Annotated in this window: 55 protein-coding genes (2 of these 55 cut by a window edge); 18 read left to right on the forward strand and 37 right to left on the reverse strand. The window is 68.2% G+C overall.

Translation table 11 applies throughout. The features are described 5' to 3' along the window. Positions 1–854 carry the 5' portion of an amidohydrolase family protein gene (locus EJP69_RS17850; RefSeq protein ID WP_126471839.1) on the reverse strand. 25 nt of this gene lie to the left of the window's left edge, so only the first 854 of its 879 coding nucleotides appear in the window; it begins with the start codon at positions 852–854; its stop codon lies off the left edge, out of view. Positions 855–912: 58 nt separating this feature from the next. Beyond that, complete coding sequence (locus EJP69_RS17855; protein ID WP_093197743.1) at positions 913–1,776, reverse strand: HpcH/HpaI aldolase family protein; 864 nt, start codon at positions 1,774–1,776, stop codon at positions 913–915. A 74-nt stretch (positions 1,777–1,850) separates the two neighbouring features. On the opposite strand from EJP69_RS17855, the gene EJP69_RS17860 reads away from it, so the two are divergent. Next, positions 1,851–2,774 carry a LysR substrate-binding domain-containing protein gene (locus EJP69_RS17860; protein WP_126471841.1) on the forward strand — a complete coding sequence of 308 codons (924 nt, stop codon included), beginning with the start codon at positions 1,851–1,853 and terminating at the stop codon, positions 2,772–2,774. A gap of 28 nt (positions 2,775–2,802) precedes the next feature. Here EJP69_RS17860 and EJP69_RS17865 read toward each other — a convergent pair whose 3' ends face one another. The 3 genes from EJP69_RS17865 to EJP69_RS17875 form a co-directional block, all read right to left on the reverse strand. After that, positions 2,803–3,336: a putative immunity protein gene (locus EJP69_RS17865; protein ID WP_126471843.1), complete on the reverse strand. Its 534-nt coding sequence runs from the start codon at positions 3,334–3,336 to the stop codon at positions 2,803–2,805. Positions 3,337–3,427: 91 nt separating this feature from the next. After that, positions 3,428–4,501 carry an L-idonate 5-dehydrogenase gene (locus EJP69_RS17870; protein WP_093197751.1) on the reverse strand — a complete coding sequence of 358 codons (1,074 nt, stop codon included), beginning with the start codon at positions 4,499–4,501 and terminating at the stop codon, positions 3,428–3,430. 15 nt (positions 4,502–4,516) lie between these two features. Next, a complete protein-coding gene (locus tag EJP69_RS17875; protein ID WP_126471845.1) occupies positions 4,517–5,473 on the reverse strand; it encodes a 2-hydroxyacid dehydrogenase in 957 nt (318 codons plus the stop codon). Positions 5,474–5,634: 161 nt separating this feature from the next. Between EJP69_RS17875 and EJP69_RS17880 the strand changes: the two genes are divergently transcribed. Genes EJP69_RS17880 through EJP69_RS17890 form a run of 3 tightly spaced genes read left to right on the forward strand, consistent with a single transcriptional unit; the run spans position 5,635 to position 7,344 of the window. Further along, positions 5,635–6,396, forward strand: coding sequence for a glucose 1-dehydrogenase (locus EJP69_RS17880; protein WP_093197757.1), 762 nt, complete (start codon positions 5,635–5,637; stop codon positions 6,394–6,396). A gap of 4 nt (positions 6,397–6,400) precedes the next feature. After that, a complete protein-coding gene (locus EJP69_RS17885; RefSeq protein WP_240652193.1) occupies positions 6,401–6,961 on the forward strand; it encodes a gluconokinase in 561 nt (186 codons plus the stop codon). A gap of 44 nt (positions 6,962–7,005) precedes the next feature. Then, a complete protein-coding gene (locus tag EJP69_RS17890; protein WP_126471847.1) occupies positions 7,006–7,344 on the forward strand; it encodes an antibiotic biosynthesis monooxygenase family protein in 339 nt (112 codons plus the stop codon). On the opposite strand, the gene EJP69_RS17895 is transcribed toward EJP69_RS17890, so the two are convergent. The 25 genes from EJP69_RS17895 to fliE all read right to left on the reverse strand — a co-directional run bounded on the left by EJP69_RS17895 (position 7,310) and on the right by fliE (position 33,727). Then, positions 7,310–9,253, reverse strand: coding sequence for a glycoside hydrolase family 15 protein (locus tag EJP69_RS17895; RefSeq protein WP_126471849.1), 1,944 nt, complete (start codon positions 9,251–9,253; stop codon positions 7,310–7,312). The genes EJP69_RS17890 and EJP69_RS17895 overlap by 35 nt on opposite strands. 96 nt (positions 9,254–9,349) lie before the next feature. Further along, a complete protein-coding gene (locus tag EJP69_RS17900; protein ID WP_093197798.1) occupies positions 9,350–10,084 on the reverse strand; it encodes an RNA polymerase sigma factor FliA in 735 nt (244 codons plus the stop codon). Positions 10,085–10,105: 21 nt separating this feature from the next. Further along, positions 10,106–10,906, reverse strand: coding sequence for a nucleotide-binding protein (locus EJP69_RS17905; protein WP_126471851.1), 801 nt, complete (start codon positions 10,904–10,906; stop codon positions 10,106–10,108). Positions 10,907–10,916: 10 nt separating this feature from the next. Continuing rightward, the gene (flhF, locus tag EJP69_RS17910; RefSeq protein ID WP_126471853.1) at positions 10,917–13,424 is read right to left on the reverse strand and encodes a flagellar biosynthesis GTPase FlhF; all 2,508 of its coding nucleotides are present in this window, start codon (positions 13,422–13,424) and stop codon (positions 10,917–10,919) included. Beyond that, positions 13,421–15,523, reverse strand: a complete 2,103-nt coding sequence (gene flhA, locus EJP69_RS17915) for a flagellar biosynthesis protein FlhA (RefSeq protein WP_093197806.1) — start codon at positions 15,521–15,523, stop codon at positions 13,421–13,423. The genes flhF and flhA overlap by 4 nt, the downstream gene beginning before the upstream one ends. Next, positions 15,520–16,671 carry a flagellar biosynthesis protein FlhB gene (flhB, locus tag EJP69_RS17920; protein ID WP_126471855.1) on the reverse strand — a complete coding sequence of 384 codons (1,152 nt, stop codon included), beginning with the start codon at positions 16,669–16,671 and terminating at the stop codon, positions 15,520–15,522. The genes flhA and flhB overlap by 4 nt, the downstream gene beginning before the upstream one ends. A 132-nt stretch (positions 16,672–16,803) precedes the next feature. Next, positions 16,804–17,445 carry a protein phosphatase CheZ gene (gene cheZ, locus EJP69_RS17925; protein WP_093197811.1) on the reverse strand — a complete coding sequence of 214 codons (642 nt, stop codon included), beginning with the start codon at positions 17,443–17,445 and terminating at the stop codon, positions 16,804–16,806. A gap of 1 nt (position 17,446) precedes the next feature. Beyond that, complete coding sequence (cheY, locus tag EJP69_RS17930) at positions 17,447–17,842, reverse strand: chemotaxis response regulator CheY (protein ID WP_164546721.1); 396 nt, start codon at positions 17,840–17,842, stop codon at positions 17,447–17,449. A 36-nt stretch (positions 17,843–17,878) separates the two neighbouring features. Then, on the reverse strand, positions 17,879–18,955 hold the full coding sequence (locus EJP69_RS17935) for a protein-glutamate methylesterase/protein-glutamine glutaminase (RefSeq protein ID WP_093302059.1): 1,077 nt from the start codon (positions 18,953–18,955) through the stop codon (positions 17,879–17,881). Then, positions 18,952–19,593 (reverse strand): chemoreceptor glutamine deamidase CheD, encoded by a 642-nt coding sequence (gene cheD, locus EJP69_RS17940; protein ID WP_093197819.1) that lies wholly within the window; start codon positions 19,591–19,593, stop codon positions 18,952–18,954. The genes EJP69_RS17935 and cheD overlap by 4 nt, the downstream gene beginning before the upstream one ends. Beyond that, positions 19,590–20,459, reverse strand: coding sequence for a CheR family methyltransferase (locus EJP69_RS17945; RefSeq protein ID WP_420824220.1), 870 nt, complete (start codon positions 20,457–20,459; stop codon positions 19,590–19,592). The genes cheD and EJP69_RS17945 overlap by 4 nt, the downstream gene beginning before the upstream one ends. Before the next feature lie 66 nt (positions 20,460–20,525). After that, positions 20,526–21,818, reverse strand: coding sequence for an EAL and HDOD domain-containing protein (locus EJP69_RS17950; RefSeq protein ID WP_126471859.1), 1,293 nt, complete (start codon positions 21,816–21,818; stop codon positions 20,526–20,528). Between the two features lie 20 nt (positions 21,819–21,838). Further along, positions 21,839–23,938, reverse strand: a complete 2,100-nt coding sequence (cheA, locus tag EJP69_RS17955) for a chemotaxis protein CheA (protein WP_126471861.1) — start codon at positions 23,936–23,938, stop codon at positions 21,839–21,841. A 25-nt stretch (positions 23,939–23,963) separates the two neighbouring features. Then, entirely contained in the window at positions 23,964–24,833 is an 870-nt protein-coding gene (gene motB, locus EJP69_RS17960; protein WP_126471863.1) for a flagellar motor protein MotB, read from the reverse strand. Between the two features lie 31 nt (positions 24,834–24,864). Beyond that, positions 24,865–25,725 (reverse strand): flagellar motor stator protein MotA, encoded by an 861-nt coding sequence (gene motA, locus EJP69_RS17965; RefSeq protein ID WP_093197830.1) that lies wholly within the window; start codon positions 25,723–25,725, stop codon positions 24,865–24,867. 76 nt (positions 25,726–25,801) lie between these two features. Continuing rightward, the gene (gene flhC / locus EJP69_RS17970) at positions 25,802–26,398 is read right to left on the reverse strand and encodes a flagellar transcriptional regulator FlhC (RefSeq protein ID WP_093197832.1); all 597 of its coding nucleotides are present in this window, start codon (positions 26,396–26,398) and stop codon (positions 25,802–25,804) included. Continuing rightward, positions 26,395–26,775, reverse strand: coding sequence for a flagellar transcriptional regulator FlhD (flhD, locus tag EJP69_RS17975; RefSeq protein WP_093197835.1), 381 nt, complete (start codon positions 26,773–26,775; stop codon positions 26,395–26,397). The genes flhC and flhD overlap by 4 nt, the downstream gene beginning before the upstream one ends. Positions 26,776–27,099: 324 nt before the next feature. Then, positions 27,100–27,375 (reverse strand): EscU/YscU/HrcU family type III secretion system export apparatus switch protein, encoded by a 276-nt coding sequence (locus EJP69_RS17980; protein WP_093197837.1) that lies wholly within the window; start codon positions 27,373–27,375, stop codon positions 27,100–27,102. Next, a complete protein-coding gene (gene fliK / locus EJP69_RS17985; protein ID WP_126471865.1) occupies positions 27,372–28,676 on the reverse strand; it encodes a flagellar hook-length control protein FliK in 1,305 nt (434 codons plus the stop codon). Before fliK ends, EJP69_RS17980 begins: the two co-directional genes overlap by 4 nt. 43 nt (positions 28,677–28,719) lie before the next feature. After that, positions 28,720–29,052 carry a flagellar protein FliT gene (locus EJP69_RS17990; RefSeq protein ID WP_240652194.1) on the reverse strand — a complete coding sequence of 111 codons (333 nt, stop codon included), beginning with the start codon at positions 29,050–29,052 and terminating at the stop codon, positions 28,720–28,722. A gap of 28 nt (positions 29,053–29,080) precedes the next feature. Further along, complete coding sequence (fliS, locus tag EJP69_RS17995; RefSeq protein ID WP_093197841.1) at positions 29,081–29,500, reverse strand: flagellar export chaperone FliS; 420 nt, start codon at positions 29,498–29,500, stop codon at positions 29,081–29,083. 33 nt (positions 29,501–29,533) lie between these two features. Beyond that, positions 29,534–30,976: a flagellar filament capping protein FliD gene (fliD, locus tag EJP69_RS18000; protein WP_093197844.1), complete on the reverse strand. Its 1,443-nt coding sequence runs from the start codon at positions 30,974–30,976 to the stop codon at positions 29,534–29,536. A 50-nt stretch (positions 30,977–31,026) separates the two neighbouring features. Continuing rightward, positions 31,027–31,374 carry a flagellar protein FlaG gene (locus EJP69_RS18005; RefSeq protein ID WP_170217154.1) on the reverse strand — a complete coding sequence of 116 codons (348 nt, stop codon included), beginning with the start codon at positions 31,372–31,374 and terminating at the stop codon, positions 31,027–31,029. A 185-nt stretch (positions 31,375–31,559) separates the two neighbouring features. Beyond that, positions 31,560–33,218 (reverse strand): FliC/FljB family flagellin, encoded by a 1,659-nt coding sequence (locus EJP69_RS18010; RefSeq protein ID WP_093302078.1) that lies wholly within the window; start codon positions 33,216–33,218, stop codon positions 31,560–31,562. 191 nt (positions 33,219–33,409) lie between these two features. Then, positions 33,410–33,727 (reverse strand): flagellar hook-basal body complex protein FliE, encoded by a 318-nt coding sequence (gene fliE, locus EJP69_RS18015; RefSeq protein ID WP_093302082.1) that lies wholly within the window; start codon positions 33,725–33,727, stop codon positions 33,410–33,412. Positions 33,728–34,011: 284 nt separating this feature from the next. Between fliE and fliF the strand changes: the two genes are divergently transcribed. The 13 genes from fliF to fliR all read left to right on the forward strand — a co-directional run bounded on the left by fliF (position 34,012) and on the right by fliR (position 45,452). Continuing rightward, entirely contained in the window at positions 34,012–35,751 is a 1,740-nt protein-coding gene (gene fliF, locus EJP69_RS18020; protein WP_093197854.1) for a flagellar basal-body MS-ring/collar protein FliF, read from the forward strand. Beyond that, positions 35,744–36,742 carry a flagellar motor switch protein FliG gene (gene fliG, locus EJP69_RS18025; protein ID WP_093197857.1) on the forward strand — a complete coding sequence of 333 codons (999 nt, stop codon included), beginning with the start codon at positions 35,744–35,746 and terminating at the stop codon, positions 36,740–36,742. Before fliF ends, fliG begins: the two co-directional genes overlap by 8 nt. Then, entirely contained in the window at positions 36,729–37,556 is an 828-nt protein-coding gene (gene fliH / locus EJP69_RS18030) for a flagellar assembly protein FliH (protein ID WP_126471871.1), read from the forward strand. The genes fliG and fliH overlap by 14 nt, the downstream gene beginning before the upstream one ends. Before the next feature lie 5 nt (positions 37,557–37,561). After that, positions 37,562–39,046, forward strand: a complete 1,485-nt coding sequence (gene fliI, locus EJP69_RS18035) for a flagellar protein export ATPase FliI (RefSeq protein ID WP_093197862.1) — start codon at positions 37,562–37,564, stop codon at positions 39,044–39,046. Next, a complete protein-coding gene (fliJ, locus tag EJP69_RS18040; RefSeq protein ID WP_093197864.1) occupies positions 39,043–39,498 on the forward strand; it encodes a flagellar export protein FliJ in 456 nt (151 codons plus the stop codon). The genes fliI and fliJ overlap by 4 nt, the downstream gene beginning before the upstream one ends. 34 nt (positions 39,499–39,532) lie before the next feature. After that, positions 39,533–40,960, forward strand: coding sequence for a flagellar hook-length control protein FliK (locus EJP69_RS18045; RefSeq protein WP_126471873.1), 1,428 nt, complete (start codon positions 39,533–39,535; stop codon positions 40,958–40,960). A gap of 159 nt (positions 40,961–41,119) precedes the next feature. Beyond that, positions 41,120–41,623 carry a flagellar basal body-associated protein FliL gene (fliL, locus tag EJP69_RS18050; RefSeq protein WP_093197869.1) on the forward strand — a complete coding sequence of 168 codons (504 nt, stop codon included), beginning with the start codon at positions 41,120–41,122 and terminating at the stop codon, positions 41,621–41,623. 36 nt (positions 41,624–41,659) lie between these two features. Next, positions 41,660–42,658 carry a flagellar motor switch protein FliM gene (fliM, locus tag EJP69_RS18055; RefSeq protein WP_093302089.1) on the forward strand — a complete coding sequence of 333 codons (999 nt, stop codon included), beginning with the start codon at positions 41,660–41,662 and terminating at the stop codon, positions 42,656–42,658. Beyond that, the gene (gene fliN, locus EJP69_RS18060; protein WP_093197875.1) at positions 42,651–43,103 is read left to right on the forward strand and encodes a flagellar motor switch protein FliN; all 453 of its coding nucleotides are present in this window, start codon (positions 42,651–42,653) and stop codon (positions 43,101–43,103) included. The genes fliM and fliN overlap by 8 nt, the downstream gene beginning before the upstream one ends. Before the next feature lie 55 nt (positions 43,104–43,158). Continuing rightward, positions 43,159–43,584: a flagellar biosynthetic protein FliO gene (gene fliO / locus EJP69_RS18065; protein WP_126471875.1), complete on the forward strand. Its 426-nt coding sequence runs from the start codon at positions 43,159–43,161 to the stop codon at positions 43,582–43,584. After that, entirely contained in the window at positions 43,581–44,339 is a 759-nt protein-coding gene (gene fliP / locus EJP69_RS18070; RefSeq protein ID WP_093197880.1) for a flagellar type III secretion system pore protein FliP, read from the forward strand. The genes fliO and fliP overlap by 4 nt, the downstream gene beginning before the upstream one ends. 44 nt (positions 44,340–44,383) lie before the next feature. Continuing rightward, the gene (gene fliQ / locus EJP69_RS18075) at positions 44,384–44,653 is read left to right on the forward strand and encodes a flagellar biosynthesis protein FliQ (protein WP_093197882.1); all 270 of its coding nucleotides are present in this window, start codon (positions 44,384–44,386) and stop codon (positions 44,651–44,653) included. A 13-nt stretch (positions 44,654–44,666) separates the two neighbouring features. Next, a complete protein-coding gene (gene fliR / locus EJP69_RS18080; protein ID WP_177213617.1) occupies positions 44,667–45,452 on the forward strand; it encodes a flagellar biosynthetic protein FliR in 786 nt (261 codons plus the stop codon). Between the two features lie 23 nt (positions 45,453–45,475). Here the strand turns inward: fliR and EJP69_RS18085 are convergent, their stop codons facing one another. After that, entirely contained in the window at positions 45,476–46,387 is a 912-nt protein-coding gene (locus EJP69_RS18085) for a DUF7832 domain-containing protein (protein WP_126471877.1), read from the reverse strand. 357 nt (positions 46,388–46,744) lie between these two features. Here EJP69_RS18085 and EJP69_RS18090 point away from each other — a divergent pair, with 357 nt between their 5' ends. Then, positions 46,745–47,059 (forward strand): hypothetical protein, encoded by a 315-nt coding sequence (locus EJP69_RS18090; protein ID WP_126471879.1) that lies wholly within the window; start codon positions 46,745–46,747, stop codon positions 47,057–47,059. Between the two features lie 123 nt (positions 47,060–47,182). On the opposite strand, the gene EJP69_RS18095 is transcribed toward EJP69_RS18090, so the two are convergent. The 6 genes from EJP69_RS18095 to EJP69_RS18120 form a co-directional block, all read right to left on the reverse strand. Further along, positions 47,183–48,220, reverse strand: a complete 1,038-nt coding sequence (locus EJP69_RS18095) for a GGDEF domain-containing protein (RefSeq protein ID WP_170217155.1) — start codon at positions 48,218–48,220, stop codon at positions 47,183–47,185. Between the two features lie 75 nt (positions 48,221–48,295). Then, positions 48,296–50,224, reverse strand: coding sequence for an EAL domain-containing protein (locus tag EJP69_RS18100; RefSeq protein ID WP_126471883.1), 1,929 nt, complete (start codon positions 50,222–50,224; stop codon positions 48,296–48,298). 379 nt (positions 50,225–50,603) lie between these two features. Further along, on the reverse strand, positions 50,604–51,815 hold the full coding sequence (flgL, locus tag EJP69_RS18105; RefSeq protein ID WP_126471885.1) for a flagellar hook-associated protein FlgL: 1,212 nt from the start codon (positions 51,813–51,815) through the stop codon (positions 50,604–50,606). A 43-nt stretch (positions 51,816–51,858) separates the two neighbouring features. Then, positions 51,859–53,823 carry a flagellar hook-associated protein FlgK gene (flgK, locus tag EJP69_RS18110; protein WP_093197893.1) on the reverse strand — a complete coding sequence of 655 codons (1,965 nt, stop codon included), beginning with the start codon at positions 53,821–53,823 and terminating at the stop codon, positions 51,859–51,861. Positions 53,824–53,956: 133 nt separating this feature from the next. After that, positions 53,957–55,672: a methyl-accepting chemotaxis protein gene (locus EJP69_RS18115; RefSeq protein ID WP_093197895.1), complete on the reverse strand. Its 1,716-nt coding sequence runs from the start codon at positions 55,670–55,672 to the stop codon at positions 53,957–53,959. 20 nt (positions 55,673–55,692) lie between these two features. Next, on the reverse strand, positions 55,693–56,117 hold the final stretch of the coding sequence (locus tag EJP69_RS18120) for a methyl-accepting chemotaxis protein (protein ID WP_126472055.1). The gene runs 1,294 nt beyond the window's last position; the window shows 425 of its 1,719 coding nt (coding positions 1,295–1,719); its start codon lies beyond the right edge, outside the window — the gene reads right to left on this strand; the stop codon is at positions 55,693–55,695.

The raw sequence follows: 56,117 nt of genomic DNA on the forward strand, positions 1-56,117 counted from the left end.
TTGTCGGCAAGCACCTTGCGGCGCGCGACCGGGTCCGGGATCCAGTCGCCCAGCAGGTTCAGCAGTTCGCCGGTGTCGCGCCCGCCTTCCGGGATGTGCGGCCAGTCGCTGCCCCAGATCACGCGGTCGGGCACGGTCTCGACGATCGCCTGCGCGAGCGGCTTCAGCCGCGCGTAGTTGCCGTCCTTCGCGAGGCGGTACGGCCCCGAGAGCTTGAACCAGCCGCGCCCGTCGGCAACGGCGCGCAGCAGGCAGTCGAAGTCGGCGCGCGTGAGGCCGTCGCTCTCCAGCATGTAGCCCATGTGGTCGATCACGAAGTCCGATTCGAGGTCGGGCAGCACCGGGATCAGGTCGCGCACGACCCAGCCCGGCGTATAGAACTGCACATGCCAGCCCAGCGGCCGGATGCGCCGGATGCTGCGCTCGATGTAGGCATGCAGCTGCGAAGTGGGCAGCTTCTGGCGCAGGAACAGGTCGAGCCTGAGCGCGCGCACGCGGCGTGCATGCATCTCGCGCAGGGTCTCGTCGGACACGTCGTCTTCCACCATCGCGACGCCACGCGCACGGTCTCCCGCCGCGTCGAGCGCGTCGAGCATGCAGCGGTTGTCGGTGCCGTAGAAGCTGGGCTGGACGATCGCGAAGCGTTCGACGCCGAGCACCTCGAGCGCGCTGTGCAGCTGCGCGAGGTTGCCGTCGGGCAGCGTGTAGTGCGGGTGATCGACGCGGGGATAGTGCTCGGCCGGGCCGAAGACGTGCACGTGCGCATCGCAGGCGCCGGCGGGAACCTCGAAGGCCGCGCGGGTCAGGGTCTGCGCGTCGCGCATGGGCTTGGAGGTCAGGATCTCGTGGTTCATGTTCGGAACGAAGGCGGGAGAAGGAGAAAACGAAGAAGTCGCGGAAGGAGGCGTCCGCTCAGGCAGCCTGTGGCTCGGACGTCCGCACGGCAACCGCCGCATGGCCGGCCAGCGCGCCGCGCACGCGCTCCTGCATCGAAGCAAGGAGCACGTCGGTGTCGATCCCCGTCATGAGGAAAGGCGCGGCGCCGCGCGCCAGCAGCTCGGCGTTCAGCGCGGCATCGGCGATGCCGCCGATCGACAGCGGCTTGCCGGCGCGCGTGCAGGCCGCGAGCGCATCGTTCAGCGCCTGCTGCACCAGCGGATGGCGGTAGTCACCGGGCACGCCGAGTTCCGCGCTCAGGTCGTTGGTGCCGATGCTCACCAGGTCCACGCCCGGCACCCGTGCGATGGCCTCCGCGTTGCGGATGCCGAGGGGGCTCTCGATCAGCACGTTGACGACCACCGTGTCGTTGGCGAGCCGGTAGGTCTCGGCCGCCGGAAGCCGGCGATAGCCGAACTGCGGCAGCGCCGCGATGGCTGACCGGTGGCCGTGCGGCGGAAAGCGGCAGGCGGCCGCCAGGTCGGCGGCCTGCTCCGCCGTTTCGACGCGCGGGAAGATGAGGCCGGACGCGCCCGCGTCGAGCAGCCGGCCGATGGCGCCGTACTCGCGCTCCGGCACGCGCACCAGCGCCATCAGGCCGAGGTCGTGCGCGGCGGCGCAGATAGCGCCCGCCGCGTCCAGCGAAATGGTGCTGTGCTCCAGGTCGACCCAGATCGCGTGATGCCCGCTGGCCTTGGCCAGCCGGGCGATGTCGGGCGTGCGCGAGATGCGGATGCCGAAGGCCGTCATCGGCTCTCCGCGAGCCAGCCCCATCATCAGCGGGTGCCCCTGGAAAGGCCGGGTTGCAGGGTGCTCCTGCGGCTTGTCTCTGCTTGTCATGAGGGCATCGTAGGCAAGCTGTCTTATATTTGGAAATACCGTTTGTCTTCGGTTTTCAATACTCTTTGAATATCATGGAACTGCGCCATCTCCGCTACTTCGTCGCGGTCGCCGAGGAGCTCAACTTCACGCGCGCCGCGCAGCGCCTGCACATCGCGCAGCCGCCGCTGAGCATCCAGATCCAGGCGCTGGAGGAAGAGCTCAAGGTGCGCCTGCTGGAGCGCGACAAGCGGCGCGTGTTCCTCACGCAGGCGGGCCGCCATTTCCTCGAGCGCGCGCGCGGCATCCTGCGCGACGTGGAGGCGGCCAAGGGCGAGGCGCAGAGCGCGGCCTCGGGCGAGGTCGGCAGCATCGCGCTGGGCTACACGGCGTCGTCGATGCTCTCGCCCGCGCTGCCGGCGGCCATTCTTCGCTTCCGGCGCGAGCACGCCCGGGTGATCCTGACGCTGAAGGAAATGACATCGCTCGACCAGCTCGACGCGGTGCACGGGCGCGGCCTCGACGTCGCCGTGCTGCGCCGGCCGAACGTGGAGATCCCTACCGGCATCGTGGTCGAGGAGTGGTACCAGTCGCCGCTGCTGGCCGTCGTGCCGCGCGAGCACAGGCTCGCCGGCAAGCCGCTGCGCATCGCGGACCTGCGCGACGAGCCGCTGGTGATGTATCCGCGCAATGCCGGCATCGGCCTCTACTGGAAGGTGCAGGACCTGTGCGCCAAGGCCGGCTTCAGGCCGCGCATGGTGCAGGAAGCGCGCGAGGCATCGACCATCGCCGGGCTGGTCGCGGCCGGCGTGGGCATCGCGCTGGTGTCGGGCGACACCCGCTGCATCCAGCCGGACGGGGTGGTCTACCAGACGGTGCTCGACAAGGAGGCGGTGTCGAGCCTCTATCTCGCGCATCGTCGGGACGACCCGAATCCGTACGTGGCCCTGATCCTCAAGGAGCTTCGTGCGGCGCTGAAGCGCAGGACGGCGCGAAGCGCGAAACGGCAGGTCGACTAGTTCTGCCCGCCCGGCAAAGGGCGGACCGTCAGCTGCGCAGGGCCGCGTCGATCCGGTGGAACAGCACGCTCGACGCTCCTTTACCGGGCGCCCGTGCCGGCAGGCGCCGCACCACCTCGCGGACCGCGGGCGACGCGTGATCGATCGCCCATCGAATCTCCGCTTCGCGGGTGCCGGCCTCGTCGGCGGCACCGCGCGAGATCGCCTGCACGCTGTAGGCCGCGGGGCCGACGATGTGATTCACCTGATGCGCAGTCTCAAGCGGATGGGTGTAGGCCGACCCGGCGGCCGTGGATGCCGACCGCGCGGCGGCGGCCGCGGCCTCGTCGCCCACTTCGCGCGCGGCTGCCAGGGCGGCCCAGGCGAGCTTGCGCAGGTTCGCTGTCCGCACGCCGCTGCCGGCGAAGGCGCGCGCGGCCGCGATGGCCTCGCGCGGGCGGCTGTCACCCGGCGCCCTTGCCTCGAACACCGGCAACGCCCGCTCCGCGCAATCGGCCGCCCAGAGGGCGACATGGCGCAGGTCTTCGTTGTTCAGCAGGGGGCGGGCAGGCACTTGATCCATGGCTCGGCGTATTCGCTCCCGGCCGACTGTAGCCGGACCATGAGCGCCGCCTGCCAACCCGCGCCTGCGGCTCGGGTGCTTCGTCCTGCCCTCAGGCCGCGACGCTCTCCGCCCCCGCGTCCGCGAAATCGATCAGCACCTTCATCGCCTTCTGCCGGTCGCTCGCCAGCTCGAAGGCCTGGCGCGCCTGCAGCATCGGGAAGGTGTGCGACACGACCGGGGAAAGATCGACGCGCCCTTCGTTGATGAGCTTCACCGCCAGCGCGAACTCGGCATGGAAGCGGAACGAGCCGCAGATGCTGAGCTCCTTCGCCACCACCATGTTCTGCGGAATGCTCACGTCGCCGCCCAGCCCCAGCTGCACGACCACGCCGCGCGGGCGCATCACTTCCAGGCCGTCGCGCAGAGCGCGCTCGTTGCCGGAGCATTCGAGCATCACGTCGAAGGTGCCCTTGTCGGCCGAATGACGCGACACCCAGGCCTTGTCCTTCGCGACGTTGATGACGTCGTCTGCGCCCATGGCGCGCGCGATGGCCAGAGGCTCGTCGACCACGTCGGTGGCCGTGATGCTGGCCGCGCCGTGCGCGCGCGCCGCCGCGATGGCGAGCACGCCGATGGGCCCGCAGCCCGACACCAGCACCCGCTTGCCCAGCAGCGGGCCGGCGCGCGACACGCCGTGCAGCCCCACCGAGAACGGCTCCGCCAGCGCGGCGAGGCGCAGCGGCACATGGTCGGCCACCTTCACGCACTGCGTGGCCTCGCACAGCAGCATGTTGCGGAAGGCGCCCTGCACGTGCGGCGTGCGCATCGCGCTGCCGTAGAAGCGCATGTCGAGGCACTGGTTGGGCAGGCCCTCGAGGCAGAACTTGCAGGCGCCGCAGGGGCGGCTCGGGTTGACGGCCACCTTGTCGCCGATGCGAACGTTCTCCACGCCGGGCGCCACGGCCACCACGGTGCCGGCCACCTCGTGGCCCAGCACCATCGGCTCCTTGATGCGCACGGTGCCGAAGCCGCCGTTGTGGAAGTAATGCAGGTCGGAGCCGCAGATGCCGCCCATTCCGACCTTCACCAGCACCTGGCCGGGGCCGATCTCGCCGGCATCCTGTTCGTCAAGGCGCAGGTCGTCGGGGGCGTGGATCACGAGGCACATGCAACGCAGGCGCATGGTTTTCTTCCTTTTTCAGGCAACGGGAGTGATCAGGGGCAGGCCCGCGAAATGGGCCTCCAGGTTGCGGCGCACCAGTTCGCCCATGGCGCGGCGCGTCTGCTCGGTGCCGCTGCCATGGTGCGGGGTCAGCACCACGTTGTCGAGCGCGGCGAAGCGCGGATCGATGCCCGGCTCGTTGAGGAACACGTCGAGCGCAGCGCCGGCGATCTCGCGCGCCTCCAGCGCCTGCAGCAGCGCGCCTTCGTCGACCGTGGTGCCGCGCGACACGTTCACGAGCCAGCCCTTGGGGCCCAGCGCGCGCAGCACCTCGGCGTTCACGATGCCGCGCGTGGCTTCGCCGCCGGGCAGGATGACGATGAGCACGTCGCACCAGTCGGCCATCGCGCTCAGGCTGGCGAAGTGACGGTGCGGGCTGTCGGCCTTCGGCGTGCGACTGAAGTAGCCCAGCTCCACGTCGAAGCCCGAGAGCCGCCGCGCGATGGTGCCGCCGATGCGGCCGAAGCCCGCGATGCCGACGCGCTGGCCGAAGACGCGCGTGGCCAGCGGCAAGGCCCCCTTGGCCCATGCACCGCTTCGCACGAAGGCGTCACCCGCCGGAATGCGGCGCTGCACCGCGAGCATGAGGCCCACGGCGAGGTCCGCCACGTCGCCGTTGAGCACGTCGGGCGTGTTGGTCACGCGGATGCCGCGCGCGCGGCAGGCGGCGAGGTCGATGGCGTCGGTGCCCACGCCGTAGCAGGAGACCAGCTCCAGCTTCGGCAGCGCGGCAATGAGCTCGGCGCTCGCGCCCAGCTCGCCGCGCGTGGCGATCGCACGGATCTCCTGCGCATGCGCGGCAATGAAGGCCTGCCGATCGGGCGCCTCCCACAGGCGATGCAGGGTGTAGGACTCCCGCATCGGCACCATGTCCCACTCGGGGTAGGCGCCCATCATCAGCACGTGCGGGGAAGCGGCGGCGGTAGCGGTCAAGCGGGTGTCTCCAGCGGATAGCAGCGGTTCTGGCTCAATTTGATACCGGTAACTTTAGTCGATACGTGAATGTAAAGCCAGCGAAGGTTTCACCCATTGACGAAATCAAAAGATACCGGTAACTTTCTTCGCCAGTCTCGCCCCTCATCCAGGAACTCCCCTTGAAACTGTTCGACCTCTCCGGGCGCACCGCCCTCGTCACCGGCTCCAGCAAGGGCATCGGCTTCGCGCTGGCCGGCGCGCTGGGCAATGCCGGCGCCCGCGTCGTGCTCAATGCGCGCGATGCCGCCGCGCTCACCGCGGCCCGCGACGCCCTGCGCGCCCGGGGCATCGCAGCCGAGGCCGCGGCCTTCGACGTCACCGATGCCGCCGCGGTGGAAGCCGGCGTGGCGGCCATCGAGGCCGACATCGGCCCCGTCGACATCCTCGTGAACAACGCCGGCATGCAGCACCGCGGGCCGTTCGCGGAGTTCCCGATCGACGCGTGGCACAAGATCACCACCACCAACATCGACAGCGTGTTCCTGGTCGGCCGCGCCGTCGCGCAGCGCATGATCGAGCGCAAGCGCGGCAAGATCATCAACGTGTGCTCGGTGCAGAGCGAGCTGGGTCGCCCGGGCATCGCGCCCTACGCCGCCACCAAGGGCGCCGTGAAGATGCTCACCAAGGGCATGGCGATCGACCTCGGCAAGCACGGCATCCAGGTCAACGGCCTCGGGCCGGGCTACTTCAAGACCGAGCTCACGCAGGCGCTGGTGGCCGACGAGGCCTTCACCGCGTGGCTCTCGGGCCGCACGCCCGCCGGCCGCTGGGGCGACGTGGAAGAACTGGGCGGCGCGGCCATCTTCCTGGCCTCCGACGCATCGAGCTTCGTCAACGGCCACATCCTGTACGTGGACGGCGGCATCACCGCGAGCCTCTAGCGCCGTGCCACCGCTGCAGTTGCCGTCATTCCGCCTGCCCGTGGTGGTGATGGGCGTATCGGGCACCGGCAAGAGCAGCGTGGCGGCCGGGCTCGCGCAGCTGCTGGGCATTCCGTGGATCGACGGCGACGACCTGCACGCGCCCGAGGCCGTGGCGCGCATGCGTGCCGGCCTGCCGCTGGTGGATGAAGACCGCTGGCCCTGGCTCGACCGCGTGGGCGCCAATCTTGCCGACCGCACGGCCGCGCCCCGTGGCGTGGTGGTGGCCTGCTCCGCACTGCGGCGCGCCTACCGCGACCGGCTGCGCGCCGCCTCGCCGGGCCTGCGCTTCGTGTTCCTCGACGGCCCTCCGGCGCTGGTGCGCCAGCGCATGGAACAGCGCACCGGCCACTACATGCCGGCCACCCTGCTCGACAGCCAGCTGGCGACGCTGGAACGACCGGACGCCGGCGAGCCCGACGTGCTGCACACCCCGATCGACATGCCTGTTGCGCTGATCGTCGCCGGCATCGGTGCGCAGCTTCTCAGGCAGGCGGAAGAAGCCTCCGCGAAAGTCTCCGCCTGACGGCCACGCCGCACGGGCCCGAACCGGCAAGCAAGGAGAAACCGATGTTCATCCGCTGCGCATTCTTCAGGGGCCGGGTCAAGGCCGGCATGGAAGAGGCCTTCGACCGCCACGTGCACGAAAGGCTCGTGCCGCTGTGGACTCGCTTTCCCGGCGCGCTCGAGGTGCGCGTACTGCGCCAGGTCGAAAGCGACGTGAGCGACCCCGAGCTTGCGATGGTCTTGGCCATCCGCTGGGCGAGCCGCGAGGACATCGCCCGCGCGCTCGACTCGCCCGTGCGCTGCGAAAGCCGCGAAGTCTCGAAGAAGCTGTTCGAGATGTTCGACGGCACGGTCTTCCACACGGTGTTCAGCGCCGGGGAGTTCGCGCTCTCGGCCTCTTGAGCGGAGCGCTCTTCTCGCTCTTCTCGCTCTTCTTCACCGCTTTCTTCGCCGCCTTCTTCGACGACGCCTTGCCGTCCATGTCCGCCAGCTCCCACACCCCGCCGGCCGCCGACACCAGCGCATGCGCGCTGTTGATCAGCCCGATGTGCGAGAAGGCCTGCGGAAAATTGCCGAGCTGCCTGCGCGCCACCGGGTCGTATTCCTCGGCGTAGAGCCCCAGGTCGTTGGCCAGCGCCAGCAGCCGCTTGAACAACGCCCGTGCCTTGCGCAGCCTGCCCATGGCGACATATACGTTCGCCAGCCAGAAGCTGCATGCGAGGAAGGCGCCCTCCCCGCCGCCGAGCCCGTCCACGCCCTTCTCGGTGCGGTAGCGGTACACCAGCCCGTTGAAGATCAGCTCCTTCTCGATGCGCGCGATGGTGCCCTGCACGCGCGGGTCGTTGATCGGCAGGAAGCCGATCAGCGGCATCCACAGCAGCGCGGCGTCCACCGTGTCGGCGCCGTAGTACTGCATGAAGGAATTGGACGCGGCGTCGTAGCCGCGCGCGCAGACCTCGGCGTGGATCTCGTCGCGCACTTCCCGCCAGCGATCGACCGGGCCTTCGAGCCCGAACTCGGTGGCGCTCGCGATCACCCGGTCGAAGGCCAGCCAGCACATGACCTTGGAGTGCACGAAGTGGCGCGGCTCGCCGCGCACTTCCCACAGGCCGCAGTCGGGCTCCCGCCACAGATCCATCAGCTGCTTCGCGATGGCGCGCTCCAGCGGCCACAGCTTGTCCATGTCCGCCAGCCCGGCCTTGCGCGCCGCATGGAAGGCCGCGATGACCGAGCCGTAGACGTCGAGCTGCCGCTGCCCGTGCGCGCCGTTGCCGATGCGCACCGGGCGGCTGCCTTCGTAGCCGGGCAGCCAGCCGAGCTCGAGCTCGGTCAGCGAGCGTTCGCCGTGCAGACCGTACATCACCTGCAGCTCCTCGGGCGAGCCGCCGACCGCGCGCATCAGCCACCAGCGCCAGGCGCTGGCCTCCTCCACGTAGCCCGAGCCGATCAGCGCGTAGAGCGTGAGCGCCGCGTCGCGCAGCCAGCAGAAGCGGTAGTCCCAGTTGCGCTCGCCGCCGGGCAGCTCGGGCAGCGATGCACTGGGCGCGGCGACGATGCCGCCGGTGGGCTCGTAGGTGAGCGCCTTGAGCGTGAGCAGCGAGCGCATCACCGGCTCGCGAAACTCTCCGTGGTAGCCGCAGCGCTCGGTCCACGCGCTCCATTCGGCGACGGTGCGCGCCAGCAGCGCATTGGCGTCGCGCGTCACGGGCGGCTTGAGGTGCGAGGGAAACCAGTCGAGGCTGAAGGCGATGGACTGGCCCGCCGACACGGTGAAGTCGGCGAAGCTCGCGAAGTTCTCGTTGGTCAGCGGCACGCCGGAGCTGATGCGCACGGAGTCGGGCCCGGCCGTGGCGAACACCGCGCCGTCGCGCCGGTCCATCCACGGGCACCACTCGCCGTAGTTGAAGCGGATGCGGAACTCCGTGTGCATGGCGACCGTGCCGCGCACGCCCCGCACGATGCGCACCACCTCGTGCGTGCCGTCGAGCACGGGGCGAGGCATGAAGTCGGTGACGACGGCCGTTCCGCCGGCCACGTGAATCGTCGTCTCCAGCACCACGGTGCCCGGCAGGTAGCGCCGCGCGATGCGCGCCTTGCGGTCGGTCGCGCGCATCGACCAGTGGCCGTTGCGCTCGTCGCCGAGCAGGCTGGCGAACATCGCCGCGGAATCGAAGCGCGGCAGGCACAGCCACTCGATGTCGCCGCCGCGGTGCACCAGCGCCGCGCTGTGGGTCGATCCGATGAGCGCGTAGTCGCCGATGGGGCGGTTGCCGTGCAGCTTGACGGAAGGTTGCTTGGAGGTCTTTGGCAAGAGTCCGAGCTTTGCCGCCCGTGCGGGCACGGCGCGCCAGCGCAGGGCGTGCATTGCTGACGGACAAGACCCAATCGGCGTGCCCCGGAGGGCAGCCTAGAGCAGATCTTTCAGCTTCGCCCGCAACCTGCTGATCGCCTGGCTGTGCAGCTGGCACACGCGCGACTGGCTCACCTCGAGGATGGCGCCTATCTCGCGCAGGTTCAGCTCTTCCTCGTAGTAGAGGTTCAGCAGCAGCTGGTCGCGTTCCGGCAGCGCCGAGATGGCGTCCACCAGCTGGTGGCGGAAGCCGCTTTCCAGAAGCTGCTCCAGCGGGTCGTCGCTGCTGCGGCGGTCCTTGCGTGCGTCCTGCGAATGGCTGTCGAGGAAGGCGTTGTCGGCGTCGTCTTTGGAGAAGTCTTCCACGTACAGCAGCTGGCAGCCCTGAATCTCCTGCAGCAGCGACTGGTACGCCTCGATGTCCATCTTCAGCTCCCTGGCGATCTCCCCTTCGGTGGGAGAACGTCCGAGCTTGTGGCCCAGCGCCTGGATCGCCTTCTCGATGCCGCGCGCCGACTGGCGCAGGCCGCGCGAGCCCCAGTCGGCGGCGCGCAGTTCGTCGAGCATGGCGCCGCGGATGCGCTGGCTGACGAAGGTCTCGAACTGCGCGCCCCGGTTGTCCTGGTAGCGGCTTGATGCGTCCAGCAGGCCGAGCATGCCTGCCTGGATCAGGTCGTCCAGCTCCACGCTGGCGGGCAGCTTGGCCATCATCTGCAGCGCGATGCGGCGCACCAGCGGCTGGTGCTGCGCCAGCAGGTGAGATTTCTCGATGGTTCCCTGTGCGGTGTACACGGCGTTCCGTCCTTCCTGGGCTCAGGCCACGGCCTGCTGGGGCTCGGCCGCGCGCCACGGCCAGCCGTCCATCTCGCCTGCGACGCGACGCAGGTCGATCGCCGCGTGGCTCGCGGGAAAGGCCTCGGCGATGGTCTTCTTCAGCCGCCAGGCATCGGCGACCAGCGGATCGAAGCGCACCCAGCCGGCGGGCTGCAGCGACAGCGCGAGATAGCGGCTGCCGGCATGGGCGAGGTTGTTCATGATCTGGCGCGCGGCCTGGACGTCGACCACGCCGTTGACCAGGAAGCGCATCTGGCTCATGCCATGCGCTCGCTGCAGGTGCTTGATGCCCGCATAGGCCGAGGTGACCGACGAGGGGTGCGGCTGCAGCACCAGCAGCAGGTCGTCCGCGCCCTGCGCGAGCGCCGACAGCCGGCCCTCGCGGTCGAAGGCCGCATCGACGATGACGAAGCCGTCGTACCAGAACCTGCGCGGATCGTTGCCTGCGCCATGCACCGCGCCGGGCGGCGCCGGCAGCACGCGCACGCCGCAGGCCGCGCGCACCTCGGCGCCGTCGAGCGTCAGGCGCCCGCCGGCCACGTCGGCCAGGCTGCCCAGCGGGTCGATGTCCCAGACCTCGCACGCCGAGCCTTCGGCCGGGCAGTGCTCGTCGAGCAGCAGGACGTTGCGGCCCTGCCCTGCCAGCGCCACCGCGAGGTTCATCGCGATGGTGGTACCGCCCGCGCCGCTGCCCATGCCGGCCACCGCGACCACGCGCGCCTGCGTCGGCGCGAGCAGGCGCCGGAGGCCGTCCGCCTGATCCGCAACCAGCTTGTTCATTGCGCCACCCTCAATCCTGCTTCTCCAGCTTCTGCGGCTTCGCGGGCTCGCGCGGCGCCTGCACGGGCGCGGTCGATTCGGTGCCCAGCGCGTCGAGCAGCAGGAAGAGCTTGCCCACGCCCGCATACAGCGCACTGCCGCTCATGGCGCGGCCGTTGCGCGCCGGGCGGCCCATCAGCTGGCCCAGCAGCGCGCGCGCGCGGTCGGCCCACTCGCCCTCGGCCTGCAGCAGCCGCCACACGGTGGTGCTCATCTGGCCGGCGATCAGGAGCCGCTTCATGATGTCGGGGTCGCCCAGCTCGCCGATGCCGCCCACGAGCTGCACGCCGTCGCGCAACAGGCGGAAGCAGGGCTCGGCATCCACCGCCCAGCCCAGCCACTGCGCGAGCTGGCGCGCGGAAACCTCGGAGCCGATGTTCGAAAGCGCGTGCACCTGCGCCAGCACGTTGCCGGTGCGTGCATCGACCACGCGCGTGGCGACGCAGCGCAGCGCCGGCATCTCGTCGCGGGCGATGCCCGCCGCCAGAGCCGCCGCGTTGAAGCGCAGCACCACGTCGGCATGCGACTCGGCGAGCAGCGCCGCCTTGCCGCGAAAGCGCACGGGCCGCGCTTCGCCGAATTCGAAGTCCATGCGCGCCAGCGTGTCGGGCGCGCCGGAGCGCATGTCGATCACGGCGGTGGAGCCCGGCGCGCGCGCCAGCCAGCGCTGGCCCGCGGCCTGCCACTGCACCATGGCCTCGATGCCGGGCAGGCGGGTCAGCAGGTGCACCAGCGGCCGGCTGCCGAAGTCCTGCTGGCGCAGCCACGGAACCTGGCGTGCGCCGGGCTTGCGCGCGGCGTCCTTCATGCCGCGCGTTGCGGCCGTCGAGAGCCACTGGTTGGGCGCCGCCAGCGGCAGGCCCGTGCGGTCCGACAGCAGCAGGCTGCCGTGGCATTCGTAGGCGTCGCCGCCCTCGTTCGATCGCAGTCCCACCTGCCCGCACAGCGCGAGCACATGGGTCTCGCAGGCGGCGGCCACTTCGCCGCGCGCGTGCACCAGCAGGTCCTGCAGCACGGCCTTCTGGCCCGCTTCCTCGTCACCGGCCTGGCGCCATAGCGCGCGTGCGCGCTCGAAGCCGATCTGCGCGCCGGCCAGCGCGCTCGCGGTGGTGGCCAGCTCCTGCGCGTCGTGCGCCATGGCGCGGATCAGGTTCTGGTACTTCAGGCGCAGCAGGTCGGTCTCGCCCTGCGCGCGGGCCACCTGCTGCGAGGCGCCCGCCGCGGCGGCAGCGTCTTCCTGCAGGTCGCTCTCGGCGGGCACGAACAGCGGGCTGTGCTGGCGCGGCTGGAACACGCTGTCCACCAGCTGCGTGCGGTCGGCCTGCATCAGGTTCTCGGGCACCTTCTGGCCGCTGGAGATGTAGTGCACCGGCAGGCGGTGGCGGATCACGGTGTCGATCAGCGCGCCCGGGTGCGTGGCCTCGTCCACCTTGGTGAAGATGCAGCCGGCCAGCTCGTTGCCGTGGCGGTAGGCGTGCACCACCTCGTTGAGCGTGTCGCCGTGGCTGGTGGCGTTGAGCAGCAGCAGCTTCTTCACCGGCCTGGGGCTCTGGCCCAGCATGGCGATCTGCTCGGGCACCGCGCGGTCGCGCTGGCTCATGCCGACGGTGTCGATCAGCACCATGTGCTTCTCGCGCAGGTCCTGCAGCACCAGGTGCAGATCGGCGGCGTCCTTCACGGCGTACACCGGCACGTTGAGGATCTGGCCGTAGATGCGCAGCTGCTCGTAGGCGCCGATCCGGTAGCTGTCGGTGGTCACCAGCGCGAGCTTGTCGGCGCCGAAGCGCATCACGCAGCGCGCGGCCAGCTTGGCGGTGGTGGTGGTCTTGCCCACGCCGGTCGGGCCCATCAGCGCATAGACGCCGCCCGCGGCGAACAGCGCGTCCTCGTCCTCATGCACGGGCACGGCGCGGATCAGCTCCGAGCGCACGTAGGCCATGCCCTCGGCGTAGGTGCGGCCGGTGGGCAGCTTCTCGAGCATGGCCTTCGACAGGCGCGCGCTGAAGCCGGCGCCGAGCAGCGTGCGCAGCAGGCGGCCGCGCACGGGGTCGCGGCGCTGCCTGTCGTTCCACACGACGCTGGCGAGCTGCTCCTCGATCATGCCGCGCATGGAATGCAGCTCCTCGAGCACGGTGTCGGCTGGTGCGGCGGCGGGCGCGTGGACCTGCACGGGCGCAGGCGCAGGCAGCGGCGCGGGCATCGAGGCGACCGGCAAAGGAGCGGGTGCCACACGAACGGCCGGTGCCGCAACAGGGGCAACGGCTGCAACGGGCTTCGCGGCCGCGCTGCCCTGCAGCACGCCCTGCACTTCGCCCTCGACCATGGCGACGATCTCCACGCCCTCGGCGGTCGCGCGATGCGTGAGCACGATGGCGTCGGCGCCCAGCGCCTCCCTCACCAGTCGCAGGGCTTCGCGGCTGGTGGCCGCGACGAATTTGCGCGCGGTGGTGCGCACGTCTGTCTGTTGGGGGGAATTCAACCTCGTCCTCCGATGGCGGTGGTGACCTTGATGGTTCGGGAATCAGGAATCTCGGCGTGCGACAGCACCTTGAGCTGCGGCAGGCTGCGCCGCAGGAAGCGCGACAGCAGCACGCGCAGCGAGTGCTGCACGACCAGCACCGGCGCAAGCCCCATCTGCTCCTGCCGCACGATGGCGGCCTGCGCCTGCCGCAGCAGGTTGTCGGCGATGCCGGGCTCGATGCCGCTGCTGTTGCCCAGGGCCTGCTGCAGCACGCCGTCGAGCGAGCCGTCCAGGCCGATGACCTGCATCTCGGTGTCGCCCGGGAAGAGCTGCTGCGTGATCGCGCGGCCCAGCGCCAGGCGCGTGAGCGTGGTGAGCTCGGTCGGGTCCTTGACGGTCGGCGCGTACTCGGCCATCACGTCGAGGATGGTGCGCATGTCGCGGATCGGCACTTCCTCGTCGAGCAGGTTCTGCAGCACCTTGTGCAGCGTGCTGAGCGACAGCACCTTGGGCACCAGGTCTTCGGTGAGCTTGGGCGCGGTCTTGGCGATCTGGTCGAGCAGCTGCTGCACTTCCTGGCGGCCCAGCAGCTCGGCGGCATGCGTCTGGATGAGGTGGTTCAGGTGCGTGGCCATCACCGTGCAGGCATCGACCACCGTGTAGCCGTACACCTGCGCCTGCTGGCGCAGGCTGGAGTCGATCCACACCGCCGAAAGGCCGAAGGCCGGGTCGCGCGTGGGCGTGCCGGGCAGCGAGCCCGTCACCTGGCCCGGGTTGATGGCCATCCACTGGTTCGGGAAAGCCTCGCCGCGCCCGATCTCCACGTCCTTCAGGGTGATGACGTAGGTGTTGGGCTTGATCTCCAGGTTGTCGCGGATGTGCACCACCGGCACCAGGAAGCCGACCTCCTGCGCGATCTTCTTGCGGATGCTCTTGATGCGGCCCAGCAGTTCGCCCTGCTGCGACTGGTCCACCAGCGGGATCAGCCGGTAGCCGACCTGCATGCCCAGCGGGTCGACCATGGCCACGTCGTCCCATGTCGCTTCCGCGGTCTCGGCGGACGATGCCGCGAGGTTCGCGGCCTGCACGGCAGCGGCTTCCTGCGCCGCCTGCTGCTTCGGCTTGCGCTGCAGCAGCCCGCGACCCAGCCACACCAGGCCGCCCGCGATGAGCAGGAAGGCCAGGTTCGGCATGCCGGGAATCATGCCCAGCAGGCCGACGATGCCTGCCGTGAGAAACAGCACCTGCGGGTTGGAGAAGAGCTGGCCCGTGAGCTGGCTGCCCACGTCCTCGTCGGTGGTCACGCGCGAGACGATCACGCCGGCGGCGGTGGAGATCACCAGCGCCGGGATCTGCGCCACCAGGCCGTCGCCGATGGCCAGCAGCGTGTAGGTCTTGCCGGCCGTGGAGAAGTCCAGTCCGTGCTGCACCATGCCCACCACCAGCCCGCCGATGATGTTGATCACCATGATGAGCAGGCCTGCGATCGCGTCGCCGCGCACGAACTTGCTGGCACCGTCCATCGAGCCGTAGAAGTCGGCTTCCTGCGCGACCTCGGTGCGGCGCTTGCGGGCCACGTCCTCGCCGATCAGGCCGGCGTTCAGGTCGGCGTCGATGGCCATCTGCTTGCCCGGCATCGCGTCGAGCATGAAGCGCGCGCCCACCTCGGCGATGCGGCCCGCGCCCTTGGTGATCACCATGAAGTTGATGAGCACGAGGATGATGAACACCATCACGCCCACGGCGAAGTTGCCGCCCACCAGGAAGTGGCCGAAGGCCTCGATCACCTTGCCCGCCGCATCGGGGCCGGTGTGGCCGTTCATCAGCACCACGCGCGTGGAGGCCACGTTCAGCGACAGGCGCAGCAGCGTGGAGAACAGCAGCACGGCCGGGAAGGCGGCGAAGTCCAGCGCCTTCATCGTGTACATGCTCACCAGCAGCACCATCACCGACATCGCGATGTTGAAGGTGAACAGCAGGTCGAGCAGGAACGGCGGCAGCGGCAGCACCATCATGCTCAGGATGAGGATGATGAGGATCGGCCCGGCCAGCCCCTTGAGCTGCGAGCCGGCGAACATGCGCGTCGGCATGCGCATCAGGTTTGTCATCGCGTTCATGCGTGTGCCGCCGTGTCGACGGTGTATTGGAGTTCTGCGGGAACCGGCAGATCGGTGGGCGTGCGCGGCGCTTCGCCGCCTTCGGCCTTCCAGCGCCTGAGCTGGTAGACCCAGGCCAGCACTTCGGCCACCGCGGTGTAGAGGCCGGCGGGAATCTCGTCACCCAGCTTCGTGTGTCTGTAGAGGGAGCGCGCGAGCGGCGGCGCCTCGAGGATCGCCACCTTGTGCTCCTTGGCCAGCTCGCGGATGCGCGCGGCCACGAGCTCGGTGCCCTTGGCCACCACGCGCGGCGCACCCATGCCGCCCTCCTGGTACTTGAGCGCCACGGCGAAGTGCGTGGGGTTGGTCAGCACGATGTCGGCCTTGGGCACCTCGGACATCATCCGGCGGCGCGCCATCTGCTGTTGCTGGCGGCGGATCGCTGCCTTGATGTGCGGATCGCCTTCGCTTTCCTTGTGCTCCTGGCGCACGTCCTCGCGCGACATGCGCAGCTTGCGGTAGTAGCTCCAGAGCTGGAAGGGCACGTCGATCAGCGCCACGAGGAAGAGCGTGGCGGCGATCAGCGCGCAATGCTTGGCCACCAGCACCATCGCGTGCGGCAGCGCGTACTGCGCGGGCTGGGCCATCAGAGCCATCAGCGCCTCGATGTCGCGCGACACCACCCACCACGCCACGCCGCCGATGAGCGCCGACTTGGCCAGCGCCTTCACCAGCTCCGCGAGCGACTGCGTGGAGAACATGCGGCCGATGCCGGCCAGCGGATTGAGCTTGCCGAAGTTCGGCGCTGCCGACTTGGTGGAGAACAGCCAGCCGCCGAGCATCATCGGCGCGAGCACCGCCGCGACGACCATCATCGCGAACAGCGGACCGATGGCCGTCATCGCCTGCAGCGACATCAGCCCGGTCTGGGCCAGCATGTGGGAGGGATCGAAGGCGCTGGCGCGGTCGAAGTGCAGGCCACGGCGCAGCGCGCCGCTCATGCTCGTGCCCAGGGACTGCGCCGTGAGCCACAGGCCGGCGCATGCCGTGCCCAACATGACGAAGGTGGTGAGCTCGCGTGAACGGGCTACGTTGCCTTCCTCGCGCGCCTTTTCCAGGCGCCGCTCGGAGGCGGGTTCCGTTTTCTCGAGATCGCTTTCCTCAGCCATTCATGCTCCGAACCAGCACTGGCGCAGCACGCCTTGCTCATGGCCAAATTATTGGATTCGGCCCCTCGGAACAATCTGCCGATCAGGGGCCTGATACCCCTGCAGTTCGGACAATAGAAGCGACCTCCGGAATCAGAAGCCGAGGCTCTCCAGCAGGTCGTCGACCTGCGCCTGGTCGGTCACGGCATCGGGGTTGCCGGGCTTGATCTGCGGGCCGTTCTGCAGGCTCTGCACGGCCTCGTGGCGCTTCTCGGGCGCGGAGTTGTCGATCAGCACCTGCAGCAGCTGCGTCTCGACGTCGTTGACCACTTCCATCATCTTCTTGATGACCTGGCCCGTCAGGTCCTGGAAGTCCTGCGCCATCAGGATCTCCATGAGCTGCGTGTTGATCGCGCTGGCGCGGTCCGGCACCTCGTTGAGGTAGCCGCGCGTGTCCAGCACGAGCTCGCGCGCATGGTCGAGCTCGATGGGGTTCTCGAACCACTGGTCCCAGCGCTTGCTGAGGCTCTTCGCGTCGGTGGCCAGCGCTTCCTGCAACGGCTGCGCCACGTCGATGGCGTTGAGCGCGCGGTGCGCCGCACGCTCGGTGGTTGCGGCCACGTAGCTCAGGCGGTCGCGCGCGTCGGGGATGGCCTGCGCGGCCTTGGCCACCTGTTTGTCGAGGCCCAGCTCGCGCAGGCCGTCGCGCAGCTGGCGCGTGAGCTGGCCGATGCGGCCCAGCAGTTCCTCGGTGGTGTTGGCGGAGTCCGCCACGGCGGCAGTGTTCTGGCTCATGTCACGCGGCCTCCTTGGCCAGCTTCTCGAAGATCTTGGTGATCTTTTCTTCGAGCGTGGCGGCGGTGAAGGGCTTCACCACGTAGCCGTTGGCACCGGCCTGCGCCGCCGCGACGATGTTCTCCTTCTTCGCCTCGGCGGTGACCATCAGCACCGGCAGCTTCTTCAGCTCCGGGTCGGCGCGAATGGTCTGCAGCATGGTCAGGCCGTCCATGTTGGGCATGTTCCAGTCGGACACCACGAAGCCGAAGTTGCCGCCGCGCAGCTTCTCGATGCCGGCGGCGCCGTCCTCGGCCTCGTCGACGTTGTGGAACTCGAGTTCCTTCAGCAGGTTGCGCACGATGCGGCGCATGGTCGGGAAGTCGTCCACAACCAGGATTTTGATGCTCTTGTCCATCACGATATTTCCAACTCCAAGGTCGTTTTCTTTCTCTCAAACTCGGTTCGCACGTTCACCGAACGTGCGAAGGTGCGTCAGCACGCGGCGGCTCACTTCGGCCAGCGGCGACACGTCGTCCACCGCACCCAGCGCGATGGCCTCGCGCGGCATGCCGAAGACCACGCAGCTGGCCTCGTCCTGCGCCAGCGTGTGCGCGCCGGCGCGCCGCATGCGCAGCAGGCCCTCGGCGCCGTCCTTGCCCATGCCGGTCAGGATGATTCCGATGGCGTTCTTGCCCGCGTGCTTGGCGGCCGAATCGAACAGCACGTCGATCGAGGGCCGGTGGCGGTTCACGGGCGGCTCCTGGTCGAGATGGGCCACGTAATTGGCGCCGCTGCGCGCGAGCGACAGGTGGAAGCCGCCGGGCGCGATGTAGGCATAGCCCGGCAGCACGCGCTCGCCGTGCTCGGCTTCCTTCACGGTGATGCGGCACAGACCGTCCAGCCGCTGCGCGAACGAGCGCGTGAAGCCGGCAGGCATGTGCTGCGCGATCATCACCGCGGGCGAATCAGGGGGCAGCGGCTGCAGCACTTCGCGGATGGCCTCGGTGCCGCCCGTGGAGGCGCCGATGATGATGAGCTTCTCGGTGCTCAGCAGCGGGCTGCGCAGCAGTGACTCCTGCGGTGCGTCGCCGCCCGGGCGCGCGGTCGCGGCGGGACGCAGGCGCGCGCTGGCGGCCGTGCGGATCTTGCCGGCGATCAGCTCGGTGTAGTTGAGCAGCCCGTCGCGCACGCCCAGGCGCGGCTTGGTCACGAAGTCGATGGCGCCCAGCTCGAGCGCGCGCAGCGCGATCTCGGAGCCGCGCTCGGTCAGCGACGAGACCATGACCACCGGCATGGGCCGCAGCCGCATGAGCTTCTCGAGGAACTCCAGGCCGTCCATACGCGGCATTTCCACGTCGAGCGTGAGCACGTCGGGGTTGGTGACCTTGATGAGGTCGCGCGCGACCAGCGGGTCGGCGGCCGTGCCCACCACGGTCATGTCGGCCTGGCTGTTGATGATCTCCGTCATCACGCTGCGGATGAGTGCCGAGTCGTCGACGCACAGCACCTTGATTTTCTTGACGCTCACTGGATTCCTTTGTTGTCGGCCGCCGGTGCCGCGCGCGAGGTGGACAGCCTGCGCAGCAGCTCGCCCTCCTCGTGCTGCACCTGCCGCACCTCTGTCTGCGCCCGCAGCTTGCGCACGATGGCCTTGCCCGTCGCCGGCACGAAGCACACGCGGCGCGCGTGCGGTCCGCGCAGGTCCTGCGCCGCGACCTCGATGCGCTCCTCGCGCAGGTAGCGAAGCACGAAGTCGGCGTTGCGGTCGCCGATGTTCAGCGTGGTCATGTTGGCCAGCACCGCGCCGCCGCCGAACACCTTGGCGCGCAGCCGCTCGCGACGCGCGCCGGCGCGAACCAGCTCGCGGATCAGCACGTCCATGGCGTAGGTGCCGTAGCGCATCGATTCGGCGGCATCGCGCGCGGCGCCTCCCGCCCCCGATTCGCCGTCGTCGGGCAGCATGAAGTGGTTCATGCCGGCCACGCCGGCTTCCCTGTCGTGCAGGCAGGCGGCCACGCACGAGCCCAGCACCGTGCTCAGCACGGTGTTGCTCGAGGTCACGTAATACTCCGAGGGCAGCAGCTTCACGGCCATGAGGCCGACGTCGCGGTCGAAGTAGTGATGGCTGGCCACCGATTCGGGTGCCGCCGCGTTCGGGGCCGTCATGCGGAGGCACCCGGCGCACGCGTGCGCGCCAGCTCGTACACGGTCTGGCCCAGCGGCCGGAAGGCCTGGTTGACGAGCGACGCGTTCTCGGAATGTCCCGCGAACAGCAGGCCGTCTGCCTTGAGCAGCGGCGCGAAGCGGTCGAGCACCTTCTTCTGCGTCGGCTTGTCGAAATAGATCATCACGTTGCGGCAGAAGATCGCGTCCACCGGCTCCTTCACGGGCCAGCTGCTGTCGAGCAGGTTGAGCCGCGAGAACTTCACCAGCGCCGCGACCTCGGGGCGCACGCGCACCTTGCCCGCGTTCGCGCCGGTGCCCTTGTTGAAGAAGCGCCGCAGCCGCTCGGGCGCGAGCCGGCGCACCTGCTCGGTGGTGAACACGCCGGTGGCGGCCTTGGCCAGCACGGCGGTGTCGATGTCGGTGGCGATCACGCGCGAGGCTGCCGCCTTGTCGCCCAACGCTTCCAGCAGCGTGATGGCTATCGAATAGGGCTCCTCGCCCGTCGACGCCGCTGCGCACCACACGGTGACCGGCTGCTTCGCCTTGCGCACGTGGTCGGCCAGCGTCGGGAAGTGATGGGCCTCGCGGAAGAACGAGGTCAGGTTGGTGGTCAGCGAGTTGATGAAGAGCTGCCACTCGTCGCCGTCCTGGCGCTGCTCGAGCCAGTCGAGGTACGAGGCGAAGTCGGGCAGCTGCAGTTCCCGCAGCCGCCGCGACAGCCGGCTGTACACCATCTGCCGCTTCTGCTCGCCCAGGGCGATGCCCGCGCGGCGGTGGATCAGGGTCCGGATGCGCGAGAAGTCGTGGTCGGTGAAATGGAACTCGGTCGTCACGGCCAGCCTGGAAGCTTGGCTTTCAATGTACATAGCGCCCACCGTTTCCAATGGACCGATCAGACGCGCGAATGCCCTGCACTTCAGGCCTCCTTCGCGTCATGGGCCACCCGCGGCCGGGCTGGCGTCCTGCGCCCACACCAGTGCCGACAGCTGCGCCGCGTTGACCTGCGCCGGGCTCAGGAACAGGGCTTCCGACAGGCGTGCGGCCTCTCCGTCGTCGCGCTCGCAGCTCTCGGCGAGCGCGACGAAGGGGCCGTAAAGCCCGCCACGCGAAAGAATGGCCTGCTGCACCGCCTCGGTGAGCTGCACCTTGCGCAGCACGCCTTCCATCGAGACGCCCAGCAACTGGTCGAGCAGCGAGAACATGCCGGCCACGAAGAGGTTGTCGGCCTCGCTGGCCGGCAGCATGCCCTGCCCGACCAGCTCGACGAAGCGCCCGCGCAGGATGGCCTTCTTCATCATGTACGGCGAACCCGCCTTGTTGCTGGTGGCCAGCAACAGCGAAAGCCAGCGGTACAGCGGCGAGTAGCCGAGCATGGCCACGGCATGGCGCAGCGAATGGATCTCCACCGCCATGCCCACGGCGGGCGAGTTGATGTAGCGCAGCAGGCGGTAGGTGAGCGCGGCGTCGTGCTTCAGTGCAGCTTCGATGACGCGCAAGTCTTCGTTGCGCTGGAGCATCTGCATCAGCTGCACGATCAGCAGCGCCTCGGGCTGCAGCGCGTCTTCGGTCTCGCGCACCGGCGGATTGCTGAACGCGCCGTCGACGAACACGCTAACGCGACGTCCGGCGCAGGCGTCGAATGCGGCCCAGTCTTCCACGCGCGAGACGATGGGCTCCACCGGAGGATGGCCCAGCTGGGCATCCTGCCGCAGCCGCAACACGGTCTCGGAATCGTGCGCGCCCACCTCGAAGTGGGTGACGATGGAGCGCAGCTCCGGGTCTTCAGGCAGCCCGGAGGCGCCGCACAGCATGAAGCCGAAGCCCTGCTCGCGCAAGAACAGCACGATGGAGCGCAGATCGGCGTCGAGCATTTCCTCGGCACCCATGCACAGCACCACCTGCTGCGGCGGCAGCGACTGCAGGTCGCTCTGGAACAGCGCGTCGACCGTCACGTCGACGAACAGCATCTGCGAACCCAGCAGCCAACCGCCGGACCCAGGATTGAGGTGCATGGCGAGCGTGTCCGTGAGCGCCTTGACGCCCGCGGCGCCGGACGCCTCGGAACCCTCGTCCGCGGAACGCCATGCCATGCGATAGCCGATGACGCGCCGCTGCGCGTCGAGCAGCATGGCATAGGCCACGCGGCCGTCGGCACCGGCCTCTGCATGCGCGGGTGCATCGTTGCCGGTGTCTTCGGAAGAGCGACGGAAGAAATCAAACCGCATTCAGCTGTCTCCGTCGTGTGTCAAAGCGCAATGGCGTCCGTCCTTCGGGCCGCGCCCGCGAGTGCGGCCGTGCTCGCGGCCTGCGCGCGCTGGATTCGCGGCATGGCGCCCACGTCGATGATGAAGGCCACGCTGCCGTCGCCGAGGATGGTCGCGGCGGAGATGCCAGGCACCTTGCGGTAGTTGGTCTCCAGGTTCTTCACCACCACCTGGTGCTGGCCCAACAGTTCGTCCACCAGCAGCGCGAAGCGGCTGTCGTCGGCCTGCACGATCACCAGGATGCCCTGGGTGGGGTGGGTCTGCGCGCCCTCCACGTCGAACACGCGGTGCAGCTCGATCAGCGGCAGGTATTCGCCGCGCACGCGGATCACGTGGCCGTCGGCGGTGATGGAGTGCAGATGCTCCGGGAGCGGCTGCAGCGACTCGATGACGTAGCTCAGCGGCAGGATGTAGGCCTCGCTGCCCACCTTCACCGACATGCCGTTGAGGATGGCCAGCGTCAGCGGCAGCACGATGCGCGTGGTGGTGCCCTGCCCGCCGCGCGAATGGATCTCGACGTGGCCGCCCATTTCCTGGATGTTGCGCTTGACCACGTCCATGCCCACGCCGCGGCCCGAGATGTCGGTGACCTGCTCGGCGGTGGAGAAGCCGGGCGCGAAGATGAGCTGCCACACCTCCTCGTCGGGCATGGTCTCGCTGACCGGCAGGCCCTGCTGCATGGCCTTGGCGAGGATGCGTTCGCGGTTGAGGCCGGCGCCGTCGTCGCTCACCTCGATCACGATGTTGCCGCCGTGGTGCTGCGCCGACAGCAGCAGCTGGCCGGTGGCGTCCTTGCCCTTGGCCAGGCGCACGTCGGGCGTCTCGATGCCGTGGTCGAGGCTGTTGCGCACCAGGTGCGTGAGCGGGTCGACGATGCGCTCGATCAGGCCCTTGTCGAGCTCGGTTTCCTTGCCGTAGGTGTCCAGGCGCACCTGCTTGCCGAGCTTGGCGCTCACATCGCGAATGACGCGCGGGAAGCGGCTGAACACGTAGTCCATCGGCATCATGCGGATGGACATCACCGATTCCTGCAGGTCGCGTGCATTGCGCTCCAGGTGGCCCAGGCCGCTGAGGAAGCGCTCGTAGGCCACCGGGTCGAGCATGGTCGCGGCCTGCGTGAGCATCGACTGCGTGATGACGAGCTCGCCCACGAGGTTGATGAGCTGGTCGACCTTCTCCACGTCGACGCGGATGGAGCTGGATTCCTTGGCGCCGGCCGAAGCTGCCGCGGCGGGCGCGGAGGAAGCAGCCTGCGGCTTCGACGCTTCGGCGACAACTGCCGCTGCCGCTGCTGCAGCAGCAGCAGGTTCCGGCGCAGCCACGGGCACGGGAGCTTCGACCACGGCAGCGGCCTCTTCTGCCGCGGCGGCTGTTTCATGCGTGATGTCGATCTGCGACTCGTCGATGACGAAGCAGCAGACCGCGACGATGTCGTCGGGCGCGCAGGTGGTCTCCAGCAGCACGGTCAACTGGTCGTTGCTGCGCGTGCGCGACAGCACCTTGCCGAGGTTGGCCAGCTCGCCCGCCAGAAGATCGCATTCGCTTTCCGACAGGCGCGCGAAGCGGATGCGAAGCGCGCCGCTGCCGCCGGCTGCGACCGGCGCCGCGGGCGCGGCCACGGGTGCCGGGGCCGGAACGGGTGCGGGAGCCGGAGCGGGTGCAGTCGCCGGTGCAGGTGCCGCCGCACTGGCATCGCCGCTTTCCAGCGCGAGTTGCTGGAGCACGCCACAGATGTGCGCGACCATGTCCGGGTCCGGCTCCTTGCCGGCCTGGTAGGCAGTGAGTTGTTCTTGCAAGGCGTCCTTCGTTTCAAGGAATGCATCGATCATTCGGCCGTTCAGGCGCAGCTGCCCATGGCGGGCGCGGTCCAGAAGCGATTCGAGGACGTGCGTGGTGTTGGTCAGGGCGGTGAAACCGAAAGTCGCGGCGCCGCCCTTGATCGAGTGCGCCGCACGGAAGATGGCGTTGAGCTGTTCGCTGTCGGGTGCCTCGACGTCGAGCTCCAGCAGCAGCTGCTCCATCTCCGCGAGCAGTTCGACGGCTTCGACGAAAAAGGCTTGGGTGAATTGACTGAGGTCCATCTCTTGAGCTCTTGTTGTTTTGTTGTTACGGCGCTTTCGCGGCCGCCTTGCCGATGCGCGTGCCGACGGGCTCGGTGCTGTTCTCGCGCTCGATGCGCTCCTGCGTGCGGTGGTTGAGCAGGATGATGCTGATGCGGCGGTTGATCGGGTTGCGCGGATCGGCCTTGTCCAGGTGCATGCTGTCGGCCAACCCGATCACGCGCAGCACCTTGCCGTCGGCCATGCCGCCTGCCACGAGCTCGCGCCGCGAGGCGTTGGCTCGGTCGGACGAGAGCTCCCAGTTGCCGTAGGAACGGTCGTTGGTGTAGACGATGGCGTCGGTGTGGCCCGACAGCGTGATCTTGTTGGGCAGGCCGTTGAGCGCGGGCGCCAGCTCGCGCAGGATGGCTCGCATGTGCGGCACCACGCGCGCGCTGGCCAGCTCGAACATGGGCCGGTTCTCGGTGTCGACGATCTGCAGGCGCAGGCCCTCGGTGGTGATGTCGATCAGGATCTGCGAGCGGAACTGCTGGAAGACGGGGCTCTTCTCGATCAGCTCGTCGAGCTTCTTCTTCATCTCGGCAAGGCGTTCGGCGTCGGCCTGTTCCTCGGCATCGGCCTGCCTGACCTCTCCCTCGACGTGCATCACGTCGGCGCCGCCTCCCGGAATCATGCTGGTGCTGAGGCTGGACTTGTCGCCGCCGCTCAGCGCCACGCGCAGCGGCATGCGGAAGTGCTCGGCAATGCCCTCGCGCTGCTTCGGGCTGGAGATCGACAGCAGCCACATCACGAGGAAGAAGGCCATCATGGCCGTCATGAAGTCGGCATAGGCAATCTTCCAGCCACCGCCATGGGCGCCGCCGTGCTTGCCCTTGTGGACGTGCTTGAAGATGACCCTGGGCTTCTCGTCGCTCATGACATGCGTACCTGTTCGCGTGCCTGCCGCGTCAGCGTGCCTTGACTTCGCGGACGTGGTCGTCCAGCTCGGTGAACGAGGGGCGCTCCGTCGAGAACAGCACCTTGCGGCCGAACTCCACCGCGAGCTGCGGCGCATAGCCGTTGAGGTTGGCCAGCAGCGTGACCTTGGCGCACTGGTAGATCTTCATGCCCTCTTCCACCTTCTGCTCGATCAGCGAGGCCAGCGGCGACACGAAGCCGTAGGCCAGCAGCACGCCGAGGAAGGTGCCGACCATGGCGTGCGCGATGAGCGCGCCCATTTCCGAGGGCGGCAGGTGGGCGGAGCCGAGCGCGTGCACCACGCCCATCACGGCCGCGACGATGCCCAGCGCGGGCAGCGCGTCGCCCACGCGCGAGAGGCTGTGGCCGGGCACTTCGGCCTCGTGGCGGATGGTCTCGATCTCGTGGTCCATCAGCGCCTCGATCTCGTGCGCGTCGGTGTTGCCGCTGATGACAAGGCGCAGGTAGTCGCACAGGAAGACGGTGATGCCCTCGTGCGCCAGGATGTTCGGGTAGCGCGTGAAGATCTCGCTCTGGGCCGGGTCCTCGACGTCGGTCTCCAGCTTCATCATCCCTTCCTTGCGGGCCTTGGCGAGCAGCTCGTACAGCAGCGCGAGCAGGTCCATGTAGAGCTGGCGGTTGTGCTTGGAGGTGCGCAGCAGCAGCGGCAGCTCCTTGATGGTCGCCCTGATGGTCTTGCCGTTGTTGCCCGCGATGAACGCGCCCAATGCGGAGCCGCCGATCATGAGCAGCTCGACCGGCTGGAACAGCACTCCGAAGTGGCCGCCCATGAGGCCGTAGCCGCCGAACACGGCGCCTATCACCACGAGATATCCAACCAGAACCAGCACGCGCTTCCCCTATCGCCCCTTAGAGCGTCGAATCAACAAAGCCGGGCCCGCGGCATGCGCGGGCGGGGCACTTTTCCTAGACGGCGCCGCCGATGTCCATCACTGGCGTGGGCGCGATCGCCACCAGCCCGTTGCGGCGCACCTCGGCGGCCTTGCCGGGCTTGCGTGCCTTGCCCGCGCGCGAAGGCGGGCGGCACAGCACGCACACGTATCCGTTCTTGTTGTCGTGGGCATGCGCCACGAAGTGGCCGCCGCAACGGCAGCAGGTGCTCAGCTGCAGCATGTCGCTGTCGAAGAAGCGCACCATGGTCTCGGCGCGGGTGAAGTCGAGCACCACCTCGCCGCCGTTGGCCACCACCTGCTCGGTGTAGAGGCGATAGGCCTTGATGAGCGCGGGCAGTTCGTTCTCGTCCGCCTCGTCGAGCATGAAGCGGTAGATGTTGTAGAACATCGACGAGTGGATGTTGGCCAGCCACGTCATGTACCAGTCGGTCGAGAACGGCAGCAGGCCCTTGGGCGGGGAAACGCCCTTGAGTTCCTTGTACAGGCGGATCAGCCGCTCGCGGCTCAGCGCGACGGCGGCCTCCAGGAACTGCAGGCGGGCGCCGAGCCCGATCAGCTCGATCGCGAGCTGCACCTGCCGGACCTCGCCCAGGACGCTCTTGGCTGTCACGCCGCGCTCGCTCCGCGCATCTGCGCCTGCGAATCGACCTGGGCCTGCGCCTGGCGCGCGGCCATCAGTATCGACATGTGGGCTTGCTGCAGCGCGGGCTCCTTGCCCTCGCCGACCACCGCGAACATCGGGCGGTCGTCCAGCCGGAAGCTGCACAGGAGGAAGTTGGAAGCGGCCAGCTTCACGATCTGGCTGAGCGACATGTTCGCCAGCAGATCGGCCAGTTCGCGGCCCACGCCAAGGCGGAACATCGCCTCGGCCCGGTCCTGCTTGACCAGCTTCTGCGCCAGCAGCATATAGGCCAGATTTATCTCGCCGATTTCTCTCGAAATCACGCCGGTTGCGGTGATGTTGCAGTTTTCCACGTCTGATCCCATTTCCGATTCAAAGCTCACTTCGTGCTCCTAACAATCGTGTATACATTATATACACAAAGTTTTACATGTTGAAGTGTTTTGTATGACAGGAGGATAAAAAAAGTAGGAGGTGTCTGACGCGCTAGACCTGTTTCCCTAGTGAAACGTGTCGTTTACAGGTGTCAGTCTTTCCGGTAACAAATGTTTCTTGCGAAACTTTTCGAGGCCGTAATTTATTCGTGAACAACATCGAATTAATAAATACTATGAGCGTATTTCCGTTCGATGAAAGACCGTTTTCGCGGATATTCCGATCCATGATTTCACATTGGTCCATATGGTCAATTAGTCGCCTGCGCGACCCTCCAGACCGTAGACCCAGGCCATCACCTCGGCCACCGCGAGGTACAGCTGCGGCGGGATCTGCCGATCCAGGTCGACCTGCATGAGCAGCTTCACGAGGTCGGCCGACGAGTGCACGTACAGCCCGTGCTCGCGCGCCTCGCGCATGATCGATTCGGCGACCACGCCGTAACCCTTGGCCACGACGACGGGCGCGCGCGTCTTGTCCGCATAGGACAGGGCAACGGCGCTGCTGCGGTTGTCGAGCAACTCGTTCATGCCGCCACCGCCTCCTTCTCGGCCACCAGCACCTGCTGGAGCTGCAGGCCCACGGCGTCGAAGCGCTTCGAGAGCCGGCCGGCGTCGCCGCGCAGGCGCGCCATGGTCGAGGCTTCGCGCGCCAGAAGATGCGCCTGCACGGCGGAGCCTTCGAGGCTCAGGCGCAGGTCGACTTCGCCGAGCTTCGGCAGCGCCAGCGACACCGTGGTCGACCAGCGGCGCTTGCCCTCTTCCTCCACCGCACCGCTGTCGCGGGCATCGGGCTGCGCATGCTCTTCCTCGACCGACCAGCTCATCGGCACGTCGGGCCAGGCCTGGCCGCTCCAGCGGAAGACGGCGGTCGCCAGCAAGTCCAGCTGCTGGTGCACGAGCGTGACGGCCTGCGGATGGATCACTTCGGCGCCGCGCGATGCCGGCGCGGCCGCGGCGCCATCGGCCTGGCGCGCGGAATCGCCCACGCGATGAGCGGCCATCGAAGAATCGAGCGTGCCACCGGGCGACGACGCGCTCTCCGGCTGCCGATAGGCCGCCTGCACCCGCGCCGCGTCGTTCGCCGCGGCCTGTTCCAAAGGCTGCGGTTTGCCTTGCATGAAAGGGCCGTCGGCGTTCCGCGATTGCGCATCGCCGGCGGATGCCTGCGGTGCAACCGCATTCGCCGCGCCGGCCCCATCGCCTTTGTGCACCGGGGCTTGCGCCGGCGCCGCGAGCGAAGGCAATGCATCGGGAGAATCGACGATCGCCGCCAGCGCGGCGGCAGTCGCCGCCGGCGACGCGACCGGTGCACCGGCCTCGGCCTTCGCAGCCACCGGCACGGCCCATTGCGCCTGCGGTTCCTGCCTCATCTGCGCGAGAGAGCGACCACCCGCCGCGAACGACGCCAGGTGCGACTCGTAGAAGAGGCCGCTGTCCGACACGGTCTGCGCCAGCACGCCGGCCAGCTGCGCCGCGCTCACGGCTTGCCCGCGCGTCGGCACCAGCGGCGCAGCGCCGCGCACCGGGCCCGGCTGCGCCTGCAGGTCGGCCAGCACGGCACCGATCACGCGCGCCGCGACCGACAGCCGGGCGGCCACCGAGGACGGGGCACCCGCGGCGAGATGCGCGGTGCCGCCGGCCGCGGCGCCGGGAATCTGCCTGTCGAGCGCTGCATTGGAAGGCAGCCGCACATCGTTCTCGACCTTGCCGATCGCCACCGCCGGGCCGGGCGCGCCTATCGCGGCCTCGGGCTTGATGCCGAGGACGTCGAGGCGCGGCGCCAGCCTTGCGGCAAGCAGTGCGTCGAGCAATCCGGCGAGTCCAGTCATGATTCGGCTTCTTCGGTGTGTCGGGTCCGGGCGGCGGGCGCGCTCAGTGCGGCGGCCCGTAGGCCCGGCCGAGGTTCTTCTGCTGGGTCAGATAGCCCATGCGCCCGATCAGGTCCTCGAGCTGCGGCTTGATGAGCCCCGACACCTCCGCCTGGTCCGAGCGGATGCGCTCGAGCAGAAAGAGCACGTGCTCGACCTGCTCCGCATCCAGCGACTCGTGCGGCTCGATGACTCGCAGGCGATCCACCATGGCCGAGCAGCGCTCCTCGAGCGCGGGGAGCTGGCCCCATTCCTTGGCGTGCGCCAGCACGAGCATCGAAGCGATGGTCGCAGCCAGCTCTTCGTAGCAATAAACGACCTCACTCCGGAATGCCATGTTTTCCTGTTTCTCTTGCGGTTGCATTTCAGCTGCGGGCCCGCTCGTCGATCTCCCGCCAGGCGGAAGCGATGTTCTCGAGCAGCCGGTCGGCCTCTTCCAGGGCCTGCACGTCGTTGTGCAGGTTGGCCCGGAACAGCCGCTGGACGATGTAGTCGTACAGCGCCGACAGGTTGCCCACGAGTTCGGCGCCGGCCTCGCCGGCTGCCTTGGCGTCGAGAGCGGCCTTCAGGCCGTTGTCGACGATGCCGATGGCCTTGGAGATCGCATTGCCCTTGGCCTCGATCTCGCCTGTCGCCATGTGGTGACGGGCCATGCCGATGGCGGTCTTCGCGCCATCGAAGAGCATCACGATGAGCTGGTGCGGCGACGCGCTCATCGCGCTCGTTTCCACGCCGACGCGGGCATACGCGCCGGCGCCCGTGCGCATGTTGTGGGAGGTGTACATCCGCTGGTCTCCGTGTCTGCTGCTTCAGTACGCCTACTTGCTGCTGCTCGACATCGCCTCGAACTGCTGCGTGAGGTAGTTCTTGGTGTTGTTCATCTTGTTGATCAGCACGTCGAGCTGGTTGAACTGCGCGCGATAGCGGGCGACCGTGGAGTCCACGCGCAGCTGCATCGCGTCGTACTGGGTGTCGAGCTCCTTGATCGTCGCGGTCACGCCGTCGCTCGCCACCTTCAGGGAACCCTTGGTGACGTCGTCCACCAGGGCGTCGATCTGCTTGCCGTAGCCGGCCGTGCTGCCCGTGGCGCTGGAGAACATGTTCGCCACGCCCTTCAGGTTGTTGGCGAGGGCCTTGTCGAGCTTGTCGGAATCCACGGCCAGGGTGCCGTCCTTCTGGAAGGACACGCCGATCTCGGTGAGCACCTTCATGCTGTTGCCGGTGCCGGCCTGCGGCGTGGTGAGAGCCTGGCGGATGCGGGTCTGCAGGTTGCGCAGCGTGCTGTCGCCCACCAGCGCGGCGGCGGTGTTGGTGTCGGCGTCGTACGTGGTCAGCGAGGTGGCGGTGCTCTGCAGGGCGTTGTAGGCCTTCACGAAGTCGTTGATCGCAGTCTTCGCGCCGGCCGTGTTCTCCTTCATCGAGAGCCCGGTCTTTCCGGTGTTCACCAACGTCAGCGTGGCGCCCTGGATGGCTTCCTTCACGGTGTTGGTCGCGCTGGTGATGTCGATGCCGTTGACGTTGAGCTTCGCGTTCTGCGCCGCCGCCGTCTGCTTCAGGTTCTGCGTGCCGGCCGGGTCGTTGTTCAGCAGGTTCTGCAGCGCGGCGTCGCCGTCGACCGAGATCCGCATGCTCGACTTCTCGCCGGTCTGCGAGGAAGTCAGCACAAGGCGGTTGGGCGTGCCGCTGCCGTCGTTCACGATGCTGGCCGTCACGCCGGCGTTGGCGCCGTTGATCGCGTTGCGGATGCCTTCCAGCGTGTTGTTGGTCGGATCGATGGTGATCGACTTGGCCGTCTGGCTCGCGTCCGCGGTGAAGGTGGCCCCGGTGTACTTGCCGGTCGCGGCGTCGAGGGTGCCGCCCGAGACGGCGCCGAAGTCGATGGTGATCTTGCCGTTGCCGATCGCTGTCTTGGTGTCGGCCTGGCCCGCGCTCACCACGGTCTGCGCCTGCGCGAGCTGCGTCACGTCGATGGTGTAGTTGCCGGCCGCGCTCGCGTCGGTGGCGGTTGCCGACAGGATGCCGCTGACCGTCGGCGTGCCGGTCACGCTCTGGAACAGAGTCGGGTCGCCCAGCTTCTTGGCCGCCGTCTGCAGCGTGGCGAGGGCGCTCTGGATCGTGCCGTAGGCCGACAGCTTGCTCGTGTAGCTCTTGGCCTTGGCCTGCAGCGCCACCATGGGCTGCTTCTCGGCCGTCTCGAGCTGCGTGAGCAAGGAGGCGAGGTCGAGATTGGCGCCTACGCCGAGGCTGCTGATGGTTGCCATGTGGATGCTTTCCTGTCTGTCCTTGATTTAGAGTGCCGGTGCCGGGGGCCTCAGGCCGCCTGGTCCACCAGCAGCCCGTTGCCGTCGTGCATCAGCTTCGCGATGCGCACGACTTCTTCATTGGGAATCTGGCGAATGACCTCGCCGCTGGCGCGATCGACCACCTTGACGACGACCATGTCCGTTTCCTTGTCGACCTCGAACTGCAGGCCGACCTCGCGCAGCGCGAGCGACTCGTTCACCTGCCGCACAGCCTGCTCGACCTGGACCGGCGTCGCGTCGTTCTTCGCGTCGTCCTTCCCGGCCGTGGCCGCGCCGCGCACGTCCGCACCCGCCCCCGAGACGCCGCCGACGAGCAGCTGCGTCCACTGGTTGTCCTTCACGGAATTCGCCGACATGGGGTTCAACATCATTTCCACCTTGTTGTGCTGGGTTCGCTGTCCTCTGCGGCCTCGCCCGCCAGGGCATGGCCGCAGAGGACAGCGCAGGCACTCCCGGCTTGCTCCGGGGGGCCTGCGCCCGCCGGACCCCGCCCTTTCGGGAGGGGCCCGGCATTCCTCTTCCTTGGGTCAGTTCCTTTCGATCAACGCAGGAGCGACAGCACGCCTTGCGTGGTCTGGTTGGCTTGCGACAGCACCGAGGTACCGGCTTGCTGCAGGATCTGGGCGCGCGTCATGTTCGACACTTCGACCGCGTAGTCGGCGTCTTCGATGCGCGAACGCGACGAGGACAGGTTGGTCACCGTGGTGCCGAGGTTGGCGATCACCGAGTCGAAACGGTTCTGCACCGCACCCAGCGAGCTGCGCAGCTTGTCGACCTTCGACAGGGCGGCGTCGAGGGCCTTGAGCGGGTCGACGGTCGACTTGGCATCGCTCACGGCGTTGGTCGTCAGCTTGCCGGGCTTGGTGGAGTCCGCGTACACGACGCTGCCTTGCGCATCGGTCACCACACCATTGGCGTTCAGGTTGATCGATTCAGCGGCGGTCGTCGTCAGGCCGCTCACACCGATGTAGGCACCGGTCACGGCACCGCCGGCTGCTGCCACTGCGTAGGCAGCGGTAGCGCCACCGCCGTCGATGTCGATGCTGCCCGCGCCAGCGTTGATCTTGGCGGCAACCTGGTCGGCCGTGGCGCGCTCACCTGCAACCGCGAAGGTGCTGGCGCCGGCTGCTGCCGTCACCACGGTGTACGAAGCGCCGGTCGCGCCGATGGTGATCGAATCGCCAGCAGCGGACATGCCGGTGGCTTGCTCGAGCACCGCCGACAGCGTGGCAGCGGTCGTTGCGCCAGCGCCCGTCTTGGTCAGGTTCTTCGAAGCGTCGAGGTACAGGGCCGAGCCGTCGGCTGCGTCGGTCATCGCGCCGTTGCTGTCGATCTTGACGTCCATCGAACGGTTGCCGAGCTTGACCGTGGCGGTCACGCTGGTGCCGGCCGGCGGGGTCAGGGATGCGAGCGTGTTGGCCTGGCTGCGGGTGGCTTCCGTGGCGGTGTAGCTCTTGGTCGCTGCGCTGTAGGTGTAGGTTGCGCCGCCGGTCATGGTGACCGTGCCGCCGTCCTGCATCTTGGCCAGCACGTCGTTGGCCGTGGCGCCGTTGGCGGCAGTGGTCAGCGTGCGGCTGTAGGCCGTGATGCCGTTGGTCGTCGCACCAGCGGTGAAGCCGGCGACCAGCAGGTCGGAAGCCGTGGCGGTCTTGTTCTTCGAACCGGTGTTGTTGACGTTGAAGCCGTCCAGGCCCAGGGTCTTGGCGCTGATTTCCTGCAGGTCGATGTCGATGGTTTCGCCATCGTTCGCGCCGACTTGCACGGTCAGCTTGCCGGCGTCAGCCGACAGGACCTTCACGCCGTTGAACTGGGTCTGTTCCGACACGCGGTTGATTTCGTCCAGACGCTGGCTGATTTCCGACTGGATCGAGTCCAGGTCGCTGGCCGAGTTCGTGCCCGTGCCGGCTTGCACCGACAGTTCGCGGATGCGCTGCAGGTTGTTGTTGACTTCGGTCAGGGCGCCTTCGGTCGTCTGGGCGATCGAGATGCCGTCGTTGGCGTTGCGGGTCGCTTGCGTCAGGCCCTTGATGTTGGCCGTGAAGCGGTTGGCGATGGCCTGGCCGGCGGCATCGTCCTTGGCGCTGTTGATGCGCATGCCCGAAGACAGGCGCTCGATGGCGCTGTTCAACGCCGACTGCGACTTGTTGAGGTTGTTCTGCGTGATGAGAGAGAGGCTGTTCGTGTTGATGACTTGCGCCATGTTCGACTCCTGATTGATGAAAAAAGGTTGTGGACTCCGGCTTTCGGCCGTAACGCTGGACCCGCTTCCACTGTGAGACTCAAGCCATCGTTGACTTGGTTATCGGCCAGCGTCCTGGAACCTTTAGGGGGTCGTACGAAAAAGTTCGCCTGCGCGCCCCGGGAGCCACACCCTTCGAGTCTTCAACCCGGTCAGGCCTGCAGATTCATCACTTCCTGGTAGGCCGTCACCAGCCGGCTGCGCACCTGCAGGCCGGTCTGGAACGCGACGTTCGCCTTCTGCAGGTCGACCATCACGTCGTTGAGCGCGACGCCGGGCTTGCCCAGCTCGAAGGACTCGGCCTGCGCATAGGCCTGCTGCTGAGCGCCGCTGATGTTGGCGAGCGAGCGCTTGAGCTCGGCCGCGAAGCCTCCGGCCTCGGCCGGCGCGGCCGTAGACGGCGCAATGCCCGTCTGGACCGCGGTGGTCCGCATCTGCTGCAGGACCGATTCGATGGCGCTGATGGACATGGTGATCCTCTTCCTCTTGTATGTCTGAACACTTCCGCGTGACTTGACACGGAGGAGCGAAGTCCTCCGGCTGGCTTGCAGCGTATCAAGGGAAGACCCCGATTCAAGCGCGCAACTGAGGGCAAAAACCCCGGCTGTTCGGCCATTCGAAATCCGGGTGACTGCTGACAATCGTCCGCGAAACGAACAGGCCGTGGACGACATCACCGGCCCTCCGGAATGAAATCTCAACATCGAAATCCCTCTCCCAGCATGGCAACGGCCGCGAAGAAGAAGGTGCATCCATGAGCACGGCTGCGCCAGCGGGCGCGCTGCCCGCGGCAGACAACGGCCCTGCCTCGGCCTCGCTCATCGAACGCATGCGTGCGCAGCCCCGGCTGCCGCTGATCATCGGCGGCGCGGCCCTTGTGGCCGCCGCGGCCGCGTTCATGCTCTGGAGCCGCGGGCCCGACTACAAGGTGCTCTATACCAATGTGTCGGACCGCGACGGCGGCGCGATCATCGCGTCGCTGCAGCAGATGAACGTGCCCTACAAGTTCGCCGACGGCGGCGGCGCGATCCTGATCGCGGGCGACAAGGTGGCCGAGACGCGCCTCAAGCTGGCGGCCCAGGGCCTGCCCAAGGCCGGCGGCGTGGGCTTCGAACTGATGGACAACCAGAAGTTCGGCACCAGCCAGTTCGCCGAGCAGGTCAACTACCAGCGCGGGCTCGAGGGCGAGCTGGCGCGCTCCATCGAATCCATCGGCGCCATCGAGTCGGCCCGCGTGCACCTGGCGCTGCCCAAGCCGTCGCTGTTCGTGCGCGAGCAGAAGAAGCCCTCGGCCTCGGTGGTGCTCGCGCTGGCGCGCGGACGCGGCATCGACGAGGGACAGGTCAGCGCCATCGTGCACATGATCTCCAGCAGCGTGCCCGACCTCGACGCCAAGAGCGTCACCGTGGTCGACCAGCGCGGCAACCTGCTGTCTTCCGCGCGCGGCACCGATCGCGGGCTGGACGTGAGCCAGCTCAAGTACACGCAGGAGATCGAGCAGGGCTATATCCGCCGCATCGAGGCGATCCTGCAGCCGATCGTGGGCGCGAACAACGTGCGCGCGCAGGTGGCGGCCGACATCGACTTCTCGGTGGTCGAGCACACCGACGAGAAATACAAGCCCAACCAGGACCCGTCGCAGGCCGCCATCCGCAGCCAGCAGAGCAGCGAGTCTGCGCAGCACGGCGGCGGCCAGCCCGGCGGCGTGCCGGGCGCGCTGTCGAACCAGCCGCCGGTGAACCCGACCGCGCCGATCACCGGGCCGCGCGCGCCGAACGCGCCGGGCACGCCGCCCGCACCGGGAACCCCGGGCGCGCCGGGAGCACCGGGCGCCGCCGCCTCGACGGCAGGCACCGCCTCCACCGGCCCGAGCAGCTCGCGCAAGGACACCACCACCAACTACGAACTCGACCGCACCATCCGCCACGTGCAGCAAGCCGCCGGCGGCGTGAGGCGCCTGTCGGTCGCCGTGGTGGTGAACAACCGCGACGCGGTGGACGCGAGCGGCAAGACAGCCAGCCGCGCCCTCACCCCGGCAGAACTGGAGCAGATCCGCAACCTCGCGAAGGAAGCCATGGGCTTCAGCCAGGACCGCGGCGACTCGCTCAACGTGGTGAACAGCGCCTTCGCACGCGATGCCGACAGCGGCCCCGCGCCCGAGGTTCCGTTCTGGCGCGACCGCGAGAACCTCGACCTCGCCAAGACGGCCGGCCAGTACCTGCTGTACGCACTGCTCGCGCTCTTCGCGTGGCTGGCCGTGCTGCGACCGCTGATGCGCAAGCACCTGGCTCCGCCGCCCGCGCCCGTGGCGGCCGCCCCGGTCGTCGCCGCCCCCGCCGAGCCGGACCCGAACGCACCGTCGGCCGACGAGAGCCTGCGCGAACGCGAGGCCAACCGTCGCAAGGCCGACATGGAATACGCCCACCAGGCCGCCGACAAGGATCCGAAGATGGTCGCGGCCCTGATCCAGCACTGGATGAACAACGATGAGTAGCGAACAGGGAACCCGCAAGAGCGCCATCCTGCTGATGGCACTGGGCGAAGACCGCGCCGCCGCCGCGCTGCACCAGCTGCCCACCTCCGAAGTGCAGGCGCTGGGCCTCGCGATGTCGAAGCTCAGCTCCGTCTCGAAGGACGAGCTGGCCGCGGTGCTCGCCGAATTCCGCCAGGAGACCGAGCAGCTCTCGGCCCTGCACCTTGGCTCGACCAGCTACATCCGCGCCGTGCTCAAGAAGGCGCTGGGAGACGACCGCGCGAGCAACCTGCTCGAGGACATCCTGCAGCCCGACGAGCCGCGCGGCGGCATCGAGCGCCTCAACGAGCTGGAGGCCGGCGAAGTAGCCGAGCTCATCCGCGACGAGCACCCGCAGATCCTCGCGACGCTGCTCGTGCACCTGGACCGCATGAAGGCATCGGAAGTGCTCGAGAAGCTGCCGGCGCGCCTGCGCCACGACGTGATCATGCGCGTGGCCACCTTCGGCGGCGTGCAGCCCTCGGCGCTGAACGAGCTGACCGACGTGCTCACCGAGATGCTGGCCGGCCAGGGCGTGCGCCGCAGCCGCCTGGGCGGCGTGCGCACCGCGGCCGAGATCGTCAACCTCATGAGCACGAGCGTGGAGGAAGAAGCCATCGCCCACGTTCGCGAACAGGACGAGACGCTGGCACAGCGCATCGTCGACGAGATGTTCGTGTTCGAGAACCTGCTGGGGCTGGAAGACCGCAGCATCCAGCGCCTGCTCAAGGACATCGAGAGCGACTCGCTCATCATCGCGCTCAAGGGCGCGCCGATGGAGCTGCGCGACAAGTTCCTCAACAACATGTCGCAGCGCGCCGCCGAAACGCTGCGCGAGGACATGGAGCTGCGCGGTCCCGTGCGCGTGTCGCAGGTCGAGACCGAGCAGAAGGCCATCCTGCAGGTTGCCCGCCGCCTCGCGGAGGCCGGCGAAATCGTGATCGCAACGCCTGGCACCGATGAGTTCGTCTGACACCACCGCCGGCGCCTTCGGCGAATCGCGCGAGCGCCTCGCCGCCATCCACGCAGCCGCGCGCCATGCGGCCGGCGGCCCGAGGGCCTCGCGCCCTCTCTCCGCCGCCGTGAATCCGCCGGCGCTCTCCGCATGGGAGCGCTGGGAGATGGGCACCATCGACGGCAGCCCGAAGCCTTCCGCCAGCCGCAAGGCCGCCGAGCGCAAGAGCGCCCCGCCCCAGCCTTCCCAACCACCCCAGCCGAAGATCGATCTGGCCGACCTCGCGCGCATCCGCAAGGAAGCCCGCGTCGACGGCGAAGCCGAGGGCCGGGCCGCCGGCCTCGCGGAGGGCCGCCGAACGGGCCACACCGAAGGACTGGCCACCGGCCTCGCCGCCGCCAGCGCGCACGCGGAACGCCTGCGCGCGCTGGCCCAGTCGCTGCCCGACGCGCTGCGCCGCGCTGAAGAAGAGCTTTCGCGCACCGTGCTCGCGCTCGCGCTCGACGTGGCGCGCCGGGTGGTGCACCGCACCCTGAAGACCGAACCCGAGTGGGTGCTGCCCGTGGTGCGCGACCTGCTCAACACCGAGCCCGCGCTGCGCGGGGAGCCGCGCCTGCTGCTGCATCCCGACGACGTGGCACTGGTGAGAAGCAGCCTCGGCGAGGAAATCGAGGCCGCCGGCTGGCAGGTGCGCGCCGATGACGGCATCACGCGCGGCGGCTGCCGCGTGCAATCGGCCACCGGCGAGCTCGACGGCACGCTGGAGACGCGTTGGAAGCGCGTCGCCTCCGCGCTCAACGGCGACGCCGACGGACAGGCCGAGACGCAGTGACGAGCATGCAGGCCAACACCGCGACCATCGCAACCGCTGCGACCGCCGCCCCCAACCCGCACCTTCAATCGGTGCTCGGCACACTGGAGAAGGCGCGCGCCAACATCGCGCGCTGCGAAACCACCATCGCCTCGGGCCGCCTCACGCGCGCCGTGGGGCTGGTGCTCGAAGCCGTGGGCCTGCAGCTGCCCGTGGGCAGCGACTGCCTGATCGAGCTGCCGCCCGGCCATCCGCAGCGGCATGCCGAAGCCGAGGTGGTGGGCTTCGCCGGCGACCGGCTCTTCCTGATGTCGCAGACCGAAGTGGCGGGCCTGCTGCCGGGCGCGCGCGTGTACGCACGGCCCGGCGCGCCGGAGCCCGACGAAGCGGGACTGACCGGCAACGCCCACACCAAGCGCCTGCCCGTGGGCGAAGGCATGCTCGGCCGCGTGGTCGACGCGGCCGGCCGGCCGCTCGACGGACTCGGCCCGCTGGACATGGCGCGCAAGGTGCCGCTGAGCTCCCCGCCCATCAACCCGCTGTCACGCGCGCCCATCGATTCGGTGCTCGACGTGGGCGTGCGCGCCATCAACGCGATGCTCACCGTGGGACGCGGCCAGCGCATGGGCCTGTTCGCCGGCTCCGGCGTGGGCAAGAGCGTGCTGCTTGGCATGATGGCGCGCTACACCAGCGCGGAGATCATCGTGGTCGGCCTGATCGGCGAACGCGGCCGCGAGGTGAAGGACTTCATCGAGAACACGCTGGGCGAGGAAGGCCTGGCGCGCGCCGTGGTGGTGGCCGCGCCCGCCGACAACTCGCCGCTGCTGCGCCTGCAGGGCGCGGCCTACGCGACCTGCCTGGCCGAGTACTTCCGCGATCGCGGCAAGGACGTGCTGCTCATCATGGACTCGCTCACCCGCTACGCGATGGCGCAGCGCGAGATCGCGCTGGCCGTGGGCGAGCCGCCCGCCACCAAGGGCTACCCGCCTTCGGTATTCGCCAAGCTGCCCGCGCTGGTCGAACGCGCCGGCAACGGCGCGCGCGACGCGAACGGACGCGGCGGCTCGATAACCGCCTTCTACACGGTGCTGTCGGAGGGCGACGACCAGCAGGACCCCATCGCCGACTCGGCGCGCGCGATCCTCGACGGCCACGTGGTGCTCTCGCGCACGCTGGCCGAGGCCGGGCACTACCCCGCCATCGACATCGAGGCCTCCATCAGCCGCGCCATGACCGCGCTGATCCCGTCCTCGCAGTTCGACACCGTGCGCCGCTTCAAGCAGATGCTCTCGCGCTACCAGCGCAACCGCGACCTCATCAGCGTGGGCGCCTACGCGCCCGGCCACGACCTGCAGCTCGACCAGGCGATCGCGATGTACCCGCGCATCGAGGGGCTGCTGCAGCAGTCGATGGACGAGCGCGCGGGCTACGAGGAGTCGATCGCGCACCTCGAGAGCCTGTTCGCGCCCGACGCACGTGCATCCACACCACAAAAACTCCAGAAGACATGACACGCAAGCTCCCCCTCGGCATGCTGATCGACCTGGCGCACACGCAGACCGACGACGCCGCCCGGCGCCTGGGCGCGCTGCAGAACGCGCACCTCGACGCCCGCCAGAAGCTCGAACTGCTGCTGCAGTACCGGCAGGACTACCACGACCAGCTCGACGCGCTGATGCGCGACGGCCTGGCCTCCTCGCAGTGGCGCAACTACCGCAACTTCCTCGGCACGCTGGACGGCGCCATCGAGCAGCAGCGCGCCATCGCCACCCAGACCGAGAACCGGCTGGACCACGGCCGCACCGACTGGCAGCAGCAGAAGCGCCGGCTGAGCTCCTTCGACACGCTGGCCGAGCGCGTGCGCATGCAGGAAATGATGGCCGAGGCCAAGCGCGAGCAGCGCGACAGCGACGAGCGCGCCGCGCGCAAGTTCTTCGACCGCGCCTCGCATCCGACGCTTTGAGCCACGCCGACCGAATCTCCACGCAGGAACCGACATGACTTCCATGATCACGCCCCCCGTCATGACGAACGCCGCCGCCCAGTCGGCGGCGCAGGCCGGCGCGCGCAACCGCGCCGCCGACGACGACCAGGGCCGCAGCTTCGGCGCGGCGCTGGAGCGCTCGCGCGCGAACACCGGCGAGGCCGCGCAAGGCGGCGCCCAGGATGCCGCCGCCCTCGACCGCAAGCCGGTGCGCAAGCCCGGCGCGGACGAGGACACGAAGGACGAAGGCACGCTGCCCGCCGACCCGAACCTCGCCTTTCTCGCGCCCGCGAACACGGCGCTGCATGCGCTGACCCTCGCGGGACGCGCCGCCCGGAAACAGGGCGGCGACGGCGCGGCAGATGCCGCAGCGGCTGCGACCACGCTCGCCAAGACGGCAACGGACATTCCGCTGGACCCGGCCCTGCAGGCTCCCGCCGCGAAGACGCTCACCGGCGACGCGGCCTCTACGGCCGCAGATGCCAAGGCCGTGCCCGAAGCCGCGGCGGCCGCGAAGGACTCCGCCGCGAAGCCCGCGACGCCGGCGCTGCCCGGCACCGAGGCAGCCACCGCGCAGCCCGACGCCGCCCAGGCCACCTCGCTGCACGAACTCGCCCGCGCAGCCATCGCCGCTCAGACCATGAGCACCGGCTTCGCGAAACCCGCATCCGCGCCCGCCGGCGCCCCCGTGGGCACCGCCGCGACCGGCCGCGGCGCCGGCTCGCGCGCGCCCATGAGCGCCACCACCGCCGAACAGCTCGCGAGCGCCGCTCAGCCCACGACCACCGGCGACGCACAGGCCGACAAGGCTGCCCCTGCCGTGGTGACGGCCGCGGCAGCCGGCAGCACCGACAGCCAGCCTGACGTGTCGCCCACCGCGCTCCAGCAGCCGGCCCCGGTGACGACGGCTCCTTCGGAACATGCGAACGAGGCGACCGCCACGGCACGCGCTCCCGTGCACACCATCGCCCCCGAAGTCGGCAGCGACAAGTGGGCGCCGGCCCTGGGCCAGCACCTGGCGCGCATGAGCGCCAGCGGCAGCCACACGGCGGAGCTCAACCTGAACCCCGCGGGCCTCGGCCCGCTCAAGGTCACGCTGTCGATGGGAGACAACCAGGCGCAGGCCATGTTCGTCTCGGCTCACGAGAGCGTGCGCAAGGCGGTCGAGGCCGCGCTGCCGCAGCTGCGCAACTCGCTGTCGGAGCAAGGCATCACGCTGGGCCAGACGTCGGTCGGCGCGGAGACGCGCCAGCCCTTCGGCAACGGCGCCGCGTTCGCACAGCAGCAGGGCCAGCAACAACAGCAGAACGCCGCGCGGCAGCAGGCTGCATCGTCCTACCCCGGTGCGAGCCGCCCGGTCGGCAGTGCATCGGCGGCAACGGCAGCCGTGCGCCCCGCCGCACCCGACCACGCACGCTCCGGCGTCGACACCTTCGCCTGAGGCCCAGCTCACGCCACACCTTCGCCCCGCGCGCACCAAGGCTCCGGCCCGCCCGGCGCCTCGCAATGAACGGATATGAAACGCCTTTGTGCGCTTGTTCGGCCGTTCGTCCGCGCGGGACTTCGCAAAGAATAGACCGGACAAGAAAACCGCTTCACCATGGCTCCCCCAACAACTGTCGCAACCGCCTCCCTGCCGGCCCCCGGCCGCTCATCGAAGCTGCTGATCTGGATCGTGGTCGCCGTCGGCCTCGCCGCCGCAGCCGGTGCCGCCGCGTATTTCCTTCTTCCCCGCTTCACGGGCGGCGCAGCTTCCGCCGCCGAGGCCCCCAAGCCGGCGGCGCCCGAGAAGCCCATCTTCGTGATGCTGGACCCGCTCACCGTCAACCTGCAGGCCGAGGGCCGCAGCCGCTTCCTGCAGATCGGCATGGCGCTGCGCGTGCGCGACGAGCACGCCAAGGCGCAGATCGTCGAGTTCATGCCCGAGCTGCGCAGCCGCCTGCTCGTGCTGCTTTCGAACCGCCCGCCCGAGTCGCTGGTCACGCCCGAAGACAAGGCCAAGCTGGCCGGCGAGATCCGCACCGCGCTGAACGCGCCGCTCACGCCCGAGACGCCCGAGCTGGGCATCTCCAGCGTCTCGTTCAACATCTTCGTCGTGCAGTGAGCACCACGTCATCTTTCTCCGGACGACAAGCGATCCATGGCGTATGAACAGGTGCTCTCGCAGGACGAGGTCGATGCGCTTCTGCAGGGCGTCACCGGCGACGTCGACCAGGCGGCCCCCCCTCCCCCGCCGAAGGACGGCCTGCCCGCCTACGACCTCGGCGCCCCCGACCGCGTGGTGCGCAACCGCATGCACACGCTGGAGGTCATCAACGACCGCTTCGCGCGCGGCCTGCGCGGCGCGCTGCTGAACTTCATGCGGCGCAGCCCCGACATCTCGGTGGGGCCGGTGCAGATCCAGCAGTTCGGCGAGTTCGTGCGGCACCTGCCGGTGCCCGCGAACATCAACATGATCCACATGAAGCCGCTGCGCGGCACCGCCCTCTTCGTGTTCGACCCGAAGCTGGTGTTCCTCGTGGTGGACAACCTCTTCGGCAGCGACGGGCGCTACCACGTGCGCGTGGAAGGCCGCGACTTCACGCGCACCGAGCAGCGCATCATCAAGCGCCTGCTCGACCTGTCGCTGCAGTGCTACGGCGAGGCCTGGCAGCCGGTGTTCCCGCTCGACTTCGACTACGTGCGCGCCGAGATGCACGGCAAGCTCGCCAACATCGTCGCGCCCAACGAGGTGGTGATCAACACCACGCTGCAGATCGAGTTCGGCCCCGTGGGCGGCTTCCTGCACGTGTGCCTGCCCTACTCGATGATCGAGCCGATCCGCGACCTGCTCTCGAACCCGATCCAGGACGAGGTCGAGGTCGACAAGCGCTGGGTGACGCAGATGTCGCGCCAGATGCAGTCGGCCGACGTCGAGCTGGTGGCCGACTTCGTCTCCATGCCTTCGACCATCGGCGAGGTGATGAAGCTGCAGGTCGGCGACGTGATTCCCATCGAGCTGCCCGAGACCGTCGTCGCCAAGGTCGGCGGCGTGCCGGTGATGGAGTGCGGCTACGGCACCTCCAACGAGCGCTATGCGCTGCGCGTGCAACACATGATCTCCCATCAAGACAGCGACCTGAAGAACGAACATGACTGACAACACCTCTTCCGCAGGCAGCGACGCGGACGACTGGGCCGCGGCCCTGGCCGAACAGACCGCCGCGTCAGCAGCCCCGGCCCCGGCACCCGCGGTGGCACCGGCCACGGCGCAGGTCTTCCAGCAGATCCAGGACACGTCGGCTGCTGCCGCAGCAGCCGCGGCGGCGGCAACCACGCCGGTGGACATCGCGCGCGTGCTCGACGTGCCGGTGCAGCTCACCGCGGAGATCGGCCGCACGCGCATCACCATCAAGAACCTGCTTCAGCTGTCGCAGGGCTCGGTGGTGGAGCTCGACGGCCTGGCCGGCCAGCCGCTGGACGTGCTCATCAACGGCTACCTCATCGCCCAGGGCGAAGTGGTGGTGGTGAACGAGAAGTACGGCATTCGCCTGACCGACATCGTCACGCCCTCCGAGCGCATGCAGAAGCTCGCGCGCGCATGAGCCGCCGGGCCGCTCCCAAGGCGAATGCCGCAGCGCGCAGCGCGGAGACCATGCAATGAGTCTCCCGACTGTGCCAACGCCTGTCCACGAGGTGGCCCCAGCCGCCGTCGGCGCCTCGGGCCTGCTGCAGGCCGGCTTCGGCATGGCGGTGGTGGTCGGCCTGATCTTCCTGTGCGCGTGGGCCGCGCGGCGCTTCGGCCTGCAGCGCCTCGGCGGCGGGCAACTCGTGAAGGTGGTGTCGAGCGCCGCCGTCGGCCAGCGCGAACGCGTGGTCGTGGTGGAAGTGGCCGACACCTGGCTGGTGCTGGGCGTCACGCCGAGCCAGGTCAACACGCTGCACACGCTGCCGGCGCAGGTACAGCCCCACGCCGCGCCGACGGCATTCGCCTCGACTGCAACCTCCGCCGCGCCCCGCGCGGTGGAACTCTTCGCGCGCAAGCTGCGCGAATCCATCTCCGGCAAGGCCAGTCCCGCTCCATGAAGCATCCCGCATTGCGCCGCGGCTTGCGCGCCGCGCTGCTGCTGCTCGCCGCCACGCTGCCGGCGGCGGCCTGGACGCAGGGCCTGCCCGGCATCACCAGCACGCCCGGCCCCGGCGGCAGCCAGACCTGGTCGCTGAGCGTGCAGACCATGGTGCTGCTGACCTCGCTCACCTTCCTGCCCGCGCTGCTGCTGTCGATGACCAGCTTCACGCGCATCCTCATCGTGCTGGGCCTGCTGCGCACCGCCATCGGCACGCAGACCTCGCCGCCCAACCAGATCCTGGTGGGGCTGTCGCTCTTCCTCACCTTCTTCGTGATGGCGCCGGTGCTCGACAAGGCCTACAACGACGCCTACAAGCCCTTCTCGGAGAACAAGATCAGCGCCGAAGCGGCGATGGAGCGCGGCATCGCGCCCTTCAAGACCTTCATGCTCAAGCAGACCCGCGAGAGCGACCTGGCGCTGTTCGCGCGGCTGGCCAGGGTGCCCGAGATGCAGGGCCCCGAGGACGTGCCGCTGCGCATACTGCTGCCCTCCTTCGTCATCAGCGAGCTGAAGACGGCGTTCCAGATCGGCTTCACCATCTTCATACCCTTTCTCATCATCGACCTGGTGGTGGCCAGCGTGCTGATGTCCATGGGCATGATGATGGTGCCGCCGGCTTCCATCGCGCTGCCCTTCAAGCTCATGCTGTTCGTGCTGGCCGACGGCTGGCAACTGCTCATCGGCGCGCTGGCGCAGAGCTTCTATCTCTAGGTTCCATCCCCAGGGCACAGGCACAGGTACAGGTACAGGCAGAGATGACCCCCGAATCCGTCATGACCATGGGCCACCGGGCCATGGAAATATCGCTGCTCATCGGCGCGCCGCTGCTGCTGGTGGCGCTCGTCATCGGCCTGATCGTGAGCATCTTCCAGGCGGCCACGCAGATCAACGAGGCCACGCTGTCCTTCATTCCCAAGCTGCTCGCGGTGTTCGCCACGCTCGTGATCGCGGGGCCGTGGATGCTCGACCGCATGCTCGACTACATGCGCGCGCTGTTCTCCGGCATTCCGCTGCTGCTGAACTGATGTGACACCGTCGATCATCTCGGTCACCTCGGCGCAGCTCGAGGGCTGGATGGTGGCCTTTCTCTGGCCCTTCGTGCGCATGCTCGCGCTGGTGAGCACCGCGCCCATCTTCGGCGAGGCATGGGTGCCGCGGCCCGTGAAGGTGCTCATCGCCGCCATGCTGGCCTTCGTGGTCTCGCCCACCATCGGGCCGCTGCCGGCCGTACCGGTGGTGTCGGCGGGCGGCGTGTGGATCATCGTGCAGCAGGTGCTCATCGGCGTGGCCATGGGCTTCACCGTGCGGCTCGTGTTCACCGCCGTGCTGGCCGCGGGGGAATACATCGGCCTGCAGATGGGCTTGTCTTTTGCATCGTTCTTCGACCCGATGAGCCACGGCAGCACCATGGTGGTGTCGCGCCTGCTGAACATGCTGGCGATGCTGATCTTCCTGGCGCTCGACGGGCACCTGCTGATGGTGAACGCGCTGGCCCAGAGCTTTCACACGCTGCCGATCGCCGATGCACCGCTGGCGGCCGGCGGGTGGATGTTCCTGGTGCTGGCCGGCGCCGAGATCTTCGCGAGCGGGCTGTTGCTGTCGCTGCCGCTCGTCACCGCGCTGCTCACGCTGAACCTGGCGATGGGCATCCTGAACCGCGCATCGCCGCAGTTCAGCATCTTCGCGGTGGGGTTTCCGCTCACGCTGCTGGCGGGCATCTTCATGCTGCAGCTGCTGATGCCGAACCTCGGGGCGTTCCTGGAGCCGAGGTTCGCGGAAGGCATCGCCAGCATGCTGCGCTTCACGCAGGGCCTGCGGCCCTGACTCCGGAAGAGCCCCGGCGCGAACTAGGGCTGCTCGGGCCAGTCGACCATGGAATGGATCTCTCGCCTGTTCCATTGCTCCAGGCGTTGCGCATAGCGCGGCCCGATCCGGTCGAAGTTCTCCCAGCCGTCCTGCGTCATCGCGTCGCCCGGCTTGCGCCAGTTGTTGCTGTCGCTGAACGTTTCCTGCGTGTCGAAGAGCGCCGATGCCTTTTCCGGTTCCATCAGGCGGTTCATGTAGGCGTGGCAGAACGCCGCATGCTCGGGGCGCACGTCGTTCTGCCACAGCAGTCCGCCCAGGCTGGAAGACAGGAAAGCCAGCGGCGACAGTTCCCGCTTACGCAGGGCGTCGAGCTGCCCGGCGGCGAGCCGGTCTTGCCGCAGGATGCCGTTCAGCGCACACCAGCTCGCGAAGAAGCCGTCTTCCACCGAATGCTCCGGCTTGCTGTCGGGGTAGATCGTGGCGTAGGTCTCCTCTTCGTCGACGCTCACCAGCATGTGCTTCGGCAGGCCCGCCGAGTTGATCGACACCTTCGCCCGCAGCCCTTCGGCCGGAGGCGGCAGCGTGAAGCGCACTTCTTCCACCGCGCCTTCGACGCGCCGCTTGAAGCGCGCGGTGAGCGCCGCGTCGTCCATCTGCCAGTCGAAGCCCGCCGGCAGCGAGCCGCGATAGTTCGGATAGATGAAGGCAGCGGACACCCAGGTCACCCATTTGCGCCCGTCCTTGCGCGGAGGGAAGTGCGAGCGCGTGGCAAGGTTCATTTCGGCGATGACTTCGATGCCGAGCTTGCGGTTGCCGATGTCGCAACGATTGCCCGGCGTCGCGTTCTTGAAGGGCTTCTTGCCGAGGGCTTGCGCCAGCCGGACAGCGGCGGGGTCGTCGATGCGCTTGCCGAGTGCGTCGAGGAGCAGAGGGGTCAGGTCTTCGGTGGTCATCAGGTCCTGCAGGTTCGATGTTGGAGTCTCGCGCCGGCGGATCTCGCCATTCGCGCGGACCGGGGGATTGTTCCAGCGTCGCGGATACCTGCGTAGATATACTGGTCGCCGTCACGTCGAAAACAGACGTGATCGGGATTGGCGTCCCGCTGAAATCACTGCGACGCAAGCCGCAGTCACCCGCAGGGTCTGCGGCTTCGTCGTTCGTGCCTCCAGTTTTGGCGGCTCGACGGGCGGGCGCGAGCCCGGCCGGTTTCACGCAAGTGGTTTCCCGGTACGCCAACTCGTCGAGCCGCCGCCCTCAATTGGCGTTGAGTGCGGCTGTTTCAGCAAACCGAAATCACTTGGAGGCCATTCATGGCTGCATCTGCTCGCGCATCCGCGCACGTCTCTTCTTTTCCCGAATCGTCCCAAGCCGCCAGCCTTGAATCGCTTGCGCTGCAGGCAAGCGATGAGATCGACAACCTGCACGAGCTGCAACGTGCGTATGCAGGCCTGGAAAAGCTCATCGTTTCGCAGAGCGTGAACGATACGGAAGAGATCCATCCGACTCGCACCGAACTCGGAGCGCTGGTGCGAGTGGTCAATGAGGAATTGAAGCGGCGGATCGAAACGGCCGAATCCGCGCTTCAGTCGTTGCGCTCCGCCTTGAGCGAGAACGGTACGCGATGAAGGCCCTTTCCTTGCGGCTCACCCATTCTTTTTGGGGCCGATGAGACTTGAGCAGCGCCTCCCGCAACACCGTCAGTTCCATCTCTGAAAGGTCAGGGCCTGCGGCCCTGACGAACCGCGAACTCAATCCACGGCACCGTGCTGGACGAACCTGTTCTTGCCCATGCGCTTTGCCTCATAGAGCGCGACATCGGCTTCTCGCATCAGCTCCGGCGGGATGCGATGGCGGGCCACGCCGGAGATGCCCACGCTGACCGTGATGGGCCGGCCCTCGATGCGGACGCCGTGCACCTGATCCAGGATCCGCGCCGCCATCGACCGCGCCTGCGTCGTGCCGCCCCCCGCCAGCATGATGCCAAACTCCTCGCCGCCGAGCCTGCCGAAGGCATTGCCGACCCCGATCTCCCTGAGCACGGCCGCGACCCGCTGCAGCGCCAGGTCGCCGGCCGCGTGCCCGAAGTCGTCGTTGATCTTCTTGAAGTCGTCCACGTCGATCATCAGAAAGCATCCTTCGCCAAGCCGTCCCTGCTCGTGAAGGTTCTGGACGTCGGCCAGGAACTTGCGCCGGTTGCTCATGCCCGTGAGCATGTCCTTGTACGCGAGCTGTTCGAGCTCCTGCCGCAGTTTCAGGCTCTCGCGATGCAGCGTCGCGAAGATGACGTTCATGATCAGCCCCATCGTGATGGTTCCGCAGGGCATCAGCAAGCTCCAGCCGGCATCCAGGCCATGGGGAGTGCCTAACCACTCGCCACCTCCCAAGATGAGCCATGCACCCGAACTCGCCAGCGCCGAGACACTCAACCGGGAGAAGAGCGGCGCGCCCATGATGGAGACGATCACGCTCATGGACACCGCCCACACTTCGCGATCGGGGCTCTGCGACATGAGAATGGAGAACCCCAGGCACAGCAGCCATACGGTGATGATCGAGAAGAACGAAAGGAACCTGGTCGCGCAGCTTCCGGCGATGGACAACGCGATGCAGCATGCGAGCAGCACCAGGTGCCAGGTCACGTACTGGTAACCCGGGTCCGCGAGCCACCACGCAGCGCCCCAGAACATGAATCCGATCGCCTGGGTAGCCACGGAGATCGGCTTGATGAGCCGGAAGAAGTCTCGCAGCCGTGCCTGCTCGTCGATGGATGGAGAAAAAGCGATCATGATCCGAAACCTGCAACCTGGTGCTACGCGCATGGGCGCTCCGGTGGGGCATGGAGTGGTGACAGCCTTTTCTTCTCAGATCCGATCCGGCCTCGGGCTCTTCAGTGCCCCGTCCACGCGGAACGCAGCTCTGCGACGAGCCATCCGGATCAGGTCATCCATCGGCACCGCTCTCGAGAAAAGATACCCCTGGCCGAAGAGCACGCCCATCTCCAGCAGAAGCGTCGACTGGTCTTCGGTCTCCACGCCCTCGGCCACCAGCGTGGCGTTGTAGCGCGTGGCGCTCTCGAGCGCGAGCGACACGGCTTCGCGCATGCGCGGCTGGTCGATCCTGGAGATCATGCTGTGGTCGATCTTCACCTCGGTGAACGGGATGGTCGCCAGGGTCGTCAGCGCCGAGTAGCCGGTGCCGAAGTCGTCGAGCGAAAGACCGACGCCGGCGCCTTGCAGCACGGCGATGTTGGTGCGCACCGTTTCCACGTCCGGCACGTGGCCGCTTTCGGTGATCTCGACGTACAGCAGCCGCGGCGGCACGTGCAGCAGTTCGAGGAACGACAGCACGCGGTCGCCGAAGAGAGGAAGCGTCAGCGTGGTGGCGGAGATGTTGACGGAAAGAGGTATGGGGCAGCCGGCGGCCAGGCACCTCTGGATGTCGCGCCCGACGACCTCCAGGGTGCACCACTCGAATTGCGACAGGAGCTGATGGCGGGTCGCGATCTCGATCACATAGGGGGGAGGCAGCAGGTTCCCGTTCACCGGATGCGCCCGCAGCAGGGCCTCCGCCCCGCAGACATGGCGCGTCAGGAGATGGAACTTGGGCTGGTACTGCATCGGCGGGCTCGCGGTGCGGATCCAGTCGATCAGCAGGCGCCGCACATCCTCGTCCTTGTCCGCCTGCTCGGCGAACGACTCGTGAAAGTAGCGCACCATCTGCTCGTTGCTCTGCAAGGCGAAGTTCAGGTCGCGCAGGATCGAGGCGGCGTTCGCCTGCGAATTCATCCGCACGTTGGAAACACCGATGCGCAGCTGCAGCGACACATAGGCCGCATGAGTGGCCCGCAGCGCGGCCACCGCTTCCGCCTGCACCTTCGACGCCAGCTGCTGCTGCTCCATCCATTCCAGAGAAGTGTCCTGCAGCACGACGGTCAGCGACAGGTCGTTGAGTTGAAAGCACAGGGGGTGGAATGCCTCGACCAGCTGGCTCGCCTGCCCCTGGGTCAGGGCAACGGAAAGCTGCGCCCAGAGGTGGTCCGTCCAGTCATGTCCGAGCGCGCGGGCCATCTCGGCGAGGTTCGCGACCTGGAAGGTCATCAGCACGTGCTGCCTGCCGTCGGCGGCCAGCAGCCTTTCGAGGAGCTCCCCGAGCGCGCGCCGGTTGGGAAGCCCGGTCAGCAGGTTCGTGTGCGACGCGGCGAATGCGCGGGCGCGGGACTCCCGTTCCCTGGCATCGCTGCGCAACAGGGCCAGCACGCAGGCGATGATCATCAGCGACAGGCCGCTGCTCAAGGCGTGCAGCACCAGCACCCTGGCGTTGACCATGGGAGGAACAAGCTGGAATGCATAGATGAGGCTTATCGAGAGCATGGTGAACGCGACACGTACGAGCCAGGCGCTGCCGATGTCACGCCAGCCGAAGGACGTGATCGGCCTGCGGCCCAGGCGGTAGTGCATGAAGATGCCCCCGCCGACCATCAGCGTCATGTCCAGCAGGAACGCGGCTGCCTGGTGGGTTCCGCCGAACAGGAGCCTGGCGCCCACGATCAGCGTCCAGCCGATCGCGCCGCCGCGCAGGCCGCCCAGCATTCCGGACAGGAAGAGCAGGTCGGACCCGAGGTACGGCTTCGACGGCAGGTTCATCAGCTGGAACGCCATCCCCAGCAGGACGAACCCGGTCAACCCCACCGTCCAACCGTAGAAGGTTGCCCGGGAATGCAGCATTGCTTCGGACGACTTCGACACCATGAGCACCAGACTGAAGACACCCAGCAGCGCTGCGGCCTGCATCAGGAGGATGGGGTAGTTGGCCACCTCCACCTTCCACACGGAAAGAACGAATTCCCACACGCTCGTACTCCCAGGTTCTCGCGTCGCGCTGCCGGCACCTACGCGAACATCTACAGGCTTTCAGGCTGTCGTGGCGAATCTCGCCCGACTTCCTTTCATCCGGCATCCGGCGGCAGGGCATCGCGCAGCGGCCTGCAAGCGGCATCGACGATCTGGGAGTAGTAGTTGTCTCGTCGCCCCTGGAACCGCCGGCCTTGCGCGAATGCCGTGTCCGGAATCGGAAAGGAGATTCACGGTCCATCGGGAAGCCCTGGGCGATCAGAGGTGGATTCCGCCCGCCGCGGAAACCGGCGGCCCCTCGGGCCGCCGCGTCCTTCCTCTAGAGGTAGTTGAACAACGAAATGCTGTTGAGCCGAGCAAAGGTCATCTGCGTGGCCTGCAGCGAGGACTGGCGCTGATAGAACTCCGAGATCGCGGTGTACGGGTCGAGGTCTTCGATGGAAGACAGGTACGACTCTTCCTGCAGCTTGCGGTCCGCTCCGCCCGAATCCAGCGAATCGATCTCGGCCTGCCGCGATCCGACCGACGACAGCACCGTCAGCACGTTGTCGTGCGCGTTCGTCACCTTCACGTTGGCCGTGCTCAGCGCGTTCTGCAGCTTCGCCTGGGCGGCCGCGCCGCCGCCGGTCAGCGGCGTGCGCAGCGCGCTCACCAGTTCGCCGATGGCCGCGAACACGTCGGTGCCCGCGTTCTTCGCGGTCGACACGTCGAAGCTGTCGCCCGCCGCCGGCTTGCCCGTGATCTTGACCTGCACGCCGCCGAAGCTGATGGGCGTGTCGGGCGAGAAGGTGCCCGTGGCCGCGACCACCGGGGGGGTGTCCTTGGTCATCACCGTGTAGTCGGTGGCGGTGAAGGAGATGGTGAAGTCCTTGCCGTAGTTCGGCGCGGTGGCGTCGGTCGCGCTGACGGAGCCGAACACGCCGGTGCCGGTGTTGGCGGGCGCGCCGGACGCCACGTAGCCTGCGCTGCCCTGCACCGACTGGAAGACGGTGCGGCCGTCGTCCGAGGTGGGCATCTGCCGCGCCACGTCGACCTGCATCAGCCGCTGGCCCTGGTCGCCCACGTACTGCAGGCTGCCGCCGGCCGCGGCCACGAAGGGCGGCGTGCCGCTCTTGAAGCCCGCGAACAGGTACTGGCCGTTGCTGTCGGTGGAGTTGGCGATGCCCACGAGCTGGTCGTAGCTGCTCTGGATGGCGGTGGCGATCGATGCGCGGTCGGCATCCGACAGCGCGGCGCCGCCGGCCTGCACGGTCAGGGTCTTGATGTTCTGCAGGATCGAGGTCACCGAGTCGAGGGCGTTCTCCTCGTTGGACAGCGACAGCGACGCGCGCTGGCGGCTGGTGGCGTACTGCGAGATCTCCGAGAGCGTCTGGCTCACGCCGAGCGCGCGGGCCGCGCCCACCGGGTCGTCGCCGGCCGAGAGGAACTTGGAGTTGGTGGCCAGCTGCTGCTGGACCTTGAACAGCTTCTGCTGCTGCTGGCCCATGGCCAGCACGTTCTGATCGTAGAAGGATTGGGTGCTGATGCGCATCGCTTTGCCTTGACTTTGTGGATCTTCCGGACGAGCTCCGGGCTCAGCGGCCGATGCCGAGGATGGTGTCGAAGATGGTCGAGGCGGTCTGGATCACCTTCGCGTTGGCCTGGTACATCTGCTGGAACATCAGCAGGTTGGCGGTTTCCTCGTCCTGCACCACGCCCGAGATGGAGTCGCGGCTGGCCTTGATCTGGCTGGTGACGCTGTCCTGCGTGGTGGCGGCCACCTTGATGGCCATGGAGCGGTTGCCGACTTCGCTGACGATCTGCGAGTAGGCGCCGTTGAAGGTGGCCGTGCCGTTGGCCATCAGGGTCTTGCGCTGCAGCGCGCCCAGCAGCAGCGCGTTGCTGCCGTCCGACACGCCGGAGGTGTTCTTGCCGATGGTGAAGGTGTCGCCATTCGAGGGCGCGCCGGTCATGGTGACGCTGACGCCGTCGAAGCTCATCTTCGCGCCGGCGGTGTAGGGCACGGGCGCGCCGGCCGCATAGGTGGTGCTGGTGCCGTTGGCCAGCGTGACGGTCACGGCCGAGGTCGCGGGAAAGCCCGTCAGGCTGCCGGTGGCGGCGTCGTAGCTCAGCGTGAGGTTCGCGGCCAGCGGCGTCGCGGGGTAGCTCGCGTCCACGGTGGCCGCGCCCAGCGCGCCGGTTCCCTTGTTGCCCGCGGTGTTGCCGGTGACGATGGGCGATGCCGCCGCCACCTTGGAGGGGTCGAGCGTGACCACGTCGAGGTCGCGCGCGCCAGTGCGCGTGGGCTGGATCAGGAACGAATCGCCGGCCTGCGCGGTGCCGCTGGCGGCCGCGAGGCTCACGCCGTCGAAGGTGATCGGGAAGGTGGTGAACGCGCCCATCGACTGCTTGTCCGACAGGCGGGTGACGTTGTAGGTGAGCGTGCCGGCCACGTTGGTGACTTCCACGCTGTAGTCGCTGGTCGTGAGCTGCGAGGCGTTGGAGATCGAGGCGCCGATCTCGAGGTTGCCCGTGTTCTTCGCGTTCGAGAGCGCCGCCGGCGTGGCCTGCGTGAAGAAGTCCTTGCCCAGCGCGCCGCTCAGGTCCACGCCCAGCTTGTGCTGGGCGTTCACCGCGTCGGCCACCGACATGGCGAGCCGGCCGATGGCGTTCTGCGTGGGAATGAGCGTGTCGCGGCGGAAGGACAGCAGGCCGCCCAGCACGCCGCCGGTGATGACGCCGTCACCCAGCTCGGCGGTGCTGCCCGCGAAGCCCTGCAGCGCCACGACCTTGCGCGACGGATCGGCCGCGGAACTCACGGCCGCCATGGTGGACGCGTAGTCGCCCACCACCAGCGACTGGCCGGAGGCGATGAACACGTTGTACTTGCCGTTGTCCTGCTGCAGCACCTTCACGTCGACGATCTGGCTGAGGTCGCTCACGAGCTGGTCGCGCTGGTCGAGCAGGTCGTTGGGCGGCTGGCCGCCGGCCATGGCGCTGATCTGGCTGATCTGCTGGTTGAGGCTGGCGATCTTGCCGGCGTAGGTGTTGATCTGGTCCACGCTGCCGACGATCTGGTCGTTGATCGAGGAGTTCAGGTCGGACAGGTACTGGTCGGTCGAGCGGAACTTGCCGGCCAGCGCCTGCGCCGAGCTGATCATCTGCTGGCGCGCGGCCGGGTCGGCCGGCGTGTTGGCAACGCCCTGGATGCTGGTGAAGAAGCTCTGCATCAGCGGGGCGATGCCCGAGGTCTTGTCGGCCAGCAGCGTGTCGATGCGGCTGACCTGCGTGCCGTTGGTGGCGAGCGCGGCCGAGGCCGACTGCGCCATGGACAGCTGCGCCGTCAGGTAGCGGTCATAGCTGCGCGAGACGGTCGTGACGTTGGCGCCCGAGCCGATGAAGCCCGAGCCGCTCGAGATGGCGCCGCCGGTGGCGATCTCGGCCACCTGGCGGCTGTAGCCAGTGGTGTAGGCGTTGGCGGTGTTGTGGGCGGTGGTCATCAGCGCGGTGCGCGCGACGCCGAGGCCGCTCAGACCCGTGTAGAACAAACTTCCGGACATATGGCTTTACCTGTCGATGAGGTGTGTGAGTTGCAGTGGCATCGATCGCTCGATCATCTCGATCGTCTCGATCACATCGATCCGATGCGATGCCTTGGTGTCTATATCGGCAGGTGCCGCCGAAAGTTGAGTGTCAGAACTCGGTCCAGTCGCCCTTTGCGTCGCCGGCCATGGCGAGTTGCGGCGCTGCCTTGGACTGCTGCCGCGTGGGCAGGGCCTTGGCGGGGCGCTTGGGCGCGGGCTTGGCGGGCTTCGGGATCGGGGTGATGCGCGTGAAGCCGGGGCGCGTGGTGGCAACGGCGTTGGCGTCGAGCTTGAAGACGCTGACCGCGCGCACGAGGCTGCTGGCCTGTTCCTGCAGCGACTGGGCTGCTGCCGAGGCTTCTTCCACGAGAGCCGCGTTCTGCTGCGTCACCTGGTCCATCTGCGTGATGGCCTGGTTGATCTGCTCGATGCCCGAGGTCTGCTCCTGGCTTGCAGCTGTGATCTCGCCCATGATGTCCGTCACGCGCTTGACGCTGCCCACGATCTCTTCCATCGTGCGGCCGGCTTCTTCGACCTGCTTGCTGCCCTCTTCGACCTTCTCCACCGAGTCGCCGATCAGCGTCTTGATTTCCTTGGCTGCAGCAGCGGAGCGTTGAGCCAGGCTGCGGACTTCCGAAGCCACCACGGCAAAGCCGCGACCTTGTTCACCTGCACGTGCGGCTTCGACAGCAGCGTTCAGCGCCAGGATGTTGGTCTGGAAGGCGATGCCATCGATCACACCGATGATGTCGACGATCTTCTTGGACGAAGCATTGATGGAGCCCATCGTGTCCACCACCTGGGACACGACGTTGCCGCCCTTCACGGCCACTTCGGAAGCCGAGACCGCAAGCTGGTTCGCCTGCCGTGCGTTGTCGGCGTTCTGCTTGACCGTCGAGGTCAACTCTTCCATCGAAGCAGCGGTCTGCTCCAGCGAGCTCGCCTGCTCTTCCGTACGCGACGACAGATCCTGATTTCCCGCCGCAATCTGCCCCGAGGCGGTGGCGATCGTGTCGGTGCCCATGCGCACCTCGCCCACCACCTTCGCCAGGCTGGCATTCATCTCGCGCAGCGCATGCATCAGCTGCCCTGTCTCGTCGCGGCTCTGCACCACGATGTTCGCGCTCAGGTCGCCGGCGGCCACCGTCTCGGCCACCTCCACTGCGTGCCCCAGCGGGCGCACGATGCCCCGCGTCAGGCGCCACGCGAACAGAGTGCCCAGCACCAGCGCGATGGCCGACAGCACCAGCAGCGTGGTCTCGCCGTTGGAGTGCTCGGCCTCGATGTCCCGTGCAAGTTCGTCGATGCGGTCGCGCTGGTACGACGCGATCTTGGCGACGGCTTCCTCGTAGACGGCGAGCGCGGCCGCGAACTGGGTGTCGGCCAACTCCATGGCCTCTTCGTTCTTCCCTTCGGCCTTGAGCTTGTTGATCTTGCCGATGATGGACAGCACGAGCCCGCGCGGCTCGGCCACGCCGGCATACAGCTTCTTCTCTTCCGGGGAACTCAGCAGCTCCTCGAGCTTCTTCTGCACCGGGTTGATCAGCGCCGACTTGTCGGCCCGGGCCTTCTCGAAGTAGGCGACGACCTTGGGGTCGGTGGCCTTGACCATCGCGAAGGAGTTGGAGATCGCCGGTCCGAGCAGCACGGACCACTGGTTCGCCAGCCGCTCCTTGACCAGGGCGTGCTGCATCACTTCTTCGGTGGCCTTGCCCACGCTCGCCAGGCGCAGCACGCCGGTGGCGGCGATGACCGCCATCAGGAGCAGCACCAGCGCGAAGCCGAGGCCCAGTCGGGTGCCGATTTTCAGGTTGCTCAAGTTCATTTGACTTCCTTCTCCGGTTTTCAGAATTCCGTCCAGTCGCCCTTGGCGTCTCCAGCCATGGCGAGCTGCGGTGCAGCTTTCGGCTCCTGGCGCTTCGGCAAGGCCTTGGCCGGGCGTTTCGGGGTGGGCTTTGCAGCCTTGGGGATCGGCGTGATGCGCGTGAAGCCCGGACGCGTGGTCGCCATGGCGTTGGCATCGAGCTTGAAGATGCTCACGGACTGGACGAGGGTGCTGGCCTGTTCCTGCATGGATTGGGCTGCTGCCGAGGCTTCTTCCACGAGAGCCGCGTTCTGCTGCGTCACCTGGTCCATCTGCGTGATGGCCTGGTTGATCTGCTCGATGCCCGAGGTCTGCTCCTGGCTTGCAGCGGTGATCTCGCCCATGATGTCCGTCACGCGCTTGACGCTGCCCACGATCTCTTCCATCGTGCGGCCGGCTTCTTCGA

The sequence above is a fragment of the Variovorax gossypii genome (genome assembly GCF_003965815.1).
Lineage (GTDB): Bacteria > Pseudomonadota > Gammaproteobacteria > Burkholderiales > Burkholderiaceae_C > Variovorax > Variovorax gossypii.

Bases quoted from the DNA above. Each gene is read 5' to 3' on its own strand.
- EJP69_RS17855 (WP_093197743.1), bottom strand. From the start codon at position 1,776: ATGACAAGCAGAGACAAGCCGCAGGAGCACCCTGCAACCCGGCCTTTC.
- EJP69_RS17860 (WP_126471841.1), top strand. From the start codon at position 1,851: ATGGAACTGCGCCATCTCCGCTACTTCGTCGCGGTCGCCGAGGAGCTC.
- EJP69_RS17865 (WP_126471843.1), bottom strand. From the start codon at position 3,336: ATGGATCAAGTGCCTGCCCGCCCCCTGCTGAACAACGAAGACCTGCGC.
- EJP69_RS17870 (WP_093197751.1), bottom strand. From the start codon at position 4,501: ATGCGCCTGCGTTGCATGTGCCTCGTGATCCACGCCCCCGACGACCTG.
- EJP69_RS17890 (WP_126471847.1), top strand. From the start codon at position 7,006: ATGTTCATCCGCTGCGCATTCTTCAGGGGCCGGGTCAAGGCCGGCATG.
- EJP69_RS17905 (WP_126471851.1), bottom strand. From the start codon at position 10,906: ATGAACAAGCTGGTTGCGGATCAGGCGGACGGCCTCCGGCGCCTGCTC.
- flhA (WP_093197806.1), bottom strand. From the start codon at position 15,523: ATGAACGCGATGACAAACCTGATGCGCATGCCGACGCGCATGTTCGCC.
- flhB (WP_126471855.1), bottom strand. From the start codon at position 16,671: ATGGCTGAGGAAAGCGATCTCGAGAAAACGGAACCCGCCTCCGAGCGG.
- cheZ (WP_093197811.1), bottom strand. From the start codon at position 17,445: ATGAGCCAGAACACTGCCGCCGTGGCGGACTCCGCCAACACCACCGAG.
- cheY (WP_164546721.1), bottom strand. From the start codon at position 17,842: ATGGACAAGAGCATCAAAATCCTGGTTGTGGACGACTTCCCGACCATG.
- cheD (WP_093197819.1), bottom strand. From the start codon at position 19,593: ATGACGGCCCCGAACGCGGCGGCACCCGAATCGGTGGCCAGCCATCAC.
- EJP69_RS17945 (WP_420824220.1), bottom strand. From the start codon at position 20,459: ATGTACATTGAAAGCCAAGCTTCCAGGCTGGCCGTGACGACCGAGTTC.
- EJP69_RS17950 (WP_126471859.1), bottom strand. From the start codon at position 21,818: ATGCGGTTTGATTTCTTCCGTCGCTCTTCCGAAGACACCGGCAACGAT.
- cheA (WP_126471861.1), bottom strand. From the start codon at position 23,938: ATGGACCTCAGTCAATTCACCCAAGCCTTTTTCGTCGAAGCCGTCGAA.
- motB (WP_126471863.1), bottom strand. From the start codon at position 24,833: ATGAGCGACGAGAAGCCCAGGGTCATCTTCAAGCACGTCCACAAGGGC.
- flhD (WP_093197835.1), bottom strand. From the start codon at position 26,775: ATGGGATCAGACGTGGAAAACTGCAACATCACCGCAACCGGCGTGATT.
- EJP69_RS17980 (WP_093197837.1), bottom strand. From the start codon at position 27,375: ATGAACGAGTTGCTCGACAACCGCAGCAGCGCCGTTGCCCTGTCCTAT.
- fliK (WP_126471865.1), bottom strand. From the start codon at position 28,676: ATGACTGGACTCGCCGGATTGCTCGACGCACTGCTTGCCGCAAGGCTG.
- EJP69_RS17990 (WP_240652194.1), bottom strand. From the start codon at position 29,052: ATGGCATTCCGGAGTGAGGTCGTTTATTGCTACGAAGAGCTGGCTGCG.
- fliS (WP_093197841.1), bottom strand. From the start codon at position 29,500: ATGTACACCTCCCACAACATGCGCACGGGCGCCGGCGCGTATGCCCGC.
- fliD (WP_093197844.1), bottom strand. From the start codon at position 30,976: ATGGCAACCATCAGCAGCCTCGGCGTAGGCGCCAATCTCGACCTCGCC.
- EJP69_RS18005 (WP_170217154.1), bottom strand. From the start codon at position 31,374: ATGTCGGCGAATTCCGTGAAGGACAACCAGTGGACGCAGCTGCTCGTC.
- EJP69_RS18010 (WP_093302078.1), bottom strand. From the start codon at position 33,218: ATGGCGCAAGTCATCAACACGAACAGCCTCTCTCTCATCACGCAGAAC.
- fliE (WP_093302082.1), bottom strand. From the start codon at position 33,727: ATGTCCATCAGCGCCATCGAATCGGTCCTGCAGCAGATGCGGACCACC.
- fliF (WP_093197854.1), top strand. From the start codon at position 34,012: ATGAGCACGGCTGCGCCAGCGGGCGCGCTGCCCGCGGCAGACAACGGC.
- fliG (WP_093197857.1), top strand. From the start codon at position 35,744: ATGAGTAGCGAACAGGGAACCCGCAAGAGCGCCATCCTGCTGATGGCA.
- fliH (WP_126471871.1), top strand. From the start codon at position 36,729: ATGAGTTCGTCTGACACCACCGCCGGCGCCTTCGGCGAATCGCGCGAG.
- fliI (WP_093197862.1), top strand. From the start codon at position 37,562: ATGCAGGCCAACACCGCGACCATCGCAACCGCTGCGACCGCCGCCCCC.
- fliJ (WP_093197864.1), top strand. From the start codon at position 39,043: ATGACACGCAAGCTCCCCCTCGGCATGCTGATCGACCTGGCGCACACG.
- EJP69_RS18045 (WP_126471873.1), top strand. From the start codon at position 39,533: ATGACTTCCATGATCACGCCCCCCGTCATGACGAACGCCGCCGCCCAG.
- fliL (WP_093197869.1), top strand. From the start codon at position 41,120: ATGGCTCCCCCAACAACTGTCGCAACCGCCTCCCTGCCGGCCCCCGGC.
- fliM (WP_093302089.1), top strand. From the start codon at position 41,660: ATGGCGTATGAACAGGTGCTCTCGCAGGACGAGGTCGATGCGCTTCTG.
- fliN (WP_093197875.1), top strand. From the start codon at position 42,651: ATGACTGACAACACCTCTTCCGCAGGCAGCGACGCGGACGACTGGGCC.
- fliO (WP_126471875.1), top strand. From the start codon at position 43,159: ATGAGTCTCCCGACTGTGCCAACGCCTGTCCACGAGGTGGCCCCAGCC.
- fliP (WP_093197880.1), top strand. From the start codon at position 43,581: ATGAAGCATCCCGCATTGCGCCGCGGCTTGCGCGCCGCGCTGCTGCTG.
- fliQ (WP_093197882.1), top strand. From the start codon at position 44,384: ATGACCCCCGAATCCGTCATGACCATGGGCCACCGGGCCATGGAAATA.
- EJP69_RS18085 (WP_126471877.1), bottom strand. From the start codon at position 46,387: ATGACCACCGAAGACCTGACCCCTCTGCTCCTCGACGCACTCGGCAAG.
- EJP69_RS18090 (WP_126471879.1), top strand. From the start codon at position 46,745: ATGGCTGCATCTGCTCGCGCATCCGCGCACGTCTCTTCTTTTCCCGAA.
- EJP69_RS18095 (WP_170217155.1), bottom strand. From the start codon at position 48,220: ATGATCGCTTTTTCTCCATCCATCGACGAGCAGGCACGGCTGCGAGAC.
- EJP69_RS18100 (WP_126471883.1), bottom strand. From the start codon at position 50,224: ATGCAGGCCGCAGCGCTGCTGGGTGTCTTCAGTCTGGTGCTCATGGTG.
- flgL (WP_126471885.1), bottom strand. From the start codon at position 51,815: ATGCGCATCAGCACCCAATCCTTCTACGATCAGAACGTGCTGGCCATG.
- flgK (WP_093197893.1), bottom strand. From the start codon at position 53,823: ATGTCCGGAAGTTTGTTCTACACGGGTCTGAGCGGCCTCGGCGTCGCG.
- EJP69_RS18115 (WP_093197895.1), bottom strand. From the start codon at position 55,672: ATGAACTTGAGCAACCTGAAAATCGGCACCCGACTGGGCCTCGGCTTC.